This is a genomic window from Paenibacillus septentrionalis (genome assembly GCF_042659865.1).
Classification (GTDB): Bacteria; Bacillota; Bacilli; order Paenibacillales; family Paenibacillaceae; genus Pristimantibacillus; species Pristimantibacillus septentrionalis.
Genome location: NZ_JBHSTE010000002.1, coordinates 173,014 through 230,684 on the forward strand (window position 1 = coordinate 173,014; position 57,671 = coordinate 230,684).

At 44.2% G+C, this 57,671-nt stretch carries 55 protein-coding genes and 2 pseudogenes (2 of these 57 only partly in view); 13 read left to right on the forward strand and 44 right to left on the reverse strand.

Annotated features, from left to right (window positions below; genetic code table 11):
• The 9 genes from ACFP56_RS05710 to ACFP56_RS05750 all read right to left on the reverse strand — a co-directional run.
• On the reverse strand, nt 1-1,155 hold the beginning of the coding sequence (locus ACFP56_RS05710; protein ID WP_379232134.1) for a DNA topoisomerase 3. The gene continues 1,212 nt to the left of window position 1, outside the view; 1,155 of the gene's 2,367 nt are visible here — the first part of the coding sequence; it begins with the start codon at nt 1,153-1,155; its stop codon lies off the left edge, out of view.
• 140 nt (nt 1,156-1,295) lie between these two features.
• Nucleotides 1,296-2,138, reverse strand: coding sequence for a pentapeptide repeat-containing protein (locus ACFP56_RS05715; protein WP_379232136.1), 843 nt, complete (start codon nt 2,136-2,138; stop codon nt 1,296-1,298).
• 187 nt (nt 2,139-2,325) lie between these two features.
• Complete coding sequence (locus tag ACFP56_RS05720; RefSeq protein WP_379232138.1) at nt 2,326-3,264, reverse strand: alpha/beta fold hydrolase; 939 nt, start codon at nt 3,262-3,264, stop codon at nt 2,326-2,328.
• 37 nt (nt 3,265-3,301) lie between these two features.
• On the reverse strand, nt 3,302-3,934 hold the full coding sequence (locus ACFP56_RS05725) for a TetR/AcrR family transcriptional regulator (protein ID WP_379232140.1): 633 nt from the start codon (nt 3,932-3,934) through the stop codon (nt 3,302-3,304).
• Between the two features lie 205 nt (nt 3,935-4,139).
• Entirely contained in the window at nt 4,140-5,138 is a 999-nt protein-coding gene (locus ACFP56_RS05730; RefSeq protein ID WP_379232142.1) for a hypothetical protein, read from the reverse strand.
• A gap of 86 nt (nt 5,139-5,224) precedes the next feature.
• Entirely contained in the window at nt 5,225-5,545 is a 321-nt protein-coding gene (locus tag ACFP56_RS05735; RefSeq protein WP_379232144.1) for a hypothetical protein, read from the reverse strand.
• 186 nt (nt 5,546-5,731) lie between these two features.
• Nucleotides 5,732-7,219 (reverse strand): glutamate synthase subunit beta, encoded by a 1,488-nt coding sequence (locus tag ACFP56_RS05740; RefSeq protein WP_379232146.1) that lies wholly within the window; start codon nt 7,217-7,219, stop codon nt 5,732-5,734.
• Between the two features lie 205 nt (nt 7,220-7,424).
• Nucleotides 7,425-7,913, reverse strand: coding sequence for a type 3 dihydrofolate reductase (folA, locus tag ACFP56_RS05745; protein ID WP_379232148.1), 489 nt, complete (start codon nt 7,911-7,913; stop codon nt 7,425-7,427).
• Between the two features lie 10 nt (nt 7,914-7,923).
• On the reverse strand, nt 7,924-8,880 hold the full coding sequence (locus ACFP56_RS05750; protein ID WP_379232150.1) for a thymidylate synthase: 957 nt from the start codon (nt 8,878-8,880) through the stop codon (nt 7,924-7,926).
• 148 nt (nt 8,881-9,028) lie between these two features.
• On the opposite strand from ACFP56_RS05750, the gene thpR reads away from it, so the two are divergent.
• The 4 genes from thpR to ACFP56_RS05770 all read left to right on the forward strand — a co-directional run bounded on the left by thpR (nt 9,029) and on the right by ACFP56_RS05770 (nt 10,767).
• Nucleotides 9,029-9,574 carry an RNA 2',3'-cyclic phosphodiesterase gene (gene thpR, locus ACFP56_RS05755; protein ID WP_379232152.1) on the forward strand — a complete coding sequence of 182 codons (546 nt, stop codon included), beginning with the start codon at nt 9,029-9,031 and terminating at the stop codon, nt 9,572-9,574.
• Between the two features lie 113 nt (nt 9,575-9,687).
• Nucleotides 9,688-9,897 carry a spore coat associated protein CotJA gene (locus ACFP56_RS05760; protein ID WP_379232154.1) on the forward strand — a complete coding sequence of 70 codons (210 nt, stop codon included), beginning with the start codon at nt 9,688-9,690 and terminating at the stop codon, nt 9,895-9,897.
• Between the two features lie 9 nt (nt 9,898-9,906).
• A complete protein-coding gene (locus tag ACFP56_RS05765; protein WP_379232156.1) occupies nt 9,907-10,173 on the forward strand; it encodes a spore coat protein CotJB in 267 nt (88 codons plus the stop codon).
• A gap of 24 nt (nt 10,174-10,197) precedes the next feature.
• Nucleotides 10,198-10,767 carry a manganese catalase family protein gene (locus ACFP56_RS05770; RefSeq protein WP_379232158.1) on the forward strand — a complete coding sequence of 190 codons (570 nt, stop codon included), beginning with the start codon at nt 10,198-10,200 and terminating at the stop codon, nt 10,765-10,767.
• A 233-nt stretch (nt 10,768-11,000) separates the two neighbouring features.
• Here ACFP56_RS05770 and ACFP56_RS05775 read toward each other — a convergent pair whose 3' ends face one another.
• From ACFP56_RS05775 to pdhA, 5 genes are all read right to left on the reverse strand, one after another.
• Entirely contained in the window at nt 11,001-11,498 is a 498-nt protein-coding gene (locus ACFP56_RS05775; RefSeq protein WP_379232161.1) for an acyl-CoA thioesterase, read from the reverse strand.
• Nucleotides 11,499-11,601: 103 nt separating this feature from the next.
• A complete protein-coding gene (gene lpdA / locus ACFP56_RS05780; protein ID WP_379232163.1) occupies nt 11,602-13,023 on the reverse strand; it encodes a dihydrolipoyl dehydrogenase in 1,422 nt (473 codons plus the stop codon).
• 3 nt (nt 13,024-13,026) lie between these two features.
• Nucleotides 13,027-14,301 (reverse strand): dihydrolipoamide acetyltransferase family protein, encoded by a 1,275-nt coding sequence (locus ACFP56_RS05785; RefSeq protein ID WP_379232165.1) that lies wholly within the window; start codon nt 14,299-14,301, stop codon nt 13,027-13,029.
• Nucleotides 14,302-14,380: 79 nt separating this feature from the next.
• On the reverse strand, nt 14,381-15,358 hold the full coding sequence (locus ACFP56_RS05790; RefSeq protein WP_379232167.1) for an alpha-ketoacid dehydrogenase subunit beta: 978 nt from the start codon (nt 15,356-15,358) through the stop codon (nt 14,381-14,383).
• Nucleotides 15,359-15,377: 19 nt separating this feature from the next.
• Nucleotides 15,378-16,445 (reverse strand): pyruvate dehydrogenase (acetyl-transferring) E1 component subunit alpha, encoded by a 1,068-nt coding sequence (gene pdhA / locus ACFP56_RS05795; RefSeq protein ID WP_379232169.1) that lies wholly within the window; start codon nt 16,443-16,445, stop codon nt 15,378-15,380.
• Nucleotides 16,446-16,726: 281 nt separating this feature from the next.
• Between pdhA and ACFP56_RS05800 the strand changes: the two genes are divergently transcribed.
• Nucleotides 16,727-17,464, forward strand: a complete 738-nt coding sequence (locus ACFP56_RS05800) for an alpha/beta hydrolase (RefSeq protein WP_379232171.1) — start codon at nt 16,727-16,729, stop codon at nt 17,462-17,464.
• Nucleotides 17,465-17,515: 51 nt separating this feature from the next.
• Here the strand turns inward: ACFP56_RS05800 and ACFP56_RS05805 are convergent, their stop codons facing one another.
• Nucleotides 17,516-17,947 carry a low molecular weight protein-tyrosine-phosphatase gene (locus tag ACFP56_RS05805; protein ID WP_379233265.1) on the reverse strand — a complete coding sequence of 144 codons (432 nt, stop codon included), beginning with the start codon at nt 17,945-17,947 and terminating at the stop codon, nt 17,516-17,518.
• Nucleotides 17,948-18,177: 230 nt separating this feature from the next.
• Between ACFP56_RS05805 and ACFP56_RS05810 the strand changes: the two genes are divergently transcribed.
• Nucleotides 18,178-18,819, forward strand: coding sequence for a thiamine diphosphokinase (locus tag ACFP56_RS05810; protein ID WP_379232173.1), 642 nt, complete (start codon nt 18,178-18,180; stop codon nt 18,817-18,819).
• A 91-nt stretch (nt 18,820-18,910) separates the two neighbouring features.
• On the opposite strand, the pseudogene ACFP56_RS05815 reads toward ACFP56_RS05810, so the two are convergent.
• Nucleotides 18,911-19,108 (reverse strand): annotated as a pseudogene (locus ACFP56_RS05815) (class I SAM-dependent methyltransferase); the annotation flags it as partial.
• 226 nt (nt 19,109-19,334) lie between these two features.
• Between ACFP56_RS05815 and ACFP56_RS05820 the strand changes: the two are divergent.
• Nucleotides 19,335-20,546, forward strand: coding sequence for a GNAT family N-acetyltransferase (locus ACFP56_RS05820; RefSeq protein WP_379232175.1), 1,212 nt, complete (start codon nt 19,335-19,337; stop codon nt 20,544-20,546).
• Between the two features lie 119 nt (nt 20,547-20,665).
• On the opposite strand, the gene ACFP56_RS05825 is transcribed toward ACFP56_RS05820, so the two are convergent.
• The 23 genes from ACFP56_RS05825 to metH all read right to left on the reverse strand — a co-directional run bounded on the left by ACFP56_RS05825 (nt 20,666) and on the right by metH (nt 51,764).
• Nucleotides 20,666-21,709 carry a glycoside hydrolase family 88/105 protein gene (locus tag ACFP56_RS05825; RefSeq protein WP_379232177.1) on the reverse strand — a complete coding sequence of 348 codons (1,044 nt, stop codon included), beginning with the start codon at nt 21,707-21,709 and terminating at the stop codon, nt 20,666-20,668.
• 64 nt (nt 21,710-21,773) lie between these two features.
• Nucleotides 21,774-23,438, reverse strand: coding sequence for an extracellular solute-binding protein (locus ACFP56_RS05830; RefSeq protein ID WP_379232179.1), 1,665 nt, complete (start codon nt 23,436-23,438; stop codon nt 21,774-21,776).
• Between the two features lie 45 nt (nt 23,439-23,483).
• The gene (locus ACFP56_RS05835) at nt 23,484-24,347 is read right to left on the reverse strand and encodes a carbohydrate ABC transporter permease (protein WP_379233268.1); all 864 of its coding nucleotides are present in this window, start codon (nt 24,345-24,347) and stop codon (nt 23,484-23,486) included.
• A gap of 57 nt (nt 24,348-24,404) precedes the next feature.
• On the reverse strand, nt 24,405-25,262 hold the full coding sequence (locus tag ACFP56_RS05840) for an ABC transporter permease (protein ID WP_379233270.1): 858 nt from the start codon (nt 25,260-25,262) through the stop codon (nt 24,405-24,407).
• Between the two features lie 372 nt (nt 25,263-25,634).
• Nucleotides 25,635-27,914, reverse strand: a complete 2,280-nt coding sequence (locus ACFP56_RS05845) for an AraC family transcriptional regulator (protein WP_379232181.1) — start codon at nt 27,912-27,914, stop codon at nt 25,635-25,637.
• Between the two features lie 135 nt (nt 27,915-28,049).
• Nucleotides 28,050-28,823 carry an MBL fold metallo-hydrolase gene (locus ACFP56_RS05850; protein WP_379232183.1) on the reverse strand — a complete coding sequence of 258 codons (774 nt, stop codon included), beginning with the start codon at nt 28,821-28,823 and terminating at the stop codon, nt 28,050-28,052.
• A 70-nt stretch (nt 28,824-28,893) separates the two neighbouring features.
• Nucleotides 28,894-30,216, reverse strand: coding sequence for an ABC transporter substrate-binding protein (locus ACFP56_RS05855; RefSeq protein WP_379232185.1), 1,323 nt, complete (start codon nt 30,214-30,216; stop codon nt 28,894-28,896).
• Nucleotides 30,217-30,361: 145 nt separating this feature from the next.
• Nucleotides 30,362-31,930 carry a response regulator gene (locus ACFP56_RS05860; protein ID WP_379232187.1) on the reverse strand — a complete coding sequence of 523 codons (1,569 nt, stop codon included), beginning with the start codon at nt 31,928-31,930 and terminating at the stop codon, nt 30,362-30,364.
• Nucleotides 31,923-33,686, reverse strand: a complete 1,764-nt coding sequence (locus ACFP56_RS05865; RefSeq protein WP_379232190.1) for a sensor histidine kinase — start codon at nt 33,684-33,686, stop codon at nt 31,923-31,925. Before ACFP56_RS05865 ends, ACFP56_RS05860 begins: the two co-directional genes overlap by 8 nt.
• 133 nt (nt 33,687-33,819) lie before the next feature.
• On the reverse strand, nt 33,820-34,494 hold the full coding sequence (locus tag ACFP56_RS05870; RefSeq protein ID WP_379232193.1) for a GNAT family N-acetyltransferase: 675 nt from the start codon (nt 34,492-34,494) through the stop codon (nt 33,820-33,822).
• Between the two features lie 5 nt (nt 34,495-34,499).
• Complete coding sequence (locus ACFP56_RS05875) at nt 34,500-35,168, reverse strand: GNAT family N-acetyltransferase (protein ID WP_379232195.1); 669 nt, start codon at nt 35,166-35,168, stop codon at nt 34,500-34,502.
• A 23-nt stretch (nt 35,169-35,191) separates the two neighbouring features.
• Nucleotides 35,192-36,052: a carbon-nitrogen hydrolase family protein gene (locus ACFP56_RS05880; RefSeq protein WP_379232198.1), complete on the reverse strand. Its 861-nt coding sequence runs from the start codon at nt 36,050-36,052 to the stop codon at nt 35,192-35,194.
• A 10-nt stretch (nt 36,053-36,062) separates the two neighbouring features.
• Nucleotides 36,063-37,418, reverse strand: coding sequence for a sensor histidine kinase (locus tag ACFP56_RS05885; RefSeq protein WP_379232200.1), 1,356 nt, complete (start codon nt 37,416-37,418; stop codon nt 36,063-36,065).
• Complete coding sequence (locus tag ACFP56_RS05890) at nt 37,418-38,113, reverse strand: response regulator transcription factor (RefSeq protein ID WP_379232202.1); 696 nt, start codon at nt 38,111-38,113, stop codon at nt 37,418-37,420. Before ACFP56_RS05890 ends, ACFP56_RS05885 begins: the two co-directional genes overlap by 1 nt.
• A 56-nt stretch (nt 38,114-38,169) precedes the next feature.
• On the reverse strand, nt 38,170-39,735 hold the full coding sequence (locus tag ACFP56_RS05895) for a serine/threonine protein kinase (RefSeq protein WP_379232204.1): 1,566 nt from the start codon (nt 39,733-39,735) through the stop codon (nt 38,170-38,172).
• A gap of 152 nt (nt 39,736-39,887) precedes the next feature.
• On the reverse strand, nt 39,888-40,910 hold the full coding sequence (locus ACFP56_RS05900) for an SAM-dependent methyltransferase (RefSeq protein WP_379232207.1): 1,023 nt from the start codon (nt 40,908-40,910) through the stop codon (nt 39,888-39,890).
• A complete protein-coding gene (locus ACFP56_RS05905; protein ID WP_379232209.1) occupies nt 40,903-41,262 on the reverse strand; it encodes a cyclic-phosphate processing receiver domain-containing protein in 360 nt (119 codons plus the stop codon). Before ACFP56_RS05905 ends, ACFP56_RS05900 begins: the two co-directional genes overlap by 8 nt.
• A 32-nt stretch (nt 41,263-41,294) precedes the next feature.
• Nucleotides 41,295-42,107: a DNA-formamidopyrimidine glycosylase family protein gene (locus ACFP56_RS05910; protein WP_379232212.1), complete on the reverse strand. Its 813-nt coding sequence runs from the start codon at nt 42,105-42,107 to the stop codon at nt 41,295-41,297.
• An 81-nt stretch (nt 42,108-42,188) separates the two neighbouring features.
• On the reverse strand, nt 42,189-42,989 hold the full coding sequence (locus tag ACFP56_RS05915) for a TIGR01457 family HAD-type hydrolase (protein WP_379232217.1): 801 nt from the start codon (nt 42,987-42,989) through the stop codon (nt 42,189-42,191).
• Nucleotides 42,990-43,069: 80 nt separating this feature from the next.
• Complete coding sequence (locus tag ACFP56_RS05920; RefSeq protein ID WP_379232219.1) at nt 43,070-44,770, reverse strand: ribonuclease H-like domain-containing protein; 1,701 nt, start codon at nt 44,768-44,770, stop codon at nt 43,070-43,072.
• A gap of 52 nt (nt 44,771-44,822) precedes the next feature.
• Complete coding sequence (locus ACFP56_RS05925) at nt 44,823-47,099, reverse strand: DEAD/DEAH box helicase (RefSeq protein ID WP_379232222.1); 2,277 nt, start codon at nt 47,097-47,099, stop codon at nt 44,823-44,825.
• Nucleotides 47,100-47,522: 423 nt separating this feature from the next.
• Nucleotides 47,523-47,984, reverse strand: coding sequence for a hypothetical protein (locus ACFP56_RS05930; protein WP_379232224.1), 462 nt, complete (start codon nt 47,982-47,984; stop codon nt 47,523-47,525).
• Nucleotides 47,985-48,329: 345 nt separating this feature from the next.
• Nucleotides 48,330-51,764 carry a methionine synthase gene (gene metH / locus ACFP56_RS05935; protein ID WP_379232226.1) on the reverse strand — a complete coding sequence of 1,145 codons (3,435 nt, stop codon included), beginning with the start codon at nt 51,762-51,764 and terminating at the stop codon, nt 48,330-48,332.
• A gap of 156 nt (nt 51,765-51,920) precedes the next feature.
• Here metH and ACFP56_RS05940 point away from each other — a divergent pair, with 156 nt between their 5' ends.
• A complete protein-coding gene (locus ACFP56_RS05940; protein WP_379232228.1) occupies nt 51,921-52,460 on the forward strand; it encodes a 1,2-dihydroxy-3-keto-5-methylthiopentene dioxygenase in 540 nt (179 codons plus the stop codon).
• A 228-nt stretch (nt 52,461-52,688) separates the two neighbouring features.
• On the opposite strand, the gene ACFP56_RS05945 is transcribed toward ACFP56_RS05940, so the two are convergent.
• The 4 genes from ACFP56_RS05945 to ACFP56_RS05960 form a co-directional block, all read right to left on the reverse strand.
• Nucleotides 52,689-53,474 carry an HAD family hydrolase gene (locus tag ACFP56_RS05945; RefSeq protein ID WP_379232230.1) on the reverse strand — a complete coding sequence of 262 codons (786 nt, stop codon included), beginning with the start codon at nt 53,472-53,474 and terminating at the stop codon, nt 52,689-52,691.
• Nucleotides 53,475-53,491: 17 nt separating this feature from the next.
• On the reverse strand, nt 53,492-54,013 hold the full coding sequence (locus tag ACFP56_RS05950) for a hypothetical protein (RefSeq protein ID WP_379232233.1): 522 nt from the start codon (nt 54,011-54,013) through the stop codon (nt 53,492-53,494).
• A 63-nt stretch (nt 54,014-54,076) separates the two neighbouring features.
• Nucleotides 54,077-54,277 (reverse strand): DUF896 domain-containing protein, encoded by a 201-nt coding sequence (locus ACFP56_RS05955; RefSeq protein WP_379232235.1) that lies wholly within the window; start codon nt 54,275-54,277, stop codon nt 54,077-54,079.
• A gap of 183 nt (nt 54,278-54,460) precedes the next feature.
• Nucleotides 54,461-54,829, reverse strand: coding sequence for a LysM peptidoglycan-binding domain-containing protein (locus ACFP56_RS05960; protein ID WP_379232237.1), 369 nt, complete (start codon nt 54,827-54,829; stop codon nt 54,461-54,463).
• Between the two features lie 165 nt (nt 54,830-54,994).
• Here ACFP56_RS05960 and lexA point away from each other — a divergent pair, with 165 nt between their 5' ends.
• The 3 genes and pseudogenes from lexA (at nt 54,995) to ACFP56_RS05975 (ending at nt 56,455) form a co-directional block, all read left to right on the forward strand.
• The gene (lexA, locus tag ACFP56_RS05965; RefSeq protein WP_379232239.1) at nt 54,995-55,630 is read left to right on the forward strand and encodes a transcriptional repressor LexA; all 636 of its coding nucleotides are present in this window, start codon (nt 54,995-54,997) and stop codon (nt 55,628-55,630) included.
• A gap of 264 nt (nt 55,631-55,894) precedes the next feature.
• Nucleotides 55,895-56,269 (forward strand): annotated as a pseudogene (locus ACFP56_RS05970) (excalibur calcium-binding domain-containing protein); the annotation flags it as partial.
• Between the two features lie 48 nt (nt 56,270-56,317).
• The gene (locus tag ACFP56_RS05975) at nt 56,318-56,455 is read left to right on the forward strand and encodes an excalibur calcium-binding domain-containing protein (RefSeq protein ID WP_379233272.1); all 138 of its coding nucleotides are present in this window, start codon (nt 56,318-56,320) and stop codon (nt 56,453-56,455) included.
• Between the two features lie 170 nt (nt 56,456-56,625).
• Here ACFP56_RS05975 and ACFP56_RS05980 read toward each other — a convergent pair whose 3' ends face one another.
• A complete protein-coding gene (locus ACFP56_RS05980; protein ID WP_379232241.1) occupies nt 56,626-56,994 on the reverse strand; it encodes a hypothetical protein in 369 nt (122 codons plus the stop codon).
• 135 nt (nt 56,995-57,129) lie between these two features.
• Here ACFP56_RS05980 and ACFP56_RS05985 point away from each other — a divergent pair, with 135 nt between their 5' ends.
• Both ACFP56_RS05985 and ACFP56_RS05990 read left to right on the forward strand, forming a co-directional pair.
• Entirely contained in the window at nt 57,130-57,417 is a 288-nt protein-coding gene (locus tag ACFP56_RS05985) for a phosphatidylinositol kinase (protein ID WP_379232244.1), read from the forward strand.
• 238 nt (nt 57,418-57,655) lie between these two features.
• A protein-coding gene (locus ACFP56_RS05990; RefSeq protein ID WP_379232246.1) for a hypothetical protein crosses the window boundary here: on the forward strand, nt 57,656-57,671 show its 5' portion. The gene runs 128 nt beyond the window's last position; only the first 16 of its 144 coding nucleotides appear in the window; the start codon lies at nt 57,656-57,658; its stop codon lies beyond the right edge, outside the window.

The following is a 57,671-nucleotide window of genomic DNA, read 5'->3' on the forward strand; positions in this document are numbered from 1 at the left end:
GTCATACAGCTTCTGCTCATCTGCCGACAAGGAGGTTGCCTTTTTAGCAGTTGGCAATATCGCATGATGATCCTCTACCTTAGCCGGGTTGCAAATGCTCTTATTTCCCGCATGCACGAACGAGCGATTCGCCCCTTCAACCCACTGTGCATAAGCTGTGCCTTGAAGCGCCTGCAGTGCTTTATGCATTTCCGGAATATTTTGCTCATTTACATAGTTGGAGTTCGTACGCGGGTACGTAATCACTTTATGCTTCTCATACAAGCTTTGCGCAGTATCCAGCGTTTTTTTCGCAGAAAAGTTAAGCTTGCTGTTCGCTTCACGCTGCAGCAGTGTTAAGTCGTACAAGCGATGCGGATATTCTCGTACTTCTTTGGCATCGTATTGCTCGACTTCACCTTTTTTCCCTTTAACATCTGCGGCAATTTGCTCTGCCTTCGCTTGATCCGTCAGCCGGTCGCCTTGCCACAGTCCTTTATAACTTTGATTCCCTTGTTTGAAACCAGCTTCCACAATGAAATACTTCAAAGAATCGAACTTGGCGATTTCTGCTTCACGATCATAGATTAGTGCTAGAACAGGCGTCTGCACACGGCCAACAGAAAGCAGCTCATTATGCTTTGTTGTAAATGCGCGCGTGCCATTCATCCCAATCAGCCAGTCCGCCTCGCTTCGTGCAGATGCTGCCTTCGTTAAATTTTCATAATCCTGACCGGGTCTTAGCTCAGCAAAGCCCTTGCGAATCGTTTCAGCCGTCAGATCCGAAATCCACAGTCGCTTTACGGGCTGATTAAGCTTGAGATAGCGCTGAATGAGCGAGAAGATATATTGCCCTTCTCTCCCGGCATCACAGGCATTAACCAGTGCGTCGCACCGCCCTGCCAGCTCCTTGATCACCTTCAACTGATCGGCTGTTCTTTTATTGGCGACAAGCTTGAATTGTGACGGAATAATTGGAAGATGAGCAATATTCCACTTCTTATAACGATCATCATAGAGGTCTGGCTCGGCCAAGCCAACAAGATGACCAATCGCCCAAGTAATAATATATTGTTCACCTTCGATATAACTTCGCATATTTTTCGCTCTAGGCTCTATTGCTGCTGCAATATTGCGCCCCATATCCGGTTTTTCGGCAATAATTAATGTTTTCATATTGACTCCTTCTATAATTAATGCCATTAATCATTTATGTAATTAACAACTAATTTAACTCATCGTTACATTGATCCGACCACTGCTTCATGACAGCACCATTATTATAGCAGGTATTCTACTAGACAGGATGACTGTAATTACTTCCAATGAGATGGTCGCTGAAGATGTGCAGGCAATTTCGTGTGCATATCGCCAGTCGCTGCATTAAGTTGCATTTGCGTTAAAAACATAGCTGTCGAAAGATCAGCACCGCTAATATTCGCATCACGCAGATCAGCACCAATACAATCAGCCCCTCTAAGATTGGCACCACGCAAATCTGCTGCGATCAAAAACGCCCCTCTTAAATTCGCACAACTCAAGTCATTTCCAGCGAGCTTTTTGCCCATCCAATCTACACCTGCATAATGTCGAGCTTGAAGTTTTAATTTAGTAGCCTTTGCAAGCTGCTGGCGAATGCTTATACTTGTTTCCGTTAGCAATGCTTTTATCGGCACTCGGCAGCTATGTAAATCGAGCTTCAATAAACGTTCTGCGTCAAGACGCGTTAGTCCTTCCAGTTTCTCGAACTCAATCGATAGCTTTTCCCTTAACGAATGAGACACAGGGTAGGTTAAAGCCTCGGCTACGAATGCCTTTATTTCATATACTTGCAGCATGATCGGAAACACCTGAAACATCAGCTCGCCATGCTCAGGGTTCTCCCTCCAGCCCATTCCTTGAAACGTAACCTGTGATACCTGCTGACCAGCCCCCAAGCAATCAAATACCGTACAGCCCTTAAAACCAGTCTCTCGCAACGTAGCATGAATGCCGCAGCGATAATCTGGTTGCAAATGGGTGCATGGCTGTCCAGCAATTTTGTCCATCGCAAAGTCAGCAGATGCAGCAATGTAAAGAGCTGTGCAGCACAACCCAAAGCATTGACTGCAATCTGCTCGCATGCTTATTCTCATTTGTTCAGCGGTATCTATCGTCATAGCTGCTCCTTTCGTTACATACAAGGCGATCTTATTTAATGTTTACCGTTTTACGTTCCATGTAAGGCGTGTTTGTGAAGGATGCCGAGAGTAAGTCAGCACACAAAATGAATCAGAAGAAAAAAGTGCCTCTCTACAGACACGCCCTGGCCGTTCAATACACTATCACTAAGCAGATTGTTTGCTATTAACGTCTGCGAGCAGCGATATCGATCATTACCTGATTGAATCTCTCTGCTTCCTCGAAACAAGCAAAATGTCCTGACTGCTCAAACACAATCAACTTTTTTTTAGGAGCTGATAACAGCTGAATGTAATGCTGAATCGTATCGTGCACTATTCGATCATGCCTGCCCATAATAAAATAAACGGGAACCTCGACTTCAAGCACATCTTCTAGCAAATTCATGCGATTCAGCTCGTTCCACAAGCATTGATTTGAAAACGCGAACCCTTTCATAAAGCGCAATCGTTCCGTCCAAGTGAGGTGTGAACTGAACAGACAGCTCAAGTTAAACCATACTGCTTGTTTTTTATAAGCAACACCGCCAAATTTCGTAAGCCAAGTGCGCTGCTTTACCAGATCCTTCATCGTCGCAAAGCTTCCATTTATAACAGGTCGCATTGCTTCCATCTCGCGAATCGCTTTTCGATGGTTTCTTCTTCTGCTTTCAGCAATGACGAACTGCTGTGTTCGTTCTTCTTCCTCCGCACGATGAACTGGCTGGTTAATGCCTACATATGCTGCAACAACATCCGGATTTCGCTTAATGAATTGCATACCTAGCAGCGCGCCCATAGAATGCCCCATCACATACAGCTTACGTTTCTCGAATCGCCGCAGCAGATGCTGTACAAGCTCTGTTGCATCTGACAGTAATTGCTCGACATTCATTGTAGCAGGATCAATATGACGATGATAGGATTTACCAGCCCCGCGCTGATCCCAGTTCACAACGATAAAGTACTTCTCCAGTTCACGGTTATAGCGATGCTGCGCGCCAGCTTGCGGACTTCCAGGCCCACCGTGTAAGAACAATAGCAGCGGCAGCTCAAGGCTTTCACCTCTGACCATATACCATTGATGCTCATTGCCGAGTGTGACTTGCTGCTGAATCCGTATCAATGAATAGCCCTCCTTTAAGACAGGATAAAATTACGGCTTAATTGACTTTGACAGCAGCAATAAAGTAGCGTATATGCTGCTCCACACGGTGCTCCAACGGTTTTGTATCGATTTGATCGCAAGAAAGCAACAAGTATTCCGTCATGAAGGCAAACAAAGGATATTGGTACTGAGTAGCAAGCAAGCGAGGCTCCCCCTGCTTCATCATCCTTTTTGAAATCATGATCGTGAAGGCTGCTTCCAGAAAATCAATTGTCTTTTGATATACATCCTCGACAATCAGCTTCCTTGCTCTGACATCTCTAAACTGCTCAATATTAAGAATACGCCATATTTTAACCGTGTTGGCTTCGTCGACTGATTGTTTGAAGCGATGAAAGCCTTGCAGCAGAAAGGATTCCACGTTGTTGTCCTGCAATAGCTCCTCTAGCCTATCAATGGGAGGCAACGCTTTACTGCTAATTTCAAATTGGAAGATGGAATATATCGTTTCTAATATCTCATCCTTCGTTTTAAAGTGATTGTACAAGGCGCTTTCCTTTATGCCTACAAGCTTTGTTATTTCTCTAACAGACACAGCACTATAGCCATGCAGAGAGAACAGCTCAATAGAGGCCTCTAAAATCTTCTGCTTGGTACCGGTCCTTTCGTTTGCAGTTATGACTCGCACTTCCTTTCTTCCTATTTATATCGGACTTCCATAATTTTCTTTTTACTACTTCCAGTTTAGGTGAACAACTGTTCATATGTCAAGAGTTAACGTTCGTTCACCTTCGTTGCAGCTTCGATACAATCAACAAAAGGCGTGTACAGAAATCAGCTTTCGCCAAGCTTCTGACACGCCCGTTAAATAACTTGCTGGATCATAACTATCATCACAAATCATTGCTTATGTAAGCCGTAATTGTCTCAAATAAACTTAGAACGCCTGTTGACCAGTTAGGGTCCTCTGCATATTTGCGATTAATCCACACTATCGCATCAACACCCTCTGGACGATCCTTGCTTAGATTAACGATCGTGCGTGCGGCTATCGCTGCTGAATCCTCTATCGTTGTATTATAATCCTGCCAGCTATGAAACACATTAAATGGATTGTTTGCAATTCTTTCTGCCTGCTCATGCTCACGATGAACAAAGCCTTGCTCTTGACCGGTTATCGCAAACAATAAAATCGGCGAAATATTAAATTCCTTCGCTGTACGAAGCAACGCATCGAAATACGGCTCCTCAACGAGCTTCGATTGCCGTGTATCCAGATAGGCTTTCAGCTTGTCACGGTCCACCTCTGCATATTGATACATACGCGGCAGTTCGTTAGAAGGTAAGCTTGTTTCAGCATTCACCATCGTGACTGCGTCCGAATCTTCTATCGCCGGCAGAGCATGATCTAGCGAGCTGGCATTTAATACGCTAAAGCCGTAAGCAGCAAGCATGATAACAAGGCAGCCACACGCATACATCAACGCTCGTTTACTCCGCTTAAACCACCTCTGAATTCGACTGAGCAGCTTGTCCCATTCAGGTTCATGCTCGGATAATACCATCCCGTTTTGAGTTCTCCATTGCTCGAATTGCTCGAGTGCCGCAGCATCATTCCCGAAGACCTGTTCTATTTGGTTTGTACATGCCCTATCAATATCGTGAAGGCTGACAGGACGCTTTTCTTTGATTACAATGTCTTGAATGAGCGCCTGACAAATTTGCTGCTTCATCGTTGCTTCAAACTCAGGCAGCTGACGTTCGATAATTTTTACAATCGCATCAACAACAATTTCCGCATGCTTCTCTCTTGGCAAATGATGATATTTATGCTTGACATAAACACGAATGCGGTCAACAGAATCTACAGATAATACATCCCGCTGCTCCAAAGTGCTCGCCTCACTTTATCATTATTCCATGCCTGCCTTGCTGCATCTCGTATATTGGTTTTCTTGCAAGTACGCCTACTTCGTTGTTACAACTCAACTGTACTCGCAGCGATAATGCGCTCCTCAATTGACTCGATGAACAAACGTACCTGTTCCTTCTCCGAAAACGTTAACTGATATTCGCAGTCGCAGCCGATATCCTGCGGCACCATCTGAGCGATTGCACCAGCATGATTGCAAATTACTAAAATAGTGAATTCCGCTAAATCCTGAGGAATCGGTGCGCTCAATGACGACAACTGCGGCGTCAGCGTTACGTCAATCCATTGATCATCGCGGCGCTCGATTGTGAAGTGAAAATCTAAAAATTTCAGCTCATCTATTTGATCCAAACCGTATTTAATCACTTCTATTCTCCTTATCTTGTCCAGCTCGATTTTCTTATTTTAACATAACTGCACGGACCTTAATAGAATAAATGTGCAGCTTATCAAGCTAAATTTATTAAACACCTACTTAAAAATAACGATACAAAAAAGAGTACCGCGGCTGTGGTTTTACAGCCCGGCACTCCTATTCTAATCCTATTAAGCTTATGGAAGCATGGAGCTGCCCATAAGATACTTGTCAACTTCGCGAGCGACTTGTCTGCCCTCGTTAATTGCCCATACAACAAGACTTTGACCACGACGAACGTCACCAGCTGCATATACACCTTCAACGCTCGTTTGATATTCACCGTAGCGTGCTTTAATGTTGGAACGAGAATCTGTTGCAAGCGCCAATTCTTCAATGATCGTTGCTTCAGGTCCTTCGAAACCAATCGCTACAAGTGCGATATCTACAGGCCATACCTCTTCTGTACCTTCAAGCTCTTTATAAATTTTACGGCCGTTTTCATCAACATAACGCTCAATGCGAACCGTATGAAGTTCTTTAATATTGCCATTCTCATCGCCAACAAATTTCTTAGTTAGAATAGAGAATTGACGCGGATCCTCGCCAAACACCGCTTTCGCTTCCTCATGCGCATAATCGAGCGTATACACATTCGGGAACTGTGGCCATGGGTTAGTAACAGGATCACGCTTTTCTGGCGCTTTCGCTACCGTACCGAACTGAACAACCGATTTGCATCCATGACGCAGTGCAGTTGCCACACAGTCCGTACCTGTGTCACCACCACCGATTACGATAACATTTTTGCCTTTTGCATCAATGTAAGAGCCGTCTTCAAGGTTGGAATCCAGGTAGCTTTTAATGGTACTGTTCAAATAATCCATCGCCGGATAAATGCCTTTAAGATCAGAACCCTCAATTTCAATTGAACGAGCCTTTGTTGCACCAAGTGCTAGAACCACTGCATCAAATTGATTTAGAAGCTCAGCTGCTGGAATATGCTTGCCGATTTCAGTATTGGTTACAAACTCAATACCTTCTTGCTTCATCAAATTCACACGACGATCCACAACATGCTTTTCAAGCTTCATTGTCGGAATGCCGTATGTCAGCAATCCGCCGATACGATCTGCGCGCTCATACACCGTAACCGTATGACCTGCTTTATTAAGCTGTGCAGCCGCAGCAAGACCTGCTGGACCAGAACCGACTACTGCTACTTTTTTGCCCGTACGCTCTTTTGGAGGCTGCGGTACAACCCAGCCCTCGGAAAAGCCGCGCTCAATTATCGCTTCCTCAATCGTCTTAATCGTTACAGCATCGCCGATCAAGCCAACTGTACAGGACCCCTCACATGGCGCAGGACACACACGTCCTGTAAACTCCGGGAAATTGTTCGTTTTGTGCAAACGATCCAATGCTTCCTTCCACTGTCCACGATAAACAAGATTATTCCACTCCGGAATCAGGTTGTTTACAGGGCAGCCCGATACCGTATTTCCGATTTCAATTCCAGTATGACAATAAGGCGTACCACAGTCCATGCAGCGCGCACCTTGTGTTTGCAATTGTTGCTCTGGCAAGTGCTTATGAAACTCTCTCCAGTCGTTCACACGTTGCAGTGGATCACGATCTGCAGGCACTTCTCTTTGATAGTCCATAAATCCAGTTGGCATAGACATGATAGCGTTCCCCCATTTACCGAAATCATCAGCTTTTATTAAGCTGAAGCAGTCTAATTTATTCAGTCTCCTTATGAGACATTAGTTCCGTAAGTTATACAACTATGCTACCATCAGAACGACTGTTTCAGTAATGGACTATCATCATAATCATTTGCACTTTTTGTATGAATTTATATTCCAATCACAAATTGAGAAATTTGCACTATTTTACACGGTCATATACATTGATTGTAAAGCTATAACGGTTTTTTTCGTCTTTTTCCACATGTTCAGAGCTGATTATTTGAAATTCATTCTCATTAAATTCTGGAAAATACGCGTCCGCATTTGTAATATTTACATCAACGATTGTTAAGTAAAGTCGGTCAGAAATTGGCATAAATAGCTTGTAGATTTCACCGCCACCAGTAATCATCAGCTCTTCATCCCCGTACTTTTGCAGCGCCTCCTCTACGGAATGCACCACTTCACAACCCTCAATATGCAGGTCGCGCTGTCTCGATATAATAACGTTGCGTCGATTAGGCAATGGACGACCTAAAGACTCGTAGGTTTTGCGCCCCATCACCACAGTTTTATTCAAGGTTGTGCGCTTAAAATGAGCAAGCTCTTTTGGCAAATGCCATAGCATCTTGTTATCTAAACCAATCGCACGCTCGTTGCTCATTGCTGCTATTAACGAAATACTCATCGAACCCCTCCTATACCGCGACTGGCGCTTTTATTGTTGGATGAGGGTCATAGCCTTCAAGCTTCAGATCCTCCAGTTCAAAATCAAACACCGAGGTCTTGTCCGTATTCAGAACAAGCTTAGGCAAGGCACGAGGCTCTCTCGCAAGCTGTGTCTTGATCTGCTCTACGTGATTCAGGTATATATGAGCGTCTCCCAGCGTGTGGATGAAGTCTCCTACCTCCAACCCACATTCATGCGCGATCAGATGTGTCAGCAGCGCATAGCTTGCAATATTAAATGGAATGCCTAAGAAAATATCGCCGCTGCGCTGATATAGCTGACAGCTTAGCTTGCCGCCAGACACATAAAACTGGAACATCGTATGACAAGGCGGCAGCGCCATCGACGGAATATCTTCAGGATTCCAAGCCGACACAATCATTCGACGCGAGTCGGGATTTTGCTTAATCGTTTTGATTACATCAGCCAGCTGGTCAATCACATCGTTCTGAGTTGTACGCCACGCCCGCCATTGCTTGCCGTATACATCGCCCAGCTCGCCGTATTTGGCTGCAAATTCATCCTCGTGAAGAACTCGCTCCTTAAATTGATCAAGCTGTTCTTCATATAGCTTAGCAAATGCCTCATCCTGCTGTGAGCGCAAGCCGAAATTTGTCATATCAGGTCCCTGGTAGTCCTCAGATTCCACCCAGCGCTTAAACGCCCATTCGTTCCAAATGTTATTATTATGCTGTAGCAAATATTTAATATTAGTATCGCCCTTAATAAACCAGAGCAGCTCACTAGCAACAAGCTTAAAAGGAACTCGCTTTGTCGTTAATAATGGAAAGCCCTCAGCTAGAGGAAAGCGCATTTGATAGCCAAATATCGAGATCGTTCCCGTTCCTGTGCGATCTTCTTTTCGCTCTCCATTTTCCAAGCAATCCTTCAGCAGCTGAAGATAGGCTTGTTCACTTGTATGCACATTATTCACTCCCAGTTATGATTCATTTCGAGCCATTATACCATATTGGAGCGTAGATTAGAACAAATCAAGAATAGGTTGCTCAGCGGCGGAGAAGCTATGGTTAGGCTTAACTGCCGCTATCCATACATAAAGGAGCATGAAAAACATGTCAAACCCACGATTATTTATCGCTGTTCCAGTATCAGACCAAGTAAGAGATGTTTTAGACAATTGGGCACGCACACATAAGAAAAAACAGCCCTTTAGAAAATGGACTCACCCGAGCGATTATCACATTACACTGCAATTTCTGGGCGAAACAGCTGAACAACGCATTCCAGACATTATCAGTTCCCTTCAGCAAGTTAAGTCAGATCGATTTATGCTGTCAATTGGTCGTATCGGTGTATTCGGACCTAAGGGGAATCCGCGCATTTTGTGGGCATCTGCCGAGAATCCAGAAAATGCACTTAAGGAGCTGCAGCAGCAAGTGTCTGAACATATGGCTTTGCTCGGCTACGAGCAGGAAAAACGCGAATTTCGCGCTCATATTACATTAGCAAGAGACTACAAGGGAGATAGCAATTTCCAGCTATCGGAGCTCGCTGAGCTGGAGGGCGTATTGCAGTGGCAAGTAGACCGATTAGAGCTTATGAGCAGCCAGTTGGGAAGTACGCCAATGTACCGTGCGCTGCACACTTTTGATCTGTAGTCTAGTGATCATCAAAAATTCACGTCTAACAAGGATTTCTCCTTATATTTTTTGCATATTCGCCGCGTCTCGCAACATAGTCTTAAGTAGATAACGAATGAAAGGAGTCTGTTATGAGCGATCAAGACCGTTACTTTGAGGTTTTTGCGGGTCCCTTCGACCCCTGCCCGCCAATTGGAGTCAAAAAATTTGTCGTTCCCCCTAATCTGTTCGTGACGTTTCAACCTCCAAATTGGCCACAATTTCAGCCATATGACGCTTTAAGGCTCGGCACGCTTTGGCAGCCGCTTTATAGTCCATACGGCAAAGAACAAAGGAGTTGATCGTTTTTTATGAGCATTCAGCTTGACGAAGCCTACTACACCCTGCTTCATGAATTGCAGGCTATTGACTTTGTCTTAGTCGAACTTAATCTATATCTTGATACGCACCCTACGGATGCGGCAGCTTTGCAGCAGTTCAATCAGTTCGCCGAATTGCGCAAACGCGTAGCCCAGCATTATGAAGCAAACTATGGACCGCTTATGCATTTTGGGCACAGCATGGAGCAGTCTGACAGATGGCAATGGGTTGATGTTCCGTGGCCTTGGCAAGTTTAATCCGTATTTGAGTGGAGGTTAACTATGTGGATTTATGAAAAAAAGCTGCAATACCCGGTTAGGGTGAGCAAGTGCGATCCAATGATGGCGAAGCTTCTCATGGAGCAGTACGGCGGCGCTGACGGAGAGCTTGCAGCTGCACTGCGCTACTTGAATCAACGCTATACGATACCAGATAAAGTAATTGGACTACTTACTGATATCGGTACTGAGGAATTTGCGCATCTTGAGATGATTGCTACCATGATCTACAAGTTGACAAAAGATGCGACACCAGAGCAATTAAAGGCAGCTGGCTTAGGTCCCCACTTCGCCGCGCATGACAGTGCACTGTTCTATAATAACGCCTCTGGTGTACCGTGGACAGCCTCCTATATTCAAGCCAAGGGCGATCCGATTGCTGATTTGTATGAGGATATCGCAGCAGAGGAAAAAGCAAGAGCAACCTATCAGTGGCTCATCGATCTTACTGATGATGTTGATTTGCAAGACAGCTTAAAGTTTTTACGAGAGCGTGAAATTGTCCATTCTCTTCGGTTCCGTGAAGCCGTTGAAATTCTTAAAGAAAAGCAAGCAGAGAAACGATTCTTCTAATACGCATTCATATCTTTCATACCGAATAAGCTCCATTCAGGGGCTTATTTTTTTGTATATCCTGCTTTTCTAGGTCAAGCCCTATATTTCTATCTTATTTACACCACAATCAAAATATGTATGCTCGCTTCATTTCATCCTTGTCTAAAGCGCAAAAAAAAAAAAAGACATATCACATACTCGCGATTACAAGTAGGAGTACATGATATGCCGCATCATATGTCTCGTCATGTTCATGACTGGAGCGCTGAATTTTTGCGTTCCAGCTTTCTTTTTCTTCTTGAATCATGACGCTCTGGCGCACTGGCAAACAGCTCTTTCTCAAGCTTCGTCTCTGGCTCTACCCCTACTACTGGTGTCGGTTTTCCAGCTTCGTCCAATGCCACAAATGTGAAAAATGCCTCAACATTATGTTTCTTTTCCCCGCTGAACAAATTCTCGCTTGTTACCGTCACATAAATTTCCATTGAGCTGCGATGTGTCCATGAAACAAAAGCTTTCACTTCAATAACCTCTCCAATCATAATTGGAGCCAAAAAATCAATACTATCCATCGAAGCTGTGACGCAGCGTGTTCTTGCGTGACGCATCGCCGCGATTGCTGCTGCTTTATCCATGTATTCCATTAGGCGTCCACCAAACATCGTATCGTAATGATTCGTATCGGACGGAAAGATTAATTGCGTCATGAGTGTCATAGACTCTGAAGGTTTCTTTTTATGCTCGCTCATCATAACACCTCCTATTATGTAATAAAAAGGCTTCAGGCCGTATATGCGACACATATACAGCCTGAAACCATTCTAGTAACAATATCTATAATTTAATGCACAATTACTTTTTCTTAGCGACTGCGTGAATTGGATGACCTAGAAGCATTTCAGCAGCATCCAATACAATTTCACCTAGTGTTGGGTGAGCATGGATGGTAAGTGCGATATCTTCAACCGTTGCACCCATTTCGATTGCAAGCGCAAGCTCAGCAATCATGTTGGAAGCTTCGATACCTACGATTTGCGCACCTAGCAATAGACCAGTTTCTGCATCACCGATCAATTTAACGAAGCCTTCAGTAGCGTTCAAGCTCATTGCACGACCGTTAGCGCCATAGTTGAATTTACCAACTGTAACGTTTAGACCTTGAGCTTTCGCTTCCGATTCGCTAATACCTACGCTGCCGATTTCCGGATCAGAGAAGCACACAGCAGGGATCGCTTTGTAGTCAACTGCAGAAGCTTCGCCAGCGATATGCTCAGCAGCTACGCGACCTTCATACATTGCTTTATGAGCAAGTGCAAGACCTGGTACGATATCACCAATTGCATAGATATGCTTATGGTTAGTACGACCGAACTCGTCAACCTTAACTAGACCGCGATCCGTCATTTCGATGCCGATTAGATCAAGACCAAGCTCACCGTCTGTATTTGGACGACGACCAACAGTTACAAGAAGGTAATCTGCTGTTACAGACTCTTCTTTATCGCCAACAGTATACGTTACCGTTACATCTTTATCTGTTTGAGTTGCGGACTTCGCTTGAGCGCCAGTGATGATGTTAGCGCCTTTTGCTTTGAATTTCTTCGCCACAACAGCAGATACATCCTTATCAAAGCCCGGAAGAATGGAATCAGAGCCTTCGATAACTGTAACTTGCGTACCGTAGTTAGAGTACATTTGGCTAAGCTCGATCCCGATGTAGCCACCGCCGATTACGACGATGCTCTTCGGAATTTCTGGCAGAGACAAAGCTTCTGTAGAAGAAACAATGCGTCCGCTATATGGGAAAGCTTTCAGCTCGATTGGACGAGAGCCTGTTGCAATAATGCAGTTTTTGAAACGGTAACGAGGAGCTTCCGCATCGTTAAATACGCGAGCTTCGTTTTCGTTAATAAACATGACTTCCCCGTTGAAGTAGTCAACTTTGTTCGCTTTTAGAAGTCCCGCAACACCGCCAGTTAGTTGAGAAACAATTTTGTTCTTGAAGTCTTGAACCTTGTTCCAGTCAACGTTAGGCTTGCTGATTTCGATACCGAATGTTTCAGCATGAAGCGCATTTTCATATTGGTGAGAAGCGGAAATCAACGCTTTAGATGGGATACATCCAACGTTAAGACAAACACCGCCAACATTTGCTTTATCTACACAAAGTACTTTTTGACCAAGCTGTGCTGCACGAATTGCTGCAACATAACCACCAGGGCCAGCACCAATTACTAATGTGTCAATATCTAGAGAAGCGTCTCCTACTACCATATCTTACACCTCCATAATGAATAGCTCAGGCTGTGCCAAAAGCTTTTTAATGTGGTTCATGAAGTTTTGTGCTGTCGCTCCATCAATTAGACGGTGGTCAAAGCTTAGAGATAGTGCCATTACTGGCGCAGCAACTAGCTCACCATTGCGAACAACAGCTTTTTCAGAGATACGGCCTGTTCCTAGAATTGCAACCTCTGGGAAGTTAATCACTGGTGTAAAGAACATACCGCCAGCAGAACCGATGTTAGAGATCGTAATCGTGCTGCCTTTTAGCTCATTAGGAGAAAGCTTGCCTTCACGGCCACGTACAGCTAGATCTTTAATGTTATCTGCGATTGTAAATAGGTTTTTACGATCAGCATCCTCGATAACTGGTACGATCAAGCCATTTTCAGTATCTGTAGCAATACCTACGTTGTAGAATTTACGGTAAACAATCTCTTGGTTAGCCTCATCAAGCGTAGAGTTCATGATTGGGAACTCGCGGCAAGCAGATACAAGAGCTTTTACGATAAATGGCAAGTAAGTAAGTTTTGAACCGCGGTTTTCTGCATACGGCTTGTATTTTGTGCGTAGTGCAACAAGCTCTGTTACATCTACCTCATCCATAATGGTAACGTGAGGAGCTGTGTACACAGATTTGGACATTGCGCCAGCAATGACTTTACGGATACCTTTGAATGGAACGCGCTCTTCAGGACGATATGCGCCACCAGAAACAACTGGAGCTGCCGCTTTTTCAGCTGGAGCCGCTGCTTCTTGAGCCGGAGCTTCTGCCGCTGCTGGAGCTGCGCCAGTAAAGCCTGCGATATCCTCGCGAGTTACACGACCGTTTTTACCAGTGCCAGCAACTTGCGTAATATCTACACCTTGCTCGCGAGCGAATTTGCGAACGCTAGGTGTTGCAAGAACAACTGCGCCTTCAGATGCTGGAGCCGCTGCTTCTGCTGCAGGTGCAGTAGGAGCTGCTGCTGCCGCTGGAGCTTCCTCTTTTGCTTCCTCAGCTGGTGCGCCAAAGCCTTCAGGAATATCGCCTTCAGCTTCAATAATGGCTACAACCTCGCCAACCTTTTTAACGTCTCCGTCCTTCATTAGAACTTCAACCACTTTACCGTTAACCGGACATGGAACCTCAACGATCGCTTTGTCGTTTTGAACCTCCATAATGACATCGTCATCCGTTACAGCTTGACCTGGAGCGATTAGAACTTTAACAATTTCACCTTCGTGAAGACCTTCACCTAGCTCTGGGAATCGGTATTCGAATTTAGCCACCGATAGTTACCTCCTTGTTGTACAGCCTGCATAAGAGCAGGCTGTCACAATTTCATTCTTTTTCAGTATGTCGTTACACTTAGAAGTTTAGTACATCGTTTACTGCTTTAATAATGCGGGCTGGAGTTGGAAGCCATTGATCCTCAATTTGAGCAAATGGATAAACCGTATCCGGACCTGCAACACGAAGCACTGGAGCTTCAAGATGCAAGATCGCATTTTCATTGATTTGAGCAATAATTTCTGCAGCTGCACCAGAAGTTTTTTGTGCTTCTTGAACCACGATGCAACGGTTTGTTTTCTTAATAGAAGCAACAATTGTATCAATATCAAGCGGAACAATCGAGCGAAGGTCGATAATTTCAACGTTAACGCCTTGCTTTTCAAGCTCATCCGCTGCTTTTTTCGCAGTGTGAACCATCATGCCGTAAGCAAGAATTGTAACATCCTTACCTTCCTTCACGACATTTGCTTTACCGATTTCAACGGTATATTCGCCCTCAGGAACCTCATCACGGAAAGCACGGTACAGGTTAAGGTGCTCCATGAAGAATACTGGGTCGTTATCACGAATTGCAGAGATCATAAGACCTTTTGCATCGTATGGATTTGAAGGGATAACTACTTTAATACCAGGAGTTTGAAGTGCCAAGCCTTCAAGAGCGTCTGTATGAAGCTCAGCCGCTTTTACACCGCCACCAAAAGGTGTACGGAATACGATTGGCGAGTTGTAGCGACCACCAGAACGGTAGCGCATACGAGCCGCTTGTACGAACATTTGGTCAAGCGCTTCGAAAATAAAACCAACGAATTGGATTTCTGCGATTGGACGGAATCCTTGAATACCCATACCTACTGCCATACCAGCAATCGCTGATTCAGCTAGTGGAGTATCGAATACACGCTCTTCTCCAAATTCTTTTTGCAAACCTTCCGTTACACGGAATACACCGCCGACATGTCCTACGTCTTCGCCGAAGATGACAACGTTAGGATCACGTGTAAGTTCAATGCGCATCGCGTCGCGAATTGCTTCTAACATATTCATTTGTGCCATTGTCGATTAATCCTCCCTATTACTCGAAATCAGCTTTTTGAGCTTGCAAATATTGCGGTGTTGTTTCGAACATAGAATCAATTAGACCGCTAACAGTCATTTTTTCTGTTTGCTCAGCTTTTTTGATATGCTCTGCAACAGCCGCTTTTGCTTCTTCTTTTACGCGAGCTGTATCTTCTTCTGTCCAAAGACCCTTTTTCTCAAGGAATTTGCCGAAGCGAGTAAGTGGATCAAGCAATGCTTTTTCTGCTTCTTCTTCTTTTGTACGATATTTAGTCGTATCATCCGCAAGTGAATGTGGACGATAGCGGTACGTAATAAGCTCAAGCAATGTTGCGCCTTCACCGTCATAGCCGCGTTTTGCAGCGTCTTGAACTGCTTTAATTACAGCAAGAACGTCCATACCATCAATTTGTTGACCTACGATACCAGCTGCAATAGCTTTATGCGCAACAGAAAGTGCTGCTGTTTGCTTCGCATAAGGCGTTGTAATCGCATAGCCGTTGTTTTGAACAACAAATACTGCAGGCAATTTGAATGCTCCAGCAAAGTTAAGCGCTTCGTAGAAATCGCCCTCAGACGAACCACCGTCACCAGTGTACGTAATCGCTACGCGTTTTTCGCCTTTTTTCTTGAATGCCATCGCTACGCCCATTGCATGCAACACTTGCGCACCGATAATAATTTGCGGCATAAGTACGTTTACGCCTTCAGGAATTTGACCACCATGTTGATGACCACGAGAATATAGGAACGCTTGATACAAAGGCAGACCATGCCAAACGATTTGCGGCATGTCGCGGTAGCCCGGGCAAATAAAGTCTTCTTTATTCAGTGCATACTCACTACCGATCATAGAAGCTTCTTGACCAGATACTGGTGCATAGAAGCCAAGACGACCTTGACGACCAAGATTAATGGCACGTTCGTCCCACGTACGTGTGAAAACCATGCGATACATAATTTCTTTTAACTGATCATCAGTAAGTTCTGGCATATACTCCGGATTTGCTACGTCACCATCAAGTGTAAGAACGGATAGCGGTGTAACCGGTTCAGTTTGAACCTCATATGGCAATTTGCTCATTGAGAACGCTCACCTCATCTTAAAATATTTGAAAATTGTGTGTCTCTGTTATAGAATTATTATACCGCTGTTTAATGCAGATGGTCAAAGCAAAAAAGTGAAATCTCTATAATTTTAGCGAATTCTCATCATTTGACCGCAGAATTGTAGTTATAACAGCTACATAATTTCAGTATAACAGCATAATACAAAGCTGTTTTTTGCAATCTTTTTACAGGACACCATTTATTTTTCCTATTCCCAAGCTTTCCATACTACACTTTTAAAGGAGTTTTTCGCTTATGACAGACGATCGCTATCTCAAGCGCACGATAATAAAGAGCACTATCGACAGCCGTCATTTACCAGAAGGAAGCCGCAATCTTCGTATTTATTTGCCGCCTGGCTATAACGAGGTATTAAGCTATCCGGTCATCTATTGCCAGGATGGCGAGGATTTCTTTAACTTCGGTAGAATTGCAACCTCCGCACAGGAGCTTATTCTTGATGGTGGTTTAGAGCCTTTTATAATAGTAGGCGTCGATGTTGACAAGTCCGTGCGTACTGAGGAGTATTCACCTGATGGCACAAGACATCAAGCCTATGTAGACTTCTTTGTAGAGGAGCTTGTACCCTTTATTGAAAATGAGTACCCGGTACGCGCATCAGTAGATGATCGAATTTTGGCAGGAGATTCACTTGGCGGGACGGTATCGCTGCATATTGCCTTGCAGCATCCAGAGCTATTCCACCATGTGATGAGCATGTCCGGCGCTTTCTATGGAGCCTCTCAGCAAATCGTTGCAGCAACAGGCGATCTTGATTGGCTGAACATTTACATGATCGTAGGACTGCAAGAGGAAGCGTTCGAAACGGATCGCGGCGTGTACAATTTTGTAGAGCTAAATCGCGACATGCGTCAGCTGCTGCAGGAACGAAATGCAACGATTTACTATGAAGAAAAAGACGGCAAGCATCAATGGGGCTTCTGGCAAAAGGAAGTACCTGCTGCCCTTCGCTACTTTATTCGCGAGTATTAGACTTTTGTGGGAGTATAACAGACGCCATGCTGTTATACTCCTTTTTTAATACTATGACAGCTGTTGTTTTATTTGCTGCAACAATGCATGGCAGCCTTGCTCTACCAGCTCATACACTTCCTCGAAATTTCCTGTGTAATACGGATCAGGAACCTCTGTTACATGGGCACCCGCTACCAGGCTCATGAACGTTATTACCTTCCCCCTGGAGCCATTCCCTGCTCCTTGTTTGAATACCCGCTGCACATCTTTATAATTTTGGTTATCCATACAAACGATAGTTGTATAATCAAATTGGTCATTCGCAGTAACCTGTCTTGCCTTCATTCCTGCATAGGAAATTTGTTTCTCATCCAGCAGCTTGCGAGTGCCTTCATGCGGTGATTTGCCAATATGCCAATCTCCTGTACCAGCCGAATCCACCTCTACAACATGCGACAACCCTTCTGCTTCTACAAGGTGACGCATGACGGCCTCCGCCATCGGTGATCGGCAAATATTGCCTAAACAAACAAATAGTACTTTCTGCTTCAACTCCAGACCCTCATTTCCAATTGTAATATTGCACGAAGCGATATGTACTAGTATAACAAATGAAGGACCCTATCAACTAGCCGTTTGTCCCAATAGGCTTGTTGCGCTATGATAATGAATGATGGATTAAATTAACTTTATACGTAATAGAGAGAACGAGTGGAAAGGAAACTCGAAAGATGAAGGAACCTATTATAACGGTATGCAGTGGCGGCAGTCTCGGAGGCTGGGCGCTGCCCTATATAACAAAGGCCAATTACGTAATTGGCGCAGATCGCGGTGCGCAATTTCTTGTAGAGCAAGGATTTTCACCTGATTTGGCGATTGGAGATTTCGATTCTGTATCAAGCGAACAAGCAGAAGCGATTCGTCACGCAAGCAAACAATGGCTTGGCTTCGATGCAATCGACAAGGATTATACCGACACGCAGCTGGCGATCATGCATGCACTAGAGTTACAGCCAGCGCAAATTTTCCTGATTGGTGCCCTCGGCTCGCGATATGATCATGCACTAGCCAATATTCAGCTGCTTGAGGTCGCTCTGGAGCAGAAGATTTCTATGAGCATTATTGATCAACATAATATGATTCAACTAATGGAGCAAAAATTAACTATCGAGGAGCATGGCTTTCGTTATGTATCGCTTCTCCCCTATACAGAAACGGTAACAGGCATTACGCTGCAAGGATTCAAATACCCGCTGAATCTGGCAACGTTAACAAAAGGACGCTCGATAGGCATTAGCAATGAGCTGCAGAATACTAAAGGAACGATCACGATACATAGCGGCAAGCTGCTTGTCATCCAGTCAAATGATTAACAACAAAATGGAGCAAAAGGACAGCTTAACGGCTGTCCTTTTGTCATAAACACAATTCGTGATGAAAACCTAATATCGATCGATACTCACATCAATAGGTTGTGTATAATTCCAGTTTATTAGAGTCTGAAAGATGGTGAAGCGAAAGCGCTGAAGTGATTATATCAAACTTCACATGCGAGATAAAATTCGTATAACTACCTAGGACATCGTTGACATTCTTAACATCGTTAAGCCTAGTCTTAGCAATCTCTAACATGTTTTCCGATATATCTATAAGGTTGATTTTTGCTTTAGGGTTCTATTCCAATACTAATTCACACTGATTTATTTGTGAAATATATAAAAAACATTTACTTAATAGATATAAACTATAAATCATGCAAAGTGGCTGATAAGTAACATGAATTCAACTTTTCAGGTATAAGAATTATTCAAGGAGGCCTAGACTTAGAGTTAAGTCAACGGCACAAAATAGTTGAAGAGTTGTTGAAGCGATTCAGAAAGGAAATTTTATGAGCAGGAAAAAACAGTTAAAGATAAAAAAAGTAGGCCTAGAGCATCTTACACAGTACAATCAACTGCTAAGGTATGTCTTTCAGGTCACCTATCGGGATTTGCATCAAATCGGCTGGGAAGAAGATGAGATTATTCGCGCAAAGTCGCCCGCGTTGGAACAGGCCGACGTGCTGGGCTGGTTTGACGGGGACAAGCTTATTTCTCAAGCAGCGGTTTATCCTTTACAGGTGCGCATCTTCAACAAAACCTACGAGATGGGCGGACTTACTGGTGTAGGTACATACCCGGAGTATGCCAACCAAGGGCTCATGCATAAATTGTTATATCAGGCGTTGGAAAACATGAAAAACCGGGGCCAATCGATTTCTTTCTTATATCCATATTCTATCCCTTATTATCGCCGAAAAGGATGGGAAATCATTTCCGATAAGATCACCTATGAAATCAATGATTATCAATTGCCCAAAAACAAACAGGTTCCCGGTGAAATCGAGCGCGTGGCGGTGGACAGTGAGCAAGTGAAAAAAGCTTATGAACGGTTCGCTTTGCAAACCCATGGCGCCTTGCTGCGCAATGACTTGCTGTGGAATGAATATTGGCTATGGGAACCGGACGATATGATGGCGGCTATCTATTACAATACGGAGGAGGAGCCGGACGGCTATGTGCTTTACCGGATCGCCGACGAGGTATTTCATATTAAGGATATGATTTTTATCAATGAAGAGGCGCGCAGCGGACTTTGGAATTTTATCAGTGCGCATTTTTCAATGATCTCCAAAGTGATCGGCAATACGTATACAGATGAACCGCTAGCATTTTTATTAGAGGATGCGGATATTAAGGAAACGATTTCTCCCTATTACATGGCCCGCATTGTAGATTTAGAAAAGTTTATCGCCCAATATCCCTTTAAGCCAGACACGGCTGACCGAGAGTGGACATTTATGATGGATGATCCGATGCTTTCATGGAATCAAGGGGTATTCACCCTGCGCATCACTGCAGAAGGCAAAGGCGAAGTCACGCGCGTCTCTGCGAAAAGCAACGACAAGATTGATATCCAAACAATGGCAACCATGCTGCTTGGATACAAGCGACCGGACTATCTTCACAAGATCGGACGAATAGCTTGCGCACCGGAAACAATAGATATGCTGGAAGATGCCATCGAGCAGCAGGCGCCTTATTTCTCAGATTATTTTTAACTAGAATCTACCCGATTGGGCAGTTCCCTGCGAGCCCGAAAAAAACCAATGAATCTCAGCGTTTTTCGAGATCCATTGGTTTTTTACAGTCACTGCTGCACCTGTCTAATTAGATAAATTTAAGATTGCGCCGTTCGCTGCTGCTGCTCCACTACGGCAGTCAAGCAGGCAAGCGTCAAGCCCTGGCCCCAGCCTTGTGCCCATTTTTTGGGTATTTCCAAATAACCTTCAATATTGTTCATGACAGCTGTTCCAGCAGATACATTCAGCACTCTGCCATTATCAGATATATTATCCAGCAGTCCGTTAAGCGCCTTTTGAACGTACTTACCGTGGAGCAGATTGCCTTGATTGACCATTGCAGCAACTATGCCTGCTGATGCTGAAACCTCCCCATATGAGGGTGCGTAATCGAGAACGGTTCCCCATAACCCATCCTCGCGCAGCAAGCGTTTAAGCGCTGACAATTGATCACGCAGCGAGCAATCAATATGCATAAAAGGCGGATACAAGTAAGGCTGTGGAAGCACTCTACCTACACGCGACATCGTATACGCCGCCCAAGCATTCGCTCTTCCCCAGTAAATCCCGGACATATGATCCTTCCCGATATGATTGTAGCCGTGATACCACAAGCCTGTATGCTCATCCTGCAAATAGTTAATATGCCAATAATATTGATGCAGAGCATCTTCAACTAGCGCCTTATCATCGAGCATCACGCCTACACGAAGCTGGAAGTAAGCAGCCATGAACAGCGTATCTGCCCAGCATTGCTCGGGAAAATCATTTTTCGCAGAAACGGTATGCTGAAGCACACGATCCCCGAAGCGCAGCGCATGATTTTGGATATAATCGATTTTGCTTAAAATCAGATCCAAATATTTCTGCTCATTTGTTTCCTGATACAGCGTCACAAGCATATGACCCATTGCACACGTATTAACCGTCCAGGTCGGCAAGCCGACCTCGATATATTCATCACACCAAGCAGCCATACGCTCCAGATAACGCTTCTCGCCCGTCACTTCATAAGCTCGGCTAACGCCATAATAAGCAACTCCGCACGGCCAATCCCATGTCAAATCCATATTCAGTGTATACTCCACCACATGATCAATAACAGTTTTTAGCTCGGTTGCATTTGATTCCAGCTTTAGCATACACGCTACCTCCATCAACCAAAGCCCTGGCGAGTGCGAGGGCTTTGGTTTCGTTTGAGTTCAATTATCTAAAATTGCCGCTTTCAATAATTTTTTGCTTTTCATCCAGAATCTCTTGGTAGCCAGCATCTAGATAGATTTGTTTTGATTCTTCATACAGCTTGTCAAATTGATCCTCTGGTGCAGTCGCGACTTTGATGTACAATTCCTGGAACAATTCATTCAGATCTGCTTTATACTCAGCAACTGACTCAACGACCTCTGTAAACAAAGCGTCCGGAGTACGATAAGGCGCTGTTTCTTCATAATACTTGATCAGATCTTCTGCCAAATACTCATAGCCTACAGGTGCCCAGTTACGAATTTGAGCTTTACGATTTACTTCAGGATCGTTATATAGCTGCGTCTCGATAACAAGTGCCCAGTAGTCCTTGTTATTGTTTAATGAAAGTACAGATTCGCCTGCAAAATCTGCATTGCGTATAGCTATGCCATCAGAATCTATTGTGTAGTTTTCACCTTCAACACCGTTTTGCAGGAAGAACAAATTATCCGGTTGACTCATCCACTCTAGGAACATCCAGATTGCAATACGCTCAAGCTCAGGAGTTTGATAGTTAATCCCCATAATGAATCCAAATGGCCAGTAAGCACGTCCTTGTGGTACTAAGCCTTCAGGAACGCCAGCATAAGGAGGCATTACAGCGAATTCAGCTTCCGGGTTATTCGCTAACGTTGCAGCAATAACGTCGGAGTTGCTAGTGAGATAGCTTCCATACGTACCTGTGCGCCCAGCAACAAATTCTGATTTAATTTTGTTATCATCATCTCTTAGATAAAATTCGCGATCGATAAGGCCATTATTGTATTGGTAGTTCAAGTTTCTAAGCCAACGTTCAGTATCAATAGTCGTAAAGTCAGCAATCGAAAGATCAGAGTACAATGCACGATACTCAGGGTCAATTGGCCAATCACGGAAAGCATAGTTGTAGTTGAAGTTGTTGCGAGTTAGTGAACCACCCGTCACGCCAAGACCAGCTTCCTTCCACTTCACTAGCATTTCGTTATATTTCTCTAGTGAGGTGAGATCTTCAACCTTCATTCCAACCTTTTCCACCCAATCCTTACGGATCAATGTTACGAAGTTGTCTGCGGACGGACGATCTGCATAGAAAAAGATCTTTTCATCATTGATAATTCCGTACTGTTCAATTGTATCGCTCATATTTGCCCAATAAGTTGGCGCATAATTTGCAATTTCATCCCAGTCGATTTCTTGCAGAACACCTTCGCTGTAATAGGCAATTTGCTGCGGCATATCATAATGGAATATAATGTCCGGCGCTTTTTGTGCCGCTAATAATTGTTGGAAATCCTGCACCTCATTGGAACGAGAAATTGGCACATATTTCACGGTAACATTGTATTTGTCGCCAAATTCTTTCTGAATCCAGCGTGTATAGTAATTGTCTGCAACATTCCAGCCCTCGAACGCACGGTCATAAACAGGAATTTCAATCGTTACATTTTCAGGAAAGCCACCTGAGTAATCCTGAAAACCGGAGTTAGTCCCTTCGTTTCCAGTTGGGTCTGGTTGATTGGTAGAGTTATTTTGATTATTAGGCTGGTTTCCCGTATTGCTTGAATTGTTATCTTTGCTGCAAGCTGCGAGTACACTTAAAACCATTACTAGCGATAATAACAGGGTTACAACTTTTCTGCTTTTCATATAACGAGCCTCCTCAACGACTATAATTATTCTTCTATTAATCTCTTACTCTTTAACCGCTCCAAGCATAATACCGTTTACAAAGTACTTCTGAATGAAAGGATAGACGACGATAATCGGCAATGTAGCGAATACGACGCAGGCTGCCTTCAATACATCTGGATTTGATAATTGAACTTGAGTCGCCTCAAGCTGAAAGCTTTCGCTTGCAGTGACAACCATGTAATAAAGCTTTAGCTGAAGAGGTCTCAGATCAATGTTTTGTTTAATGTAAAACAATGCATCCTGATAGGTGTTCCAGCGACCAACCGCATAAAATAAGGACAAGGTTGCAATAATGGGTTTTGAAAGCGGCAGCACGATGTTGAACAACACTCTAAAGTGTCCCGCTCCATCGATCCGTGCAGATTCCTCCAAGCTAACAGGTATTGAGCTGTAAATAGCACTTCTCATAATGAGAAAATTAAAGGCACTAAATGCTGGCGGAAGTATCAATGACCACAACGTATCCAGCATGCCAAGCTGACTTAGGAGCATATACTCAGGTATAATTCCGCCGCTAAAAATAAGAGTAAACATAAAGATAAACGTAATAAATGAGCGCCCTTTCAGTTGCTTTCGAGAAAGTGGGTAGGCTGCGCAAACGGTCACGATCAGTCCCAGTATTGTGAACACAACGGTAACAAAAACCGAAACATAGAAGGAACGAATAATCGAGGCATCTGCAAACACCTTGCTGTACGCTTCAAAGGTAAAGCCCATCGGCCAAAGCCATACTTTATTCGCTAGCACGTAAGCATCTGTACTAAGCGATTTTGCCAAAATATGCACAAGCGGCAATAAACAGGCTAATGAAGCTAAAGCGACCACAATATTAATGATGACATCCCAAGCGTCAAATCGTTTCATACCTTTAACCCGTATTGTCGTTACGTTATTAGTTGCTTTCATAATACGTTTTCCTTTCTACAATAAGCCGTCCTCACCGAGCTTCTTCGCAATTCGATCCGCGATTAATACGAGAATAAGCCCGATGACTGCCTGGAATAGACCAATGGCGGTTGCACGACTAAATTGTCCAGATTCTATACCCCAACGATAAACAAGCACTTCGATGGTCGTTGTATATTCTGTCGTTGCCTTATTCGCTAAAGTATAAACTCGTTCGAAGGAGCCTCCCATGATTCTACCTAAATTCATAATTAATAACGTCACAATAGTCACTCGTATTCCAGGGAGCGTAATATGCCATACTTTACGCCAACGACCCGCACCATCAACGAACGCAGCCTCATATAACTCTGGGTTGATTGAGCTAATGGAAGCCAGATAAATGATCGTCCCCCAGCCCATGCTTTGCCATACGCCTATGAGAAGATAAGACAGAAGCCAATGATTATCTTCTTGTAGGAACGGTATTCGGTTGCCGCCAAGGTTCTCGATGAGATTATTAATTACGCCATTCCCAACACTAAACAGCTGATAAGCTAATGCACTAATAATTACCCAGGATAAAAAGTGAGGCAAATATAGAAGCGTTTGATTAAGTCTCTTAACTCTTATACTTTTAATTTCATTGAGTAATATGGCAAGTAAGATCGGTGCTGTAAAGCTTAATAAGAAATCTAATGAATTAAGCAATAATGTATTTCTTACAGCTCGACCAAAATCTCGTTTAGCAAAGATGTCTTGAAAAACCTGAAATCCAACCCATTCGCTATCCCAAAAGCCTCTAGCGATTTTAAAGTCTTTGAATGCAATGACCAGTCCAAACATCGGTAGAATCTTAAACACGAGTACGAAAAAGATTGGAATCAATAGCATGAAGTAAAGCTGCTTGTCACGCTTTAAGTAATAGAAGATGCCTTTACCGTCTAGATCGCGTTTGGTTAAAGCGTTTACAATTTTCACATTTACACCTTCCCCCTCCTTTGTCTAACATCCCCTCTTCAATGTTTCCAGCTTTTTTGATTAGCCTTTCATCTGATTGATCGGAGAAGTTGATTCACATGTTACCCTCTACAAATCCGTTCGTAAATTGTACATTTTGATTACAGATATCATTTTTGATAATCACCGAAACCCCTTATGTAGCAAGGGATTTCGGCGATAAAATTATGAGTGCTTACTCCGACGCATGAACCAAGCAAGCTACAACCCTGACTACGCGATCAATACGGTTTACGATAATCAAAACTAACGATTCAGCTTTGAAGCTTTGTAGCTGCTTGGCGTAATTCCTTCGAATTTTCGGAAGAATCGATTAAAGCTTTGAATATTGTTATAGCCAACCTCAGCAGCAATTTGTGCCACATTCAAGGTCGATTTTACAAGTAGCTGTTTTGCTTTTTGTATACGCTTTTGATTAATGCATTCGATCAAGCTCTTTCCGGTCACCTCATATACAAGCTTGCGCATATAGGAATAGCTGATACCGATTTCCTTCGCCATCTCCTCAAACACAATTTCCTCGCTATAATGCGCATCAAGATACTCGAAGATTTTCTCGATATAATTAACGTCCTGCCCACTGTGATCCACATATGGGATGACCGCCATATAAAATTGCTTCAAATAGCCTTCCAGCTCATCGAGTGTATCAATGGAAGCAATATCGGAGTAGATATTGCCTTGACTTGCGAAGATTGCCGATGTATTAATATTTTTCTCATTCAGATGCTTAATCGTAGCCCCTACCAGCTGATTATAAATAAATATAATATTGTCGTAGGAAATATTAGCTGCATGTACAATCTGCTTGCGTATCACTTCAAATTCCAGTGAGATACTCTCCATATCGCCTGTATCGAGATAATTCAAAATTCGACGTTCACTATTTACAGGATATATATATTTTAGATTGCTTTGCTCCTCCTGACGCCAGAACAAAATGCGGCCATTGCCTTGAATCATACGATGCTTAATAAGACCGATCGCCTCGAGCCATTGACTCGAAATATGCGATGTAGATTGTGCCATGCTGCTCACTCCTATCGTGACGGAATGTCCGAAGACGTCCTTCGCCTTGGCGCTTATTTGCTCCAGGCAAGTAATAAGCAGCGACTCTTTTTGCTTGTTCTCCTCACTAACATTAATGATAATGCCCATTCGTCCCTCACCATAATTCACACTGTGAATATACAGTCCCTCAATCTGTTGATTAATCGCATTAGTCATTAACGAATATTGATGATAGGAACGAGCTTCAGGACTCGTCTTGTTCAAGTACTTGCTGTATTGATCAATCGCAATAACAGCGACATAGAAGTACTTCTCTGGAAACATCTCCTGCAACAGCTCACTTTTTTTGCGATCCAGCGTATCGCCTTTTAGCAAATGATGTATGATCAAACTGCAAGCATCCTGTTCATGCTCTTTAATGAGATATTTCAGTTTATCTTCTTCATCCTGCATTCTGCGAAAGGCCGTATCTAGAAATGCAAGCTCATTTGCCGCAGTATTGCAAGAGCCATCCCTTGCCTTCAACTGTCTGACGAGAGATCTGATCGGTTTGGATAGCCATGTTGCTAGTGCAACTGCAAGAATCGAGCCGACAATAACAAGAATAATCGTAAACACGAGAATGCTCTCCTGCACAGAGCGTGTTTGCGACATCAACGTGTCCATCGAATAGCTGTTGACATACAGCCAGTTGTAGGGGGGTGAGGTGTGCCATGTGTACAGCAGGCGCTCCCCATTCTGTTCATGAAAGGAATAACCGCTTGAAGTATTTTGCTTTCGTACATGTTCAACAATAGGTATCGTCTGAGCATCGCTTAAAAGCAGCTCTTTATTGTCATGTGAAATGACCGTATTGTCATCCTTGTTGATTATAAAGTAATGGTTGTTTTCAAGCTCGGAGCCGTTCATATGATAAGCAACCTGCTCCTCATTCAAATTTATAACGAGCAGCCCCTTCGTCGAGGTGGATAATCGATTTAGCGGCAATACATAGGACAACACCATTTGCTGTGACTCCATAAATCTCGGGTACCATATGCCCGCAATGCCGTCCTTCTCGTTTAACGCTTCATCAATCCACTGAAGTGATTCATAACGATCAAGCGGAATTATGCCTTTATCGGATGCAATAATATAATCCGCACCATTTAAATAAAAAAAGGCTGAATATACTCCCTCATTGCTGCGCGTTAAACGCTGCAACTCCTTTAATAGCGAAAGTCCAGTTTCGACACGAGTATAGTCCGCATTCAGTTGTTCATAGGATTGGTAATGACGTATTCCATCAAATATATTCGTAGATGCAAGACGAACCGTATCCTGAGCAATATAATTTAAAGCGTTTTCATTTAATTCCTGATTAGCTGTTAGACTATTTAATGAGGACTCTGCAATTGCATTTTCAGAGTATCCTAAAATTTGCGCACCACTGTACCATGTCATCATGGAGGTTGGAATGATCATGACACAAAACAATATGAATACAAGCTGAAGCATCATCGGGAATCGTTTCATTCCTCATCACCTTTTTCCTGTAAATTTCTTACATGAAAGTAGTTGCATCATGCTGTAATGGAGCAGCGCGTAATAGCTCTATAGCTGTTATTTTTTGCGTTATCGGCAGCCGTGAATCACAGCTGCCGTCTGCTACTAGATCAAGATCTGTTCGCCTGTTTGTGCAAAATAGACGTGCTCGGGAAGACTTTGCTTCTTTCTAATATCAATTGCATGTGACATATGTGTAATCCACATCTTCTTTGGCTGCCATTGAGGAACGAGCTCCAAAAGCTCCTTCACGTCATAGAGCGAGCGCGTTTCGAATGGAAACGGCTCTTGATAAAAGCTCGCTCCGATAATAAGCACATCAACGTGCAATAGTAGACGCTGCTGCTCTTCGGTAAGCGCAATGCTGTCCGGGCAATATACAAAGCTGGCTCCAGTATGCTGATGATCAAAGCGAAAGGCGTAGGAATAGCCATTCCTTCCATGATTAACGCGCCAGATGCGCAGCCTCCAATCGCCTAGCTGCATGCCCTCATCAATCGGAACATATGTGATCAGACTTGACAGCCACGGAAAGCGAGCAGCAATTTCGTCTATGACCTCCTGTGCTGCGTACAGCTTCGGAGTTACATTGGCGTAACGGCACTGATCATACCATTGAGGCAGCCCGCCAATATGATCGAAATGCGCATGTGTGATGAGCATCTGCGATACAATACGCTGATTGGCTTGTTCCATCTGAATGTGCCAGTCCGTGCCGCAGTCTACCCATATCGTCTCCCCATCCTCGGTAATGAGCTGGATAGAAGGACGATATCTGCGATTCTCTCCTGTGCTTCTTGCCTCCTCACACACCTCACATTGACAGTAAAGCCGCGGTACCGCCAGTGCATCACTTGTTCCTCGGAAAATTATGTTCATAGCTGAGCTCCTTCTTGTTGTATGGATTGTAGTTAAACAACGTTCTATCGCTTCTAATACGAATACTCTCTTATCGGTGTTCTGACAATATTTCAGCAGCAGACAATCTGAACTGAGACGCTGCATCCTCAACACTCATTTGTTTATATTCCATCTGCTCCCAGATCCATTTCAACTGCTCGATCATTTCTGCAGAGCCTACAGGATCTACTGGATCGCCAGTTGCACTGTTTTGTTCCGCCCAGGACACGTAATCCATCACCTGCTGCTGCGCTTCAGTCAGCCAGGGCTTAATTGATTCTTGAATTACTGAGGAAACAGGCACTCCTCTTTCTCCTAAAATGAGTCTGTTTGCTTCTAGGTCATTGATCCAGAAATCTATGAATTTCGCTGCCTCCGATTTAACCTTGGAGCTTTCTGCAATCGAGAAAAACATACTGGATTTCAAGTAAAGTCCTTTATCCCTATTAGGCCCTACCATAGGCGCAATCGCGAGTGGACGGTCAACAGCCTGCTGCATCGCCACATATTGATTTGACCATTGCCAGATGCCGATTTGCTTTCCTTTAGATAAATTGTTATCGGCAAAGCCTTTAATTTGCGCCTTTTCTTCAGAGGATGGTGTTGCCTTGTTATGTGCAAGCCGAACCAGTCTACCAAAATAATCGATAAACAGTTGATCGTCTTCATAACCAAGTCCAGTTCCCGCTGCATTATATAACGACGCTCCTTGCGTGCGCAAATAATAAGCAAAGAAAATTTCAGGCCGCATACCATCGTCCATATATAAGCCTAATTGCTGCGCTTTGATCGCCAGCTTTTCATAATCATCCCAGGTCCAATCACTCGGTATGCTCGTTAGACCGATTTTTCTTAAAATGTCAGGATCATATTGAAAGCCAAGCACATTGATGCCTAGCGACATCCCATAATTCCCGCCATTATAATAACCGGCTTTCAGGACATGATCATTAATGTTGGAAATATCAATTGCATTCCCCAAGAACGGCGTCAAATCTGCGAGTAGTTGTTTTTCAGCATATTGAGCGTAATAGCTGGTATCGATCTGAATCAGATCGGGCAGCTCGCCAGCGGCAGCTAGTGGAGCCATTCGCTTCCAAAAGTCATCATAGTTGGCATACTCCTCTGCATCGATTGTAATGTGAGGATGCATACTTTCGTATAACTCAATAACCTTTTTCGTATAATCATGACGTGCATCACCGCCCCACCATGCAATCCGAATCGTAACGGGCTTCTCTTGCTCGGTGCTGCTTGCGCTTCCTCGTGTTATCGAGGGATACATGCTTCCTGCCTTGCCGCCAAGCACCGCAATAACAAGTACAATCATTGCTGCACATGCAAAGACCAGTGTTTTCGTAGAGTTTTTCATCCTATACTCCCTTCCACAGCAGACAAGTCCCAATTGTCGTACCTATCATTCTATTATAAATTTTCTAGGACACTGCTGATATGTAAAATTCCGATTAGTTTGTTGAAAAAACAGAGGAGCCGGCTCAAGCAGCCGCTCCTCTCCTCTAACCTTCTATGCCACCAGGAGTCTTCCGATACTCCGTAGGGGTTTGACCTGTATATTTTTTGAATACTTGACTGAAATATTGTGGATTCTCGCCAAAACCAAGCTGCTCAGCCAGCTCGAACACCTTCACATCAGTCGAAGATTCGATTAGCTCTACTGCCTTTTCAATCCGCAGCCTCATGACATAATTAGAAAACTTCTCACTCGTTTCCTTTTTGAACAGCTTTCCTAAATAATCTGCATTCATATATAAATGCTCACTAGCAATCCAATTAAGCGATAACGATGGTTGCTCCAAATGCTGCTGCACAAGCTGGATAACGCGTGCAACGATGGAAGAGTGCTTTCTCTGCTGTGCCTCTAAATTGGCGAGGGTAATCTCTTGTGCAATCAAGCTAATATATTGCTCAATTGAACGCAAGGAGTTCAATTCATCGAGTTTCACAATACACGGCGTATAATGACTGATATGCTCCTGCAAGCAAAGCCTCGTAATCGCTACGAGCAGCGATAACGCATACGATTTCGACATAGCTGCATCAAGCCGACAATCAGCCAGCTCTTGAAAAAACAGCTTAAGCTCTCGTTCAGCAGAGAGCCAATCTCCTGATTTGATGTAGATCGACAGTGGCTCGTCATCAAAATAAAAGGAAGGTGATTCAGATATTACATCAGCAATATCCTTCTTCGTAATAATTGCACCCTCGCCCAAGTAAAATCGATAATTGATGCACTCCATCGTTTCATGATAAATGCGCCTTATGGAGCCAATCTCAGCACAATCACTTACCGCAATCGTTAACTCAAGCTTATAGTAGTCATAAAACGTATATCTAATTTGATGCAGCTTTTCAAGCAGCTGCTCCTGCTTTAGGCTCGCTTTCACCAGCAGCAGCACTTGACTGCCAATGGTGGTGCCAAGCTGAACAATTGCTGCTCCCAGTACATCCTCAGCTATGTTTTTCGTTGCAAATAGATGCTCATAGTCATAGCTGCCTTCTAATTGAAATAAAATCAGCTGAATTTGACCAGGCTCTGCCGGTATATGAAACAGTCTGCGGAATTCGTCCCAATCACGCGGTCCATACGTTTTGTTCGTAACTAGCTCCTTCAGAAACTGCTCCTTGGCATAAGGCAGCGCCTTGGCAAGCTCCTGCTCCATTCGCTGCATGAATCGCTCCTTTTTGAGCCGAGACTGCAAATCTCCAATTACCTCATTTAACGCATCAATAATCAGGCTCTCATTACATGGCTTTAGCAGATAATGCTTTACGCCAAATTGCATCGCCTTACGTGCATATTGAAACTCATCAAAACCCGACAGCAGTATAAATGCGAGCTCAGGAAACAGACGATTCGCCTCTTCCACAAGCTGCAGCCCATCCATGCCAGGCATTTTAATATCGGATATGACGATATCTGGCTTATGCTGCTTAATAAACGCCAACGCTTCCAGTCCATTTCGTGCTGTCCCAATCAGCTCTGCCTTATATTCGCTCCAATTGATCAGCTGTGATATGCCTTCCAAAATAATTCGCTCATCATCAACCAATAGAATCTTAAACATCCTCATCCCTCACAATATACGGCAATATAAGCGTTACACTTGTCCCTTCGCCGATCTTGCTCTTGATGCTTAGCCCATATTGATCGCCGTACAGCATATTAATGCGCTCTTTTATATTGCCAATACCGAGCCCCGTCCCTTTTGGCTGAACGTCTCCCTTTTCCAGCTGCTCAACATATTCGGCAGTCATGCCGGCCCCGTTGTCCTCTACTGTAATGTGCACTTGATCATCTACCATTTCAGCGAAAATTTTAATTCTGCATGGCTCAATCATCGGCTCTAGCCCATAATGGATCGCATTTTCGACTATGGGCTGTACGGACAGCTTCGGAATCATGCATGCTCGCAGTGAATCCGACACATCCACCTCATACTCCAGCCGTTCCTCGAACCGCAGCTTCTGAATAACAAGATAATGATTAATGATTTCGAGCTCTCGTTCGAGAGTAATGACGGGCTCCTTCTCATTTATCGACAGCCTCAATAGAAAGCCAAGCGATTCGACCATTTGTGAAATTCGACTTTGCTGACTCATTTTTGCCATCCAGTTAATAGACTCCAGCGTATTATATAAAAAATGCGGATTGATTTGCGCCTGTAGCGCCTTAAATTGTGTGTCCTTAATGACAAGCTGCTTGACGTAATTCTCCTGAATCAGCTCATTGATCCGCTCCAGCATGATGCGAAAATGCCGCTGAATCTGACCTACTTCATCCATTGTGATGACCGTTGTATCATCCTCTTGATAATCAAAATTACCGAGCTGAACACGCCTCATTTTTATCGTAAGCTTCTCTAGCGGGTCGGTTATGCGTCTCGATAGTTGAAACGCTACAAGAACGGCAGTTAAAAACAGTGCTACATACACAATAAGCACAATATTTTTCGCCTTTACTGTACGTTGGAAAATTTCATCATAGGGCATAAGCGTGATATAGGTCCAATCGGTATATACAGAGGACCGATGTGAAATAAAATAAGCACGGTCATGATCTTGTACGATTTTGTAGCCTTGTTCATAGTTTTGCAAATCAGAAAGCGCTTGCATGTCAAAATCGATTTTGTCCGGATAAATGATCTCCTGCTCGCTATTCATAATGATGAATTGAGCATCCTCTCGATCCAGCCCACTTGCATAATCTGAAAATAAACGATTCACATCGATCCGCACAGCTAGTATCCCTAATTCCTCCAATGAGAGATTGTGAAATCGGCGTATGCTTCGAACAGCCGTCAGCACTCGATCATGCTCATCTGGTATTGTCCACGCTATACCGCCTAGCGCCTCACCAGAATCATGCTTTAGCCTCTCAAGCCTGTGCTCGTTTAATGTAAGAGGTCTTGAGCCGACGGAATATTCCTTATCATTTACATCATAGAGCTGAAGTGAAAGCACGTATTTATCCAGCGCGCCCAGATCAACCATGCGCTGGCGAACCTTCGTGAACATAACGTAGTTGTCGTAATCCGCCTTTTCATTCCGAATATCCCACAAATAATCCTGTATATCAGGATCGGTCACGACCGTATACGATAGCGCTGCGATCTTTTTAAGCTCGCTCTCCATCCCTAAGGAAGATATGCTTAAAGCCTGCGACGATTGCTCGTGCATAAGCTCGTCATAAGCGACAAAGGCAAAGCGATGTACAATATTCGTAATCACGATAACACTGGCCATCAGCACTGCAATTAATATAAATATTTTATATTTAATTTTCAAACCAGAAAAAATGGATGCAAGGCGCCCCCATCCCAAAAAGACTCCCCCTCAGTAGAATAGACTCCATCTATAATTCATCAAAAAAATGCAATCTCCTTCTCAGTCAAAGGAGATTGCATTTTTTGATCGTGCTCTATCATGGGGTACAGTCCAGTTATGCAGCGTTAACTTACAATGGCAGCAATTCAATTGATTGCTGTGTTTTCAGCTGTGCGACCATATCCAGCCACTGCTGCGGCTTGTTTGGCAGAGCAGCATAATACGTTTCTAGAAACGTCGCTATCAACTGTGCTGAAAGCTCTTGCAGCTGCTCATCAGCAGGCAGGAAGCCAAGATCGAGCTCAGTCACCGCATTCCCCTCATGGTCCCAAGAAGGATGCACGTACGGGAAGTTTAAGCGTTTATAGCCGATATGCGACAGCACCTCACGACGCACGATCGGATTCATCGGGGATACCCCGCCAAACTCGTGATTTTGCGCACGATACGGATCATAAATCTCTGCGAACATGCCGATTGATTCTGTTCCAGATGCTGCAGCCAGCTTTTGCAGATCCATTTCACGCTGACGAAGCAGAAAACGTCCAATCCCTAAATTAGGCTGCCCGATGATCGTGAAATCCGTCATCGCAACACGCATCTCAGGGTAATAGCGATATTCGGTTGCTCCGACAACCTTCCCTTCATGGAGCGCCACATAAACATGAATGCTTGGGTCAAGCAAGGGCTCCTTCCAAAGCTCATAAGCCAAAACCTCTTCTGGCGGGAAAATCGTGCCAAGCAATTGATGCAAGGCAGGGAAGTGCGAATCGTCTATAGATTGAATACGATGATAAGTTAACAATAAAATCACTCCTTCTCGATAAATGGATTTTTCCATTGCATAATAGCTGCATAATTGCAGGATTGCTCATCTTCCAAATACTGCTCTGCAATCCCGACTGGCACTCTGCCGCAGCGAAGCAGAAACGTTATGACAGGATCCTTTAATTGTCCCGCGATAACCTTGTCCAAGTATTGCTGTGCTGACAGCTCGTGAGCATACTGCGAAAAGCCAGGCATTCTACCGCCCCCAAGCAGTGAACTCAAGCCAAGCTGCACCACCGTTTCATACATCGACTGCATCAGCCACTTGCCAACGCCAGATTTACGATATTCGGGTACGACACATATGTCAACAACATACAACGTATCGCCTTGAGGATCATGGTTGCGAATATATCCTTCGTCCGTTACCTCGCTCCAATTATGGTTATGTCCGTACTGCTGCATGTTCACGACTAGGCCAGTCATGGAACCTATAATTCTACCTCCAGCAATCGCGCATAATGCACCCTCTGGAAATCTCGTAACATGCTCATGAAGCTGCTCCTTATTCCACCACAGCTCCTCAGGAAACGGAGGAGGAAAGCTTGCGCGCTGAACGTCAATCAAGCCCTCCATATCCTCAGAGCTATAATTTCGAATCGTAATAAGCTCCGGCTTGCCTTCTTGAATGACATAAAGCTGCTTATACATAGCTCCCTCCTGCTTCCTGACGATTATGACCAATCCGTATAGAGATCCGTTCTACGATCGCGCCAAGTCATAACTGCACCTTTTGCTCTTACATCCTGCAGCAGCGAAAGGTCGATATCGCCAACGATAATCATATCGTCATTCATAATCCCTTCTGCAATGACGCCCGCAGGCGGAAACGGTATATCGTTAGGAGCCAATATCGCTGCTTTACCTACGTTTGCTCTCATAAAATCGACGTTGCGAAGCGTTCCTACTGTACCTGTCGTGACGACATAAACCTGATTTTCAACCGTTCTAGCATGGCAGCAATAACGGACGCGATAGAAGCCATGCTGATCATCGGTACAGGATGGGCAATAAATCACGTCCGCACCCTTGGCACGAACCATCCGCACAATTTCTGGAAATTCAATATCATAGCAGGTCAGCATCGCAATTTTGCCAAATGGTGTATCAAACACTTCAACGCCATCCCCAGCACTCATTCCCCATTCATTAACCTCAGTAGGTGTTAGATGAACCTTATGCTGGACCTTAACGTCACCTTTAGGAGAGAAATAATGTGCACCGTTCCGGAGACTTCCATCGGACATTTTAACAATATGAGTCCCGCCTATAATATGAACATCGTATTTTTTTGATAAAGATTGAAACAGCTCAATATACTCCTCAGTATAGTTAGGCAAGTTATCAAATGGCTGCGGATTTCCTTCGTCATCAGGAATCGATAATAGCTGTGTCGTCATAAACTCTGGAAACAGAAGCATCTGAACGCCGAATTCTGAAGCACAGCGGACATAGTGCTCCACCTGATGAGCAAATTGATCGAATGACGTAATGTCCTCCAGCTTATATTGAACTGCTCCTACCCGATATTTCATGATAGACCTCCTATTTGCGTTGTTTAAATTGTATCGTAATTGTTGTTCCCAAGTTAATCATACTAAATACTTCCACTTTTCCTTCATGCAAATCAATAATACGCTTCGCAATGGCAAGACCAAGCCCAACGCCGCCCGTAGAGCGCGCACGCGCGCCATCCACGCGATAAAAACGCTCGAACAAATGCGGAATTTCATTCTCTGGTATGCCGATTCCTTTGTCCTTAACCTCCAGGCGCACGATCCCCTTCGATAACGAAACGGAAATATCAATCGGCTCCTTGGAGTATTTAATCGCGTTATCAATAAGAATAACGAGCAGCTGCTGAATTTTATCCTTATCCCCTATCATTCGCACATTATGAGACAACGCCTTGACGCGGATAGAGCGCTGGAACGTAGTTTCCATCATCGTAGCGATCTCCTCCACGACTGGCACAACGTCAAACGTTTCTAGTTTCAACCAATCCTCCTGCTCTGCCTCAGCAAGCGTCAGCATCGACTTCGTCAAGCTTTGCAGGCGGGTCGTCTCGCGAGCAATCGCATCAATTGCTTCTTTGCGCACATTTTCATCATCTGCGCCCCAACGCTTTAAGATGTTGGCATAGCTAGAAATCACTGTTAGCGGCGTTTTCAGCTCATGCGAGGCATCGGCAACGAAAAATTTCTGACGTTCATATGTACGATCAAGTCGATCAATCATTTGGTTAAAGGCACGAATCAGCTGCTGGAGCTCTGCAGACTCCTCTCGTTCACCAAGCTCGATTTTGCGAAGCTTACCACTTCGATCAATTTCTCGCATTGTAGTGACCATCTGTGAAATGGGCTCTGTAAGCTTTGAGGTAAACCAGTATGTACCGAAAATAGCGAATAAAATAGCCCCACCGCTCGTTACGCTAAGCGCTGCAATCAGAATTTGCAAATAATCGTCCAGCTCGTCAAGGATGCGAGTCACTTCCAGCATTGCAATCACTTCACCATCAGCGAACAACGGGACGCGGGAATAGATAATTCTCTCCCCGCTGCGTGTTAGCATGCCATTGTTCTGATAAGCGCTGTATTCTGCTGGCAGCTCCAGCAAAATTTCATTAGAGCCCGAAATATTGACAACGCGATTATTCGGGCTAATAATGCGAGTCATTTCGTTAACATTATAATACTCATTAAGCAAATCTGCGGTATTTAAGCCGCGTCCACTTTGAATACGCGGATTTTCAAGCAGCAGCTTTACCTTATTGGCGATAATCTCTTCTTCGCTTTCCGTTGTAATCTTGATGACATAGAAATAAACAAAGATATTAAAAAAGATAAGAATTAAGATTAACCAAAAAATCGTAAATAACGTAAATCGTTTTCGCAGTGTCATCAATCTGGCTCCTTGATCATATAACCGACGCCACGAACCGTATGAATCAGCTTGTAGCGATAGCCCTTATCGAGCTTTTGACGAAGATAACGAATATATACGTCTACCAAATTCGTTTCGCCAATAAAATCATAACCCCATACTTCCGATAATATTTCTTCTCTTGATTTCTCCTGATTGACATTTTCGATCAAATAAACGAGCAGCTCGTATTCACGCGGCGTCAGCTCAATAATATTGTCCTTGCGCGTTACCTTGCGCGTTCTCAGCTCAATCGTCAAGTCACCTAGCGTAATTACATCAGAGCCTTCCTGATCCTTAGGCTTTTGCTGGAAAATACGCAGTATATTGCGTACTCTGGCCAGCAATTCTTCCACTGCAAAAGGCTTCGTTATATAGTCATTGGCCCCATGCTCAAAGCCGCTAACCTTATCGGGCACCGTATCACGTGCCGTAAGCAATATAATAGGAATCAAATTGCCGGATTGTCGTACCTGACGCAGTACTTCTATGCCGCTCATTTTTGGAAGCATGACATCCAGCAACACCAGTTGATATTCACCGCTATTAATCATCTCATAGCCTTGCTTTCCATCAAAAGCAAGACCTACTTCATAGCCTTCATGCTCCAGCTCTAGCTGAAGAATACGAGCTATCCCCGATTCGTCTTCCACGACTAATATTTTTTCGCTCATAATGCTGCACCTACCTTTATATAATCGGTATCTTCATCATAATAGAAGGTAGGACATTATTGCAAGCGAACGTATTTTTTCATTAATGGCATTAAGTATTTTTTCATTTCCTTTGTCAGTTTCTGATAAGGGGGAAATGCCTGCTCCAGCCACATACTATTCAGAATCAATTTGCGTGAAAGCTCTGGCACCTGCAGCTTAGGAAGCCCCCCGCTTAATTGCAGCCAAGCTGACCGTGCCTGAAAGGCTTGGTCACGATTGTGAATCCACACGACCTGCACCTGCTGCTTGCTTGCCTGCTGAAGCAGCTGATTGAGACGATGCATATACCTAGAGGATTGCTGAATGATCCAGGGACTATTCACGACAACAACCATATCCGCATGCTGGACAATATGCTCGATATGCTGTTCTTTCCAGTGCGATGAATAATCAACGATAACATCCTGCAACAAAGCTAGTGATGCGGCAAGCTCTGTCGTACGCTGAATCAGCTCCTCATCTCCGGCAGCACGCTCCAGCACCATATAATATTTCGCGTTTCCTAGGTTCGCAGCCTCGATTGCCTCATCCATATAAACTGCTGAATGACGATACATTCCACTGTCACGATAACGCTGTGCCAGTTCTCCCTCATCCTGCCGATGCTCAATATAAGCATGAGGCGTGCTGTAATTCTGGTAGATATTGCTTATCGAAAGTGCAATAAATGTAGCACCCGCGCCAGGATGAGCTGAAAGTACAGCGATTTTTTGTCCCGCTACCTTCATAGCTTGATCCTGAGTCCATTGCTGGGTTTGTCGATTATTGCGTTTATCCGCAAGCTGCAGCTGCTTGAATCGATGTATAAGCTCCTGAACATGAGAGGGACGATGCTGAGGGAACTCCTGCAAGCAGTCAACAATGATCTCCTTCAGTGCCTTCGGAAAAGCGGACAGTTTGCGTATACGCGCTTGGTCCAGCCTGCCGTTATTAAGCCATATGCTCGGGTCCATGCCCAGCATTCGCAGCAGCAAAGCTCCAAAGCTGTATATATCGCTGCGCTCGTCAGTGGTTTGCCCCATGAGCTGCTCCGGCGCTGAATAGCCTCTCGTGCCAAACTGAACGGTCACACCCTTGCTAATGCCGAGCTGCTTGCTAATGCCAAAGTCAATCAGCTTGACTCCTCCGTCCTTAGCAAGCATGATATTGGATGGCTTAATGTCACGATGGATGATAGGAGGCTGTTGGCTGTGCAAATATGCAAGTGCTTCCAGTACCTCCTGTGCCACATAGATGATATAATCCAACGCTAACGTTTTCATCTCCAGCAGCTGCCCCAAATGAATGCCTGGTATCCATTCCATTACGAGATAGGGCCGATCGAGCTCTGATAGTGTCGAGAAATCAAAAATACTCGGCAGATTCCGATGCTGCAAACGGGTTAGGATGTAGGCTTCCTGATCCATCCACAGCGTTTGGGTAGAATCGATATTCTTTAGTACTTTCAATGCTCGAAGAGCGCCGTTCAGCTTCAGGTCGCGAGCAAGGTATAACTCGCCCATTCCGCCCTCTCCTACTTTATGTACAAGCTGATATCGCTCATTCAATATTCCTTCCAGCTGTTGATTGGTTTGTTTCATCATATCGCTCCTTTCACTTTTCAGTTTTTCTTCTTGTTAGCAGCACATAAAAAAAGCACACTGTGCCAAGCGATTGCTTGGCTCAGAATGCTTTTCTGAACGTACGGTCGTACCTATTGGTTTACTGTATGCATACAGCGGATCACAGGAATTTACCCTTTTTTCTGTAAAAAGAGTGTAATTTCCTCGCGATTATGAAACAGCTGCTTTGCTCCTAATATGGTAAAGGAGCTACTAAGCCTTTGCTTGACGTCCTTTATGCTTTGCAGTCCTTTTTTATGCATCAGCTTTACTGTAATGATCGCATACGAATAAGGCTTAATCGCAGGTGCAAGGCTTAAAACCAGCTTGCTCATTTCATTCGGACTCCAGCTCATGTCGCAAACCAGCAAGTCAAAGCTGCCTTTTGGAAGCTTGACATTTGACGCATTCATTCTAAGATGCGTCAGCTTTGGATGATAAACGATCCGTTCATCCAGAGCTGCTGGATCAATCGCTGTCACCTTTAACCCTCGCTCTAACAGCAGGCTTGTCCATCCACCCGGCGCAGCGCCTACGTCAATTGCAGCTGAATAGTTTGAGTAATCAAGCCCAAACACCTTCTCAGCTTCAAGCAGCTTGAATTTGGCTCTTGAAACCTGTCCCTCTTCGCGTTGAAAGCGGATTGCGCCGCCAGGCCAATCCGAGCCCATTTCTTCAACAGTTCCGAAGCCAATCAGCATTTCTTGCTCATGTGCAAATAATGCGATGATCAAATCAGGCTCTTGCTTTACAGGCTCTGCTTCAGCTTGCAGAAGCGCTTCCTCAATCGCCTGCTTTAATTCCAGCTTCGATGCTGTAAGATCATGTGAATGACTAAATCGGATGTGAACGGCAACGCGCTTGCCGGCTACTGAGCTTTCAATATAGCTAACCATGTCGGCTAGTGCTTGACCGTCCACCACTGCATCGCCAGTAATGTCTATCATTCGATCGATTGGCTGCACATGTCTGATAAATATTTTTTCTGCTTCAGACAGCATGGCAATCACCTGATCATTTTCTTGCGGCACTTCAAATTGATAGACTTCTCCTGGAATCAACTGCTTAAACGATATTGGAGAAAAAATTTTACGAAGCTCCTCCATTCCATAAGGGGAAAAGCCTTGATTGGAGGTAGCGATCCACTTACTCATAATGTTCCTCTTTCGCTTTTTTTCGCTTTGCCAGCTTCTCAAGCTCATCCCTGTTCATCGGCCTCGCGTACAGCTCGTAGGTAGCAGGAAGAACTTGTCGTAGTGCATCGTACATCTGCTGTCGCCCATACATGCTAGAGGTATGCAGGTAGATACACCGCGGGAATCTAGCTGTCTGAATGAGGTGCTGCACAACTTCGTAGCCAGTTGGCTCATTCCAGCCTAGATCGAAGTCAAGGGACAAGATATCGATGTCCTCGAGATCGATAAGCAGCTTGCATTCTTCTGCATTTTTTGCAAGCACAAAGCCTTCCGGGCAATGGCGGAAATCATCCAAATAGACATGAATCATTGTCCTAGACTCCTTTAATTGTTCATAACATATTATTCATTCAATTGTCTTGCCGGGCAAATATAGCATTTTTGCTTAGCTACCACAATTAATTCTACAGGGTCCTCTGTATCGAGTGCCAGCTCGCCATCACGTCCATAGACCGCTAGCTGCTCTACATAGCTGCCAGTCAAACTGTCCTGAGAAAAAAGCGGCGAACGACGGATACCGCCATCAGCAATTGCTGCTTTTAAGATGGATAGCGTCGCTTCATACAGTGCGGCAACCTCTTGCTCATTTAAGCTATTTACTTTACGTGCTGGATGCAAGCGTGCAGCGTATAATATTTCGTCGCTGTATACCGGGCCAATGCCAGATAGTACGGATGCATCAAGCAGGCATGTTTTTAACGAGCAGCGTTTTTTACTAAGCTGTTTTTGCAAGTATGCAAGGGTAAAGCGCTTGTCAAGCGGATCCATCGCGCATGGTTTTAGTTGTTCCTCGACCTCTCTCACCGTAATGACTTGTACAGCATTGTCCTCCAGCTTGCTAAAAGACATATAGCGCTCGCCAAAATGAAGCACGAAGTCAGGCGTTCCCTGCACCTTTTCTCCTGCTTCACCACCGTAGAATACAGATTGATCGCTTAGATAGATCATTAAACGCTTGCCTGTATCAAGATGAAGCACAAGATGACCAGCACGACGTTCAACGAACCATATCGTTGCATTTTGCAGCTGCTCACAGAATGCCGATTTTTTTCCTACTATAATTTTAGTATTGCATTGTATTTTAGTTATCGCAGCGCCTGCATATTTCTCTGCAATTAACGCTCGCATAACTTCTAATTCCGGTAATTCATACATTGCCATATGCCTCCTACGTTTCAATACTGCCTAATTTGAATAGTATGAAACTGTAACTAAGTGTACGATTTTATTTTTCATTTATTGTTGTAGCGCTTCAGCCAGCTCAGCTAAATCAAAATAGCAATAGGTTGGCTCGCATCCGGACAGCTTCCGATATTCATCCACGTTATCCGGTGTTGTCAATCCCGTGTAAAGCAGCACGGTATCACAGCCTGCCTCTACACCTGACCGTATGTCAGTAAGCATATTGTCTCCAATAACGAGCGCTTGCTCTGAGCCGCACTCAAGCTGATCAAGCGCATATTGAATAAGAATGCGGGACGGCTTGCCAATAACTACAGGCTCTATACCGCTGGCAGCCTTCAGCATCGCGCCGATTGAACCAGCCCCCGGAATGAACCCTCCGTTAGCCGGCAGAAGCAAATCAGGGTTTGTCATGATAAACAATGCACCATCACGGATCGCCTGAACCGCTTTCGCGCCTTTTTCATACGTGAATTCCCGATCAATCCCTTGTACAACGACATCCGGCTGTTCATCAACCAGTGTCATCCCGTTATCCTGCAACGCCTGACGCAAGCCATGTTCCCCGATTACGAGTACGTTAGCCCCTGGCTTATTCGCTGCTATATAATGTGCGGTCGCCTGTGCAGAGGTGCATACATCCCCAGGTTCCGCCGCAATTCCCATCCTATTCAACCTGGCGGCAACCTGTTCAGGAGTGGCAGATGAGTTATTCGTCACAAAACGATATTGCCATTGCTGCTCTTTTAATTGCTTAATAAGTGCAGACGCTCCTTCAATTGGTGTATCTCCATGATAAATCGTGCCGTCGAGATCTATTAATAAAGCCTTATAGCAAGATTTCATAGTCGTCATAGGTAGATCTTCTCCTACAAAATAGTGTATGAGCTGCAATCAAAAATGTATCTCTTACAACATAACATACATTTTACATTCTATACAGAGTGACTGCACTTCTTTTTTATACGAGCTAATCTTTTATGAATATCTGCTAACTCCTTCTCTTTCCATTTATCCTTTTTACTTTGTGCTGCGGCATAATCTGCAAGCAGCTCGTGCGCAAGCTGAGCATAGTACAGCGCTTGCTCGATCATTTTCGCTTTATGCTCGTAATACATCGACAGCTCGATTGCTGCTTCAACATGTGTTCGCTTCGTCAAGGCTCCACGCTGCTCCAAAATTCGTTGCCATATGGCAAGCGCCCGCTCCGTTTCATTCATTTTCTTGTCGCGCATTGCCAGCAGCATAAGCGTCTGACTGCTCTGCAGCGGAATATGTACCGCTAACTTGAACAGCTCTGCCGAGTACTGGAACAAGCCCATTTTCTCCAGCCAAAGTCCTGTGCGAACCATCTCCTCTGGTTCACACGGCTGCTGCACGATGTGCCGAACATCTTGATTGCTTAGCAAATGTCCAAACCGAATGGCGAGCGTCACCAATGAAAGCATATCGATTTCATTGTGCCTAAACACTTCTGCTAGCTCATCGGGATCTCCAGAGCCCAGAAACTGAAAATAACGCGCTGGCGCTTCAGATCCAGGCAAATCATCTATGCGTACAATGCCTAATCGCATTTTCTCAATATGACTCAGCTTGCAGGACTCCAGCGTATTGCGCCATATCGCTCGTGATGGATGCAGCAGATCGATATGGTTAGGCTCCCATATCGTTTCACGCATTCCGTTCAGCACATAACGGCTATGCAGCAGCGGCCAATCAAAGCTTTTGCCATTGTAGGTTACTAGATGAGTAAAGGAGGCAGTCAGTCTATGCAAATAAGCAAGCATCGCCCGCTCCTCCGCAGGATGACGAATCAGTGCCTGCTGTACGATCCATTGCTCCTGATCCCAGAAGGCGAGTCCTACCATGAATGGCACATTGCCTGTTCCGCTGCCTAAGCCAGTCGTCTCCAAATCCAAAAATAAAAACTGGTCGAGCGATGCGGACAGCTCAGGGTAAAAGGCATTCAAATGCGTACCCGCCTGCTCCCATTCGCCCAAGCGATGCATGCCAATCGCTGCATCCTTACCGTATACTAACGTTCGAATAAGAAAGCTGCCATATTCATGCTCAGCTGCCTGCACATGAAGTGCTTGCCACTTAGCTGCAAAAGGCTCGTCAGCACGGAGTGGAGCGATCGACAGGAGGCTGCTCCAGCGCGCTTCTTGCACTGCAACGCTGGAGGCTACGGCAACATATGGAGCAGCAAGCTCGCAGGATTCATGAGCAGCGGTGTTTTCTTGCGTATTATGTCCGCTGACATGCTCAGCCTGCTCGACATGAGCCACAGCAAGGGCTTCGCGATCCGTTGCTTCTGAAGCAGACCCATCATGAGTGGCTTGTTTCGCTTGCGTGGCAGTTCCATCATGATGAACACGGTCTGCTTGTTGAGCTGGTGCAGTTGATTCAGCCTGCTCGACATGCGCGGCTGTTACGTCTCGCGCCGCTAGTTCAGTCTTATCGTCATAACCGACTTGTTGGGGACGCACAGCTCGTTCAATTTCCGCAGCAGCCTTTTCATCCAACTGCTCATGTACTGCATTAAGGCGCTCTGTCTGCTTCTTATGAGCAGACTGCCCGCTATCGGTTGATTGTATTCCTTTCAGACGCTCCAATCGAGCTCTGAGCATGTTCATGATACTCCTCCTTCCCTGTTATCGATCCAATCAGCTTCCTGCCACTGCTTCCTTACACATCAATTTCCAGCAGCTTCATTGCAGTCTGCTTGCCCCATATTCCAACTTCCTCAATTGGCCCCACGCAAGCAGGGCAGCCGCTCGTGCAGCCACACTGTGAAATCAACTGCTTCGCATTGTCCAGCAGGAGCGAATGAATCTCGTATAGTCGCTTGCTCAGGCCGATACCGCCAGGATAGCGGTCATAGAAAAAGATCGTTGGCTTGCCTGAATGTACCGCCTTTACCTGCGGTACAACGCGTATGTCGAACGGATCACACATTAAGTACAGCGGCGCCAAATTGCCCAGCACATTGGCCAGCCCCATTAAGGCTGATTGCATCTGATCTCGCGTCATCGTTGCTGTCAGCTCATCCGAGAACGTAAACCAATAGCTGGATGTATGAAGCTCCTCCTCTGGCAGATGAATCGGGCCCGATCCGATATTTTCATGTGTGCGCAGTCGAATTTTTTTGAAGATCGTTGGCTGAGCATTTACGGTTACCTCGCCATAATATTGTTCAAGCTCTCCAAAGCGTTTTTCCTTATCAACATGGAGCACCTTCAGCTCTACTGCCAAATTCGCGTCGGTATAGTAATCAACGTCCACCTCGCGTACATAGGCCTTCTTTTCCTCATAATCAAGCTTCTCTACCTGATACTGGACACCCTCGTGTATGTAGATCGCTTCCTCATGAATGAGCGTTGGCGCACTGAAGCGATCAACCTCGCCTATCACCTTATTACGATTGCTTATATCAATAATGATAAAGTTTTCACCCGCTGCTGTACGAAGCGAAATATTGTGCGCAGGGAAGGATTGTTCCATCCAGTACCAGGTATCGCCTACATGATGCAGCACCTTCTCCTCCGTCAAAAACTCCATCATATCCTCTAGTCGCTCCGCGCCAAACTGCTCGCCCTTCTTGAAGGGAAGCTCGTAGGCCGCGCATTTGACATGATCAATTAGAATCAGCAAATTATCCGGGTCAATTAGCGCCTGCTCAGGCGGACGATTGAAAAAATAATCAGGATGCTGCACCATATATTGATCAAGCGGGCTGCTGCTTGCTACGAGAAACGTAACTGAAATCTCATTGCGTCGTCCTGCTCGCCCAGATTGCTGCCATGTGCTTGCAATCGTTCCCGGATAGCCGTTCAGCACACATGCTTGCAGCTGACCAATATCAATTCCCAGCTCAAGTGCATTCGTGCTGACAACCGCCTTAATCTCGCCCGAACGCAAGCCACGCTCAATTTCTCTGCGCAGCTTCGGCAAGTAGCCACCCCGATAGCCGCGAATCGTCTTGTCATTCACCTTCTGCTCGGTTAGCTCCTGCAAATAAGTTAGCAGCAGCTCGACACGTACACGGCTCCGAGCAAAAACAATCGTCTGCAGCCCCTGCTTAATCAGCGCACTTGCAAGATTTTTCGTCTCGATGACACTGCTTCTTCTAATGCCAAGCTGCGCATTAACGACAGGTGGATTATAAAAGATAAAGTGCTTTTCTCCCGATGGTGCGCCATTATTATCAATAACCTGTACAGGCTTGCCAATTAAGCGGGAAGCATGCTCGCCAGGGTTTTCGATCGTTGCAGATGCACAGAGAAACTGCGGGTTAGAGCCGTAAAACTGGCAAATTCTAAGCAGTCTTCGCAGTACATTGGCAACATGTGAGCCAAATACACCGCGGTACGCGTGCACTTCATCGATAACAATATACTTGATATTCTCAAACAGCTTGACCCACTTCGTATGATGCGGCAGGATCGCGGAATGAAGCATATCCGGGTTCGTTACCACGATATGACCAGCGTTGCGAATCGCCGTACGGATGCTCGGTGCTGTATCGCCATCATACGTATGTGTTTTTAGCTCGCAATCCATCAGATCAGCAAACTCCTGCAGCTCGGCTACCTGATCCTGTGCAAGCGCCTTGGTAGGAAACATATATAGCGCGCGAGATTCGGGATTGCTGACGATTTCTTGAAGCACCGGCAAGTTATAGCATAGCGTTTTGCCTGATGCAGTTGGAGTAACCGTTACAACGTGCGCACCGCTTGCTGCGGCAGTAAATGCGGCAGCCTGATGGCTGTATAGCTGCCCAATTCCCTTTTGCTGCAGTGCCTTGTGCAGCTCTGGGTGGAGTCCATCAGGAAGCGGCGCATGAACCGCCTCTCGCGGCGGAATCGTTCTCCACTCGGTAACATTATCCATGATTTCCTTTTGGCCCTTCAAATTCTCAAGCCATTCCGACATATTTGCAGCTTTACCCGTCCATTCGTTCATCTATAAAACTCCTCTTTCATTCTGCCGTTTCATTTGCTCTCCTTATAGTGTATCGAATGCATGTTCGATGTTCAATACTGGATTCTGGAAATCCGCATATGAAAAAGCTGACGGCACTCGTTGAGAGCAGCGTCAGCTATGAAATACTAGGTAGCTATAGATGTTTGTATTAAGGTGCTTAAATAGTCGTGAGGAGTGGTGAATTGAAGATTATTGTAGACACCGAGGTGGAGCTTATATCCGAAATGCATATGCATTCAGATATTGTCTGAGTCTTTTCATATATTAAATATTCATGTCGGATCTAGCTCATGATCCAAATAATATGCGTGCCACAGGCTTAGAGATGAGCATATTTCAACTTATTACGATTGATCTGCACAAAACTTATAGAAACCTGTAATAAATACAGAATATTACAATCTAAATTTCCATTAATAATTTTACAGAACTTTTTAAATCACGATCAAATGATTCTTTCTGATTTGCATTTATATCAACCCAATACAACAAAAGAACATTATTGTAACTGTAGACAATTAACTCGTATTCATTTACGTTCATTTTCTCTAGCTCTAATTGTCCAGCTTCTTGGTCTTCTTTAGACTTATATATATACACATTGAGTAATTCCGTGAACATTGAATCAGCAGCTGGTCTAACAATTTTAAATGATGCAGGGTCCTCACCATTTAAAATTAAGCGAGAATAATCTAAGGGATCATTGGGTAATAACTCTAAATTACTCTTTTTAACAGCTTCTTTGACCTCATTTAAGGTTATATTTTTTGATACGTCACTTCGTTTATTTTCATTGCCACAACCAACCATCATTATTGCAAAAATCAAACTCAAAAGCCCTATGAGAATATGTTTAATCCTCATCACCACTCCCCCTTATATTAATGCAAACGTTAAATAGTTAGATTATGTTACACCGTTCTTTAAACACCTTAAGTCAACGTTTGATTGAATTTAATAGTTATGAAGACACGAATGATCTTAAGGTTTCTTGCTTTTTCTATTCTTTGCAGCCTCGTAAATTTGCGGTTTTCTTATCAAAATAAAAACCTTCCTTTCATTTGACAGTTAATCAAATAAAAGAAAGGTTAATATCTATTGGCTGAGGTTACGGTACCCAACAAATTCTACAGATGGCTTCATCGAAGAAATAAATAAATCTTAGATTCCGATAAGCTTTCTCTAACTTTTCAGAAACCCTTGTAAACTCTAAGCCTTATCTACATTAAAATATTGCGCCTCTGGATGAGCAAACACCATCGCGGATACAGAAGCCTCTGGCTCCATCATAAAGCCTTCTGTAAGCTCAACGCCGATGTCCTCTGGCTTCATCAGCTCGAATAACGGTTGTTGATCCTCAAGATTCGGACACGCTGGATAACCAAATGACACGCGAATGCCCTGGTAGCGCGCACCAAAGCGCTGCTTCATCGTCATCTCAGGCGGATCTGGATATCCACACTGATCACGCATGATATGATGGATTTTCTCAGCAAGACCCTCTGCCGTCTCAAGCGCGCAAGCCTGCAAGGCATGTGAGCGCAGATAATCGCCTTGATCCTTCCATTCGTTAGAAAGCTCGCGTATGCCGCGACCAGCTGTTACAACAAGGAAGCCCACATAATCCATTACGCCACTGTCAACTGATTTAAGATAATCAGCCAGACATAGGTATGGCTCCACCTGCTGTCTCGGGAACGAGAAGCGTTTAATCTCCTTCGTATGATCGGCTGGATCATAAATAATGACGTCATTGCCCGAAGACTGTGCTGGGAAGAAGCGATACATCCCATTCGCTTCAAGAAAGCCCTTCTCCATGCCTTCACGGTAAATTTGGTCGATTACTTCCTTCAGCTGCACCGTTTTCTCATCTCCAGCAGCTAGCAGCTTATCAACTTGACCCTTCACCCCAAGATGGTGACCAAGCAGCATCTGCATATTGACATAAGGCAATACCTGACTAAGCGGAATATCTCGAAGGATATGACGCTCTGTATCTGGCGGCATAAACACTGGCGCATCAGGCGAGATGCTAGATCGTGCCGCTCGCGTCATAGCAGGTAGCGTCTTCGTTTCCACTCCAACGCTAGCGAGCTCAGCACGCTGATTGGCGATTTCCTGCTCTAGCTCAACACGCAAATCTGTGGTCGTCAAGCGATTGGCGATATCCAAACCGTCCATCGCATCCTTCGCATATACGACGAGTCCATCGTACTCCGGCAAAATTCTCGTTCTCGTAAATTTGCGTGTCAGCGCCGCTCCACCTACCAGAATAGGAGCGTCAATCCCCGCATTGCGCAAGTCCTGAGCCGTAATGACCATCTGCTGAGCAGATTTGACTAACAGTCCCGACAAGCCAATTGCATCTACCTGCTCCTCTCGGTAAGCCTCAATAATGCGTTCAGGCGGAACCTTGATCCCCAAGTTAATAATTTTATAGCCATTATTAGATAATATAATTTCAACTAAATTTTTACCGATATCGTGCACATCGCCTTTTACCGTTGCAAGCATAATCTTGCCTTTTGTAGACGATTCTGTTTTCTCCATAAATTGCTCTAGATGGTTAACGGAAGCCTTCATAACCTCCGCACTTTGCAGCACCTCAGCAACGATCAGCTCGTTGTTGTTGAACAGACGTCCAACCTCTTCCATTCCTTTCATAAGCGGACCATTGATTATGTCGAGCGGGGAATATTTCTCGCGCGCAAGCTCAAGGTCAGGAATTAGGCCATCCTTCGTGCCCTCTACAATGTATGAAGCCAGGCGTTCCTCTAATGAAAGATTAGACAGTTTTTCCTTCTTCTCTACCTTCTTGTTGCGGAAGGCTGCGACGAATGCTGCAAGCGTATCGTCATTCGTATTGTAAATAAGCTGCTCAGCGAGCTCGCGCTCCTCTGCAGGAATAGAGGCATAACGCTCAAGCTTTTCCGTGTTGACAATCGCATAATCCAAGCCAGCCTTTGTCGCATGGTACAAATAGACAGAGTTAAGCACTTCACGTCCCGCATCCGGCAAGCCGAATGAAATATTACTTAAGCCAAGAATCGTTTTCGTTCGAGGATATTTCTCCTTAATCATCCGAATGCCTTCGAGCGTTTCCACTGCTGAACCGATATACTGCGGATCACCAGAGCCAACTGGGAACATATTCGGATCGAAGATAATGTCCTCTTCCTTGACGCCATATTTATTCACAAGCAGATCATAAGCACGATCAGCAACCTCGAGCTTCGCTTGTCTGGAAACAGCTTGTCCGCGCTCATCAATGAGAATCATGACAACTGCTGCACCGTATTTATGAATAAGCGGTACAATTTTCTCGAATTTGCTCTCGCCATCCTCAAGATTTATCGAGTTAATTAATGCTTTACCCTGAGAATATTTCAAGCCAAGCTCAATAATATGATCGTAGGTTGAGTCAATCATAATTGGCGCTTTAATTTTTTTCATTACCTGCGGCAAAAATTGCTGAACTGCATAAGCCTCATCAATATCGGTATCCTGCAGGTTGATATCAATAATATGCGCACCATTCTTCACTTGAGCTCGTGCAATTTCAGAAGCCTCATCGAACTTTTCTTCCTTGATTAGACGCTTGAATTTTCTTGAGCCAGAAATATTGGTACGTTCACCGATCATAAGCGGGCGGTTATCAGCCTCAATAAATACGGTATCAATGCCGGATACTGCGTCAGGATGCTCCCCTTGCTTTTTACGAGGCTCGTAATTAGCCATTGTTTCTGCCATCGCACGAATATGCTCAGGCGTTGTTCCACAGCAGCCACCCGCAATATTCAGCCAGCCATTCTTGGCAAAGTCCTCAAGCTTGCGAGCAAGAGACTCAGGACTTTCATGATACAATCCGTTCTCATCAGGCAAACCGGCATTCGGATAACAGGATACATTGCTGCTCGCAATATCGCTTAATGTGCGAATATGATCGCGCATAAACTCCGGACCCGTCGCACAGTTCAAGCCAATCGATATCGGCTGCAAATGCTCCAGTGAAATGTAAAAGGATTCTATCGTTTGTCCCGCAAGCGTTGTACCCATCGGTTCTATTGTGCCAGATATCATAATAGGCAGCGTCACGCCTGTTGCTTCAAAAGCATTGCGCACGCCAATGCTGCCAGCCTTTACATTTAGCGTATCCTGAGATGTCTCCAGTAATATCGCATCAACGCCACCCTCAATAAGAGCAACGGTTTGTTCATAGTAGCTTTCTACTAGTTCATCAAACGTTACACCGCCAGTAACCGACAACGTTTTCGTAGTCGGTCCAAGCGCGCCCGCGACAAAACGTGGCTTGTCCGGCGTACTGTAGCGATCTGCTGCCTCGCGAGCAAGCTTAGCAGCCGCAAGATTAATTTCTCTAGCCTTTTCTGGAATATCATATTCCGCCAGAACAACGCTAGTCGCGCCAAATGTATTTGTTTCAAGAATGTCTGCGCCTGCTTCAAGATATTGCTCATGAATGCGTTGGATCACATCTGGTCGAGTCAATACGAGCATTTCATTACAGCCATCCAATTCAGGGCCGCCGAAGTCGTCTTCAGTCAAATCAGCCTGCTGAATCATTGTACCCATTGCACCGTCTAAAATGAGGATGCGCTTCTCCAGTTGTTCTTGCAGCTTACTCATTGCCAATACCATACACCCTTCCCAAAATCACTATTACAAATTTTATCAGATATTCACAGAACTTAAAAGGAATATAATCGACAATCATTTGTTTTTGCTTTATAATATAGTAATACTATATCAATTTAATTCCTATTGGAAAAGGTGGAATAATAGATGGCTGAAATTAGAATCCGCAATACCAATGAACGCATTAAGGGAGAACAAGCAGTAGGCGAGTTCTTGGCTCAATTTGATGTTATTTATGAGCATTGGGATCCAAGCAAGCTGCGTGAGGGCTTGAGAGAGAAATTCACATTAACTGATGAAGAAAAACAAGAAATTCTTGATACTTTTGATGCCGAAATTCGTGACCTTGCTGGCCGTCGCGGCTACCGCACCTGGGATATTATTACATTGTCTGAAGCGACTCCTAATCTTGAAGAGCTTCTAGCAAAATTCGAAAACGTTCATACACATACTGAAGATGAAGTCCGTGCCATCACTGCTGGTAAAGGGATCTTCATTATTAAAGGCAATGACGAAGTCGGCTATTTTGATGTTGAGCTTGAAGCAGGCGATGTTATTTCTGTACCTGAATATACACCTCACTTCTTTACACTCATGGATAATAAGCAAATTGTTGCTGTTCGTCTATTTATTGAAACTGAAGGCTGGATTGCACATCCACATAATGACCCTACCTTCGTAAAATAATAATGAATAACTCATAAGCGAATGTCACTGTAATAGTGAGCATTCGCTTATTTTTCTATCTGTTTATGCTTTATGCTACGTATTGCTTGCACTCGTATCCATCTCTGATCACGTCGTAGAGAAGCACTGTTTTGTTCTCAATTGCTACATTTCATTAAATAGCAAAAAGCCTGAGCTCAAGGTCTGTTTCTCCCTTAAGTTCAGGCTTCTCTTAACTAGTTATTGTTGTTATGCTTCAATAATTGCGAACAATTCATTGAGGCTTTTTATCGTATAAGTAGGAATGATGTCATCATTGCGATTGACGCCTTCACGATTAATCCATACTGAATCAATGCCAGCCGTATTTGCTCCCAAAATATCTGTTGTCAGCTTGTCGCCAACCATCACGCATGCCTCAGCTGGAAGCTCCAGCTTTTCTAAAGCATGCTGGAAAATCGTAACATCCGGTTTACCACGGCCAAATTCTCCAGAAATGATAATATGGTCAAAATATGGAGCCAGCTCAGGGACTCCTGTCAGCTTTTCACGCTGTAGATCTGGTGAGCCGTTCGTCAACAGCAGCAGCTTGTAGCTGCCTTGCAGCTTCTTCAGTACCTCAAAGGTTTCTTCATATACAAGTGGACGCTTACGGCGCTCAGCAGGGAACATTTCACCAAGCTCTGCACCAAGCTGCTCATCGTTTACTCCTAAAGCTGCTAGTCCTTTTGTCCAAGCGGATTTGCGGTAGCTGGGTACGAATTGCTCTAGCTGACGAAACTCCTGCTGCTGTCCTTCCGCAAAACGAGCCCAAAGCCCTTCAAAAGGATTAATCCCGATCATTTTAGTAAAAGGAAAAGCTTCAAACGCTTCATATATTGCTCTTGCTTCACCTCGAACTGCTTCTTCTAATGCCACTGGATCGACACCCGTTTTTTCAGCTGCATAATCACAAGTAGCGCGAAACGCTTCCTGTACACTACGCGCATCCCATAATAGCGTATCATCCAAATCAAACAAAACTGCCTTCTTCACGTCTTATCCCCCTAGGCCTAGTTTTCGGTCCAAGCAATGTTATGTTTGTCTGCAAGCTTCTTCAACTCTGCAGCCATCTCATCAATTGGAAAACGATTGAACGTCTTGTTGAACGCCCAGCTGCTTCCGTGATTAGGTATAATGATGATGTACCCGCCTTGAACCTTAATTTCTTTTATGGCAACAGCAAATAGCTGCTTGTCCCCTAGCATTCGGCGAGATTGGATATAATCCTTTCCAATCGCCAAGTAAGGCTTGCGGAAGAAAAATAATGCTGCCAAAGCTAAATATGCAGCGATTGTAAACCAGTACATTGCATCGATTTGAAACTCCGGATTCATCAGCATCAAGAAGTTATACATCCCGATGAATACCACTAATACGACAGGGAGTATATAGTTTCTACCCTTGAAAACGACCTCTTGTTTTTTCACTTGCTTCTCATGATTCAGCACAAGATTGCCTTCTCCAGCTTTCTTTCGCTGCTTGTTGACTTGCTCCATATTTTTTTTAACTTTTCTTTCCCATGAGCGTGACAAGCATACTCCTCCTTATGATTCACTTCAACAATCTCATTTTGACATTCGAGGTGATGTTCTTCTTTAATGAAGCGGCTTCGTATCGGATTCTTCATCCTCAACGTATTTAATACTGTCAAGCTGCTGCTTGAAGTTGGACTTAAACACTGAAAGATACTTTGCCCTTAAATCAGCCCGTTCTGTCTGTTCAGCTGGTGTTAATCCAACCGTTTTGCTTTTGCGAGCAAGCTCATTAATTCGTGCAACCAGTTTATCCATATCCATGTAATCTACTCCCCCCTATCTCAAATCTATTCAATCATGCTGCTATTGGCAGATTAACGGAATACCGACATTACGTACATCATGCCTATTATAACAAAAAAGCCTATAAAGTTACATCTTTAATCGATGAACGTTATAGACTATATCGCACTATGTATAATGTAAAAGTGTTACAGAGCCCCTTTAAGGATTCACGGGCAAAATAAGCTTATCACCTGGCATAATGACACTTGATTGAAGCTGATTGCGTTCTTTAATTAAGTAGACGGCAAAGCCTTTATCTGCAAGATGACTATAATGCTGTGATGCAATACTCCAAAGCGTGTCACCTGAACTAACAACTACAATTGACTCTCCCTCAACTGGAACATTACTGAATGGAGTCGAAGCGGTTGTGCGAATTAGAAAAAAACATGTAACAATTAGAGCAATAGCCACAAAACTGATCAATACTTTATAGTAACGCGACTGCGAATTAATGGCTTCCGTACGTTTGCTGCGAGATAAAGCTTCATTAATACTGCTTACTGCGTATGGATTATATGCTGACATATCAATCATCTCCCAAACATTTGTTCTGGTTTTATAATATACGAACATATGTTTCTTGTCAACAAATTCTAACAAAAAATAAGAACATATATTCTTAAGAACTTATGTTTGTGCGAACTCGAGTTCTGTGCTATAATTTCCCTAATAATAGATGGAGTTGATCTCATGAATAAACTATCTAAGCGCCAATTGGAGATATTAGAATTTATTAAGCAAGAAGTAAAGGACAAGGGCTACCCTCCTTCTGTAAGAGAAATTGCTGAAGCTGTTGGCCTATTATCTAGCTCTACCGTTCACGGACACCTCGATCGACTTGAGAAGAAAGGCTATATCCGCCGTGACCCAACAAAGCCTCGTGCCATAGAAATACTGGATCAGGAAGACGATTACAGCGATACAGGTGATAACGTAATTCCATTCCCTGTTAAGCAAATACCGATTATCGGTAAAGTAACAGCTGGTATTCCAATTACTGCAACTGAGAATATCGAGGACTACTTCCCACTTTCTACTCATTTTGTAGGTGAGCATAATGTTTTCGTTCTTAATGTTGTAGGTGATAGTATGATCGAAGCCGGCATACATAACGGAGACATGGTCATCGTGCGTCAACAGCAAACGGCGACCAATGGCGATATTGTAGTCGCAATGACAGAAGAAGATGAAGCAACCGTTAAAACATTCTATCGTGAGAAGGATCATATTCGATTGCAGCCGGAAAACGCCACGATGGAACCCATTATATTAAAAAATGTCACGATACTTGGGAAAGTAATTGGGTTGTTCCGTGACATGCATTAAGTTCTAAAGACCATTATGCTGCAGCAAGTCTGCACATAATGGTCTTTTTATTGTAATAAACTTGCATCAGGAGGGACTTTTGTGAAAAGAATTGCTATTTTAATTAGTATGTTATTGCTATTATCTGGTTGTGGTGGTTATATAACGGAAGTAGTGAATGATTATGAGGCTATCTCTTCCGGTACGAGTGCTGAAATCGAAGATAAGCAGAACGAGGTGGAAATTGAACCTTCGTCCGATCCTGCAAGCAACGCTGATTTAACATTGGAGCAAACGGACAATGAAACGAGAGCTGAAACACAAAATAATCCTGATGAATACGATTATGTGCTGATTTTCCCTAGCGACAGCTATCCGGAAACTGCCCTTCATATTTATTCTGCCATTGCAAATGGACACTCTGATGTATGCACAATTGATCGAGATGGGGCTGATGAAAATCGAAAGCAATCTTTAAAGGGCATAGATACCAGGGAAGGTTACGATCGTGACGAGTGGCCGATGGCGATGTGCGAGGAAGGCGGATACGGGGCCAGTGTTGCTTATATTGATCCAAGTGATAATCGAGGCGCTGGTAGCTGGGTAGGACATCAGCTGTCTGCCTACGAAGATGGGGAGCGCATCCTGTTCATTGTTGAGAAGCCAAAGCTTCTGTTTGGCAACAAGTCTGGAGAAGAACCATTAAACGTGGATGAAGATATTCAGCCAGTTTATAAAAACTGTACCGAAGCACGAGAAGCAGGTGTGACGCCACTATACGAAGGCGAGCCTGGCTATAGCAAAAAACTGGATCGAGATGGAGATGGCATCGCTTGCGAAACATAGTCGGTATCGAATTTTTACTCGAGTACAAGTATTAAAGTACCACTATATAGCATTATGCACGTCTGCCATGTATATCAAATGACAGCCGACGATGAATAATTGTTCATCGTGGGCTGTCTTTATTGTTAACTGAATTTACTGCGGTACACCTGTATGAATACTACAATAAGTCAACTGTCTTGCGAATCATGTGCATAAGCTGCGTAAGCTTTATGCAATTCCATTAAAGTATAACCAAGCATCATATGATGGTCTCGCAATGCTTCGAACACTTTTTTCATTGGCATGTCAGTATGATGCCCACTATTTGTCGTGAGAGCAATCGCCTCGTTCATGTACATTCTCATGTTTTCTATAAAAATTGTGTAATGCTCTCTCCCACTTTCATTCCTCCTGATCCATTCAAAATATTTTGAAGGCATCAAAATATGCTGTCTATAAAGATCAAGCATATACTGTTCTATCGTTTTTCCTTGGAAATCAGCCTCGCCACTTAAATGATCATACATCTCCTCTGACAACTCCAGCTGAATGTTCATTCATACCTTCTCCTTTACCGTATCGTTTTTTAGCAAATAAATTTTAGTTATACACAGGCTAAATAGGCAATAATCGTGTGCAACATAGTCATCTCACCATACACTATGGTGTATTAACTTAAATGGAGGATGATTATGGAAAAGCAAAGTTTTCACGAGATATGCATGACATGTATGCATAAGTATGTTGGTGTACAAACGAACGATGGAATGGCTCACGATGGATTCATTGCTCATGTCGACAATGACTTTGTTACACTCGCAATTCCAACAAACGAAATGATTACAGGCATGCCCGTTCAACAACAGACGTATAGACAGTTTGGTTTTTATCCAGGCTTTTATCCCCGAAGAAGATTCGGCTATCGCCGTATCCCATTAGGAGCCATTACCGCATTATTCCTGCTTCCGTTCTTCATCTAATGGGTAGAGGAAGTAGATAATCACCTTATTACCTACTTCCTCCTCATTCATTATCCATTATTCATTATTCATAAGATAGGCGAATTCTTGTAACCTTACATTCTTCGCTCTTAGTGGTCAACTCCGTACTATCCCTATTAAGAGTACATTTTATTACATAGTGAGATTATGTTTGACTATACCAGTCTTTACTAAATGCCATATAATAGAACATCTTCATATAAGGAGGTCATCTAATATGAACAACAGATCAC

Excerpts from the sequence above, each read along its gene's own strand:
- ACFP56_RS05805 (WP_379233265.1), bottom strand. The coding sequence starts at position 17,947 with ATGGCGGAGGCCGTCATGCGTCACCTTGTAGAAGCAGAAGGGTTGTCG.
- ACFP56_RS05890 (WP_379232202.1), bottom strand. The coding sequence starts at position 38,113 with ATGAGCGAAAAAATATTAGTCGTGGAAGACGAATCGGGGATAGCTCGT.
- ACFP56_RS05790 (WP_379232167.1), bottom strand. The coding sequence starts at position 15,358 with ATGGCACAAATGAATATGTTAGAAGCAATTCGCGACGCGATGCGCATT.
- ACFP56_RS05765 (WP_379232156.1), top strand. The coding sequence starts at position 9,907 with ATGAGCATTCAGCTTGACGAAGCCTACTACACCCTGCTTCATGAATTG.
- ACFP56_RS05825 (WP_379232177.1), bottom strand. The coding sequence starts at position 21,709 with ATGCTAAAGCTGGAATCAAATGCAACCGAGCTAAAAACTGTTATTGAT.
- folA (WP_379232148.1), bottom strand. The coding sequence starts at position 7,913 with ATGAGTATTTCGTTAATAGCAGCAATGAGCAACGAGCGTGCGATTGGT.
- ACFP56_RS05910 (WP_379232212.1), bottom strand. The coding sequence starts at position 42,107 with ATGTATGAATTACCGGAATTAGAAGTTATGCGAGCGTTAATTGCAGAG.
- ACFP56_RS05760 (WP_379232154.1), top strand. The coding sequence starts at position 9,688 with ATGAGCGATCAAGACCGTTACTTTGAGGTTTTTGCGGGTCCCTTCGAC.
- ACFP56_RS05845 (WP_379232181.1), bottom strand. The coding sequence starts at position 27,914 with ATGAAACGATTCCCGATGATGCTTCAGCTTGTATTCATATTGTTTTGT.
- ACFP56_RS05875 (WP_379232195.1), bottom strand. The coding sequence starts at position 35,168 with ATGTATAAGCAGCTTTATGTCATTCAAGAAGGCAAGCCGGAGCTTATT.
- ACFP56_RS05980 (WP_379232241.1), bottom strand. The coding sequence starts at position 56,994 with ATGAACATTCAGCTGGAGTTGTCAGAGGAGATGTATGATCATTTAAGT.
- ACFP56_RS05885 (WP_379232200.1), bottom strand. The coding sequence starts at position 37,418 with ATGACACTGCGAAAACGATTTACGTTATTTACGATTTTTTGGTTAATC.
- ACFP56_RS05800 (WP_379232171.1), top strand. The coding sequence starts at position 16,727 with ATGACAGACGATCGCTATCTCAAGCGCACGATAATAAAGAGCACTATC.
- ACFP56_RS05905 (WP_379232209.1), bottom strand. The coding sequence starts at position 41,262 with ATGATTCATGTCTATTTGGATGATTTCCGCCATTGCCCGGAAGGCTTT.
- ACFP56_RS05915 (WP_379232217.1), bottom strand. The coding sequence starts at position 42,989 with ATGACGACTATGAAATCTTGCTATAAGGCTTTATTAATAGATCTCGAC.
- ACFP56_RS05715 (WP_379232136.1), bottom strand. The coding sequence starts at position 2,138 with ATGACGATAGATACCGCTGAACAAATGAGAATAAGCATGCGAGCAGAT.
- ACFP56_RS05880 (WP_379232198.1), bottom strand. The coding sequence starts at position 36,052 with ATGAAATATCGGGTAGGAGCAGTTCAATATAAGCTGGAGGACATTACG.
- ACFP56_RS05855 (WP_379232185.1), bottom strand. The coding sequence starts at position 30,216 with ATGAAAAACTCTACGAAAACACTGGTCTTTGCATGTGCAGCAATGATT.
- ACFP56_RS05895 (WP_379232204.1), bottom strand. The coding sequence starts at position 39,735 with ATGAAACAAACCAATCAACAGCTGGAAGGAATATTGAATGAGCGATAT.
- ACFP56_RS05850 (WP_379232183.1), bottom strand. The coding sequence starts at position 28,823 with ATGAACATAATTTTCCGAGGAACAAGTGATGCACTGGCGGTACCGCGG.
- ACFP56_RS05940 (WP_379232228.1), top strand. The coding sequence starts at position 51,921 with ATGGCTGAAATTAGAATCCGCAATACCAATGAACGCATTAAGGGAGAA.
- ACFP56_RS05770 (WP_379232158.1), top strand. The coding sequence starts at position 10,198 with ATGTGGATTTATGAAAAAAAGCTGCAATACCCGGTTAGGGTGAGCAAG.
- thpR (WP_379232152.1), top strand. The coding sequence starts at position 9,029 with ATGTCAAACCCACGATTATTTATCGCTGTTCCAGTATCAGACCAAGTA.
- ACFP56_RS05835 (WP_379233268.1), bottom strand. The coding sequence starts at position 24,347 with ATGAAACGATTTGACGCTTGGGATGTCATCATTAATATTGTGGTCGCT.
- ACFP56_RS05960 (WP_379232237.1), bottom strand. The coding sequence starts at position 54,829 with ATGTCAGCATATAATCCATACGCAGTAAGCAGTATTAATGAAGCTTTA.
- ACFP56_RS05775 (WP_379232161.1), bottom strand. The coding sequence starts at position 11,498 with ATGAGCGAGCATAAAAAGAAACCTTCAGAGTCTATGACACTCATGACG.
- ACFP56_RS05925 (WP_379232222.1), bottom strand. The coding sequence starts at position 47,099 with ATGAACGAATGGACGGGTAAAGCTGCAAATATGTCGGAATGGCTTGAG.
- ACFP56_RS05820 (WP_379232175.1), top strand. The coding sequence starts at position 19,335 with ATGAGCAGGAAAAAACAGTTAAAGATAAAAAAAGTAGGCCTAGAGCAT.
- ACFP56_RS05920 (WP_379232219.1), bottom strand. The coding sequence starts at position 44,770 with ATGAACATGCTCAGAGCTCGATTGGAGCGTCTGAAAGGAATACAATCA.
- ACFP56_RS05830 (WP_379232179.1), bottom strand. The coding sequence starts at position 23,438 with ATGAAAAGCAGAAAAGTTGTAACCCTGTTATTATCGCTAGTAATGGTT.
- pdhA (WP_379232169.1), bottom strand. The coding sequence starts at position 16,445 with ATGAGCAAATTGCCATATGAGGTTCAAACTGAACCGGTTACACCGCTA.
- ACFP56_RS05955 (WP_379232235.1), bottom strand. The coding sequence starts at position 54,277 with ATGGATATGGATAAACTGGTTGCACGAATTAATGAGCTTGCTCGCAAA.
- ACFP56_RS05985 (WP_379232244.1), top strand. The coding sequence starts at position 57,130 with ATGGAAAAGCAAAGTTTTCACGAGATATGCATGACATGTATGCATAAG.
- ACFP56_RS05740 (WP_379232146.1), bottom strand. The coding sequence starts at position 7,219 with ATGTCTATGCCAACTGGATTTATGGACTATCAAAGAGAAGTGCCTGCA.
- ACFP56_RS05860 (WP_379232187.1), bottom strand. The coding sequence starts at position 31,930 with ATGTTTAAGATTCTATTGGTTGATGATGAGCGAATTATTTTGGAAGGC.
- lpdA (WP_379232163.1), bottom strand. The coding sequence starts at position 13,023 with ATGGTAGTAGGAGACGCTTCTCTAGATATTGACACATTAGTAATTGGT.
- lexA (WP_379232239.1), top strand. The coding sequence starts at position 54,995 with ATGAATAAACTATCTAAGCGCCAATTGGAGATATTAGAATTTATTAAG.
- ACFP56_RS05810 (WP_379232173.1), top strand. The coding sequence starts at position 18,178 with ATGAAGGAACCTATTATAACGGTATGCAGTGGCGGCAGTCTCGGAGGC.
- ACFP56_RS05930 (WP_379232224.1), bottom strand. The coding sequence starts at position 47,984 with ATGAGGATTAAACATATTCTCATAGGGCTTTTGAGTTTGATTTTTGCA.
- ACFP56_RS05900 (WP_379232207.1), bottom strand. The coding sequence starts at position 40,910 with ATGAGTAAGTGGATCGCTACCTCCAATCAAGGCTTTTCCCCTTATGGA.
- ACFP56_RS05840 (WP_379233270.1), bottom strand. The coding sequence starts at position 25,262 with ATGCTATTGATTCCAATCTTTTTCGTACTCGTGTTTAAGATTCTACCG.
- metH (WP_379232226.1), bottom strand. The coding sequence starts at position 51,764 with ATGAGTAAGCTGCAAGAACAACTGGAGAAGCGCATCCTCATTTTAGAC.